Raw genomic sequence first — 57,671 nt, 5'->3', positions numbered from 1 at the left:
CACTTGAATTATGGGGGGCGGCGAAGTGAAGCAACCGATAATTTTTTGTGATTTTGATGGGACGATTACAAATTCTGATAATATTATTTCGATTATGAAGCATTTTGCACCAGATGGTTGGGAGCAAATAAAGAATCAAGTACTTTCTCAAGCTGTTACGATTGAAGAGGGAGTAGGCAAAATGTTTTCCTTATTGCCGTCTGGTTATAAAGACGAAATTGTTCAATATGTAAAGCAAAATGCAACGATTCGCGATGGTTTTCAAGATTTTGTTCAATTTACAAAGTCAAAGAATATCCCTTTTTATATTGTAAGTGGAGGTATCGACTTCTTTGTTTATCCAATGCTTGAGTCATTCGGACCATTTCAAGCTGTTTTTTGCAACCATGGAGATTTCAGCAGTGAGAACATACAAATTAAGTGGCCGAACCCATGTGATGATCATTGTTCCAACGGATGTGGGTGCTGTAAAACATCTATTATTCGCAAGCTTACGAATGAGAGCCATTTTAAAATTGTAATAGGTGATTCTATAACGGATTTAGAAGCTGCTAAGGTTGCTGACCTGATAATAGCACGAGATTTTCTGGCTGATAAATGCAAAGAATTAGGTCTTCCCTATTATCCGTTCCAAACCTTCAATGATTGTATAGGTATTTTAGAAAAAGAATTGGAGGTGAGGGTATGACTATTTTAGAGGAAAGATGGAATGAACTAGCTGATATAAAGGATGAATTAGCGGTCAGAGATTGGTTCATGGGGACAAGTGGAAATCTGGCTATAAAGGTTCACGATGAACCGGTCCACTTTCTTGTAACCGCAAGCGGAAAGGATAAAAGAAAAAGAACCAGTGAAGATTTCTTGTTGGTAAATCAATATGGGAAACCTGTACATGATACATCATTAAAACCTTCTGCCGAAACACTGCTTCATTGTGAAATTTATCAAAAAACGAATGCTGGGTGCAGTTTACATGTACATACAGTAGCCAATAATGTCATTTCTGAATGGTATTCATCTGAGAAAGAGGTGGTGTTTAAGGGGCTAGAGTTAATAAAAGCATTTGATTTATGGGGAGAAAATGCCACTTTAAAAATTCCCATTATTCCAAATCATGCTCATATTCCTACATTAGCAAGTGAGTTTTCTCATTATCTTCAAGAAGATAAAGGGGCCGTTTTGATTCAAAATCATGGTATTACTGTATGGGGTAAAAATGGCTTTGAAGCGAAAAAACTATTGGAAGCTGCAGAATTTTTATTTCAATATCAACTTACCATTTTACAATTAGAAAATGTTAAATTAGGAGGAATAACATTATGACAACGATTAAGATTCAAGGTACAAACAGAGTGATTGATAATCAAGAGGAAGTAGTTGAATTCTTGCAAGATCAAGGGGTTATTTATGAAAGCTGGGATATTGCAAAGCTACCTGAACATCTTCAAGAAAAATATGTTTTATCCGAGGAAGAAAAGCAAGAAATATTGGATGTATTTAAAGACGAAATCGCGGACATTTCTGCAAGAAGAGGCTACCAGGCACATGATATTATTTCTTTGGCAGAACATACACCAAATTTAGAACAATTATTGCAAAACTTTCAACAAGAGCACCATCATACAGATGATGAGGTCCGATTTATTGTAAGCGGTCATGGTGTCTTTATTATTCAAGGTTCTGATGAGGACTTCTTTGAGGTTCATTTAAATCCTGGCGATCTTATTTCCGTACCAGAAAATGTTCGCCATTACTTTACATTATCCGAAGACCGCAAAGTGGTTGCAGTAAGAATATTTGTTACAGAAGCAGGATGGGTTCCAATTTACGAGAAAGATGAAGTAGAAGCATAAACCAAATGCGCTAGCGATAGGCGCTATTGAAATTGAAGTGCAAATTTCACCTGTAGCTAGACGTAGGACATTTTTTAAAAGCTTATCCATAGTAAATTTTTTATAATCAATGACCAGGAAGAAACTTTTCTCCTGGTCTTTTTCATTCTTCCCGATCATTGTTTTTCTTCCATTCAAGATATTTTAGCAGGTCCTTATCGATTTGTGAAAAGATCAGAGCAATAACGGCTGCATCATCAATATAACCAAATCCAAAAAGAAAATCCGGAATAATATCAATAGGGGAGATAAAATATAAAAGCCCGACTATTATCATACTAATCGTTTTGTAAGGAATATCTCGATATTCCCCGGTAACCCATGATTTTAACAGTTGAATAAGTAATGATAATTTTCTCCAAACACTCCCTAATGTCAGCTTATTATTTAAAGCTTTTCGTTCCGTACGTGAGAGAAGAATGTCAGTCCCCTTTTTATCATGAAGGTATTTTTTTGCTTCCTTATAAAAAAGCTTATATGCTATTTTTCCTAAAAGTTTTTTAATAAACATCTTATCACTCCCAATAATAGTATTTGCTGATACAGAAGAAAAATGTCGAACCAAGCTATTTTTGTCGAAAATACGCGGGAAATATGTAGAATAACAAAACTTTTTTAGAACCTTTGTCTAATATTGCGAATCTATTTACTTTTTCGTCAATACCTGCGATAATTCTCAAGTGAATTAAATAATTCGTTATTTGAATAATATTGTGGTTGAAGGAGATAGTAATGGTGTATAGTGATACAGTATCAGAAGATAGTTTTTTAAATCAAATTCAAAAAAAACGGGAAGAAATGATTGACCTTGGTAAATGTTATGGCTTAACAGATAAAAAGACAGTTGCCTGCAGTCAGCAATTGGACGAGCTTCTTAATGAGTATCATTACCTCTTCCAGGAAGGAAATGATCAAGATCAGGCAAGTATTGTGAAAGAAATGTCTTTTATTTTGTATTGTCAAACAGGGAAATCCATTTCACGTGATCAATTAAAAAGAGTGTATTAACAAGAACATAATGATGGGTCTGCTTAACAACTTACAAGAGAGTCTTCAAATGGTAATGAAATCATAAAGAAATGAACAATCATATTATACTTCAATACCACCATCAACCATTTCCTCATACATTAGAAAAGGTTATCCTTTATTTTTGGGTTAACCTTTTTTTATATTAATTTAAGAAATTACAAGATTAACTTAAGATTAAAATAAATTGACAAATATTTCTATATTCCTTATAATATCAATAATTTTATGTAGTAGGAATCAAATGCGGCAAACGCCTTGAACATCGTCGTACGTACTATTGAAATTTTCAGTGCTAATTTCACCTGAAGATTTAGGAAACAGGGAGGTAATTCAGAAACCAGTGAAATTGGCACTTGAAAATTTTCCTGATGCCCTTTCCGAATGGGAGACTAGGAGAGTATGTTAGTCGGGTTAAACGGAGACAACTTGGTTAGGCAGTTATTCGCAGAGTTAAAATGTAAATATTCCTATACGAACGAAAAGGAAATGATAATATGGAACATGATGAACAACAAGCACTAAAATTATTTATTGTTTTATCTAGAGCGTTTCGTGCCATAAATGAATATTCGAATCAATTTATTCAGAAATGCGGACTTCACCCAACAGAATTTGCTGTTTTAGAATTGTTATATCATAAAGGCGAACAGCCATTGCAGCAAATTGGCGGAAAAATTCTTCTTGCAAGTGGAAGTATTACATATGTAGTGGATAAACTAGAGAAGCGGGAGTTGCTTATTCGCGTTACATGTCCAGAAGATCGTCGTGTAACATATGCTCATATAACCGAAAAAGGGAAAGAATTAATTGCATCCATTTTTCCCGAGCATCGAAGTCGAATTCAAAAGTCGATGTCTGTGTTGAATTCGGATGAAAAGGAAATGGCAATCGAGTTATTGAAGAAAATTGGATATAATACAAGGAACTTAATCTAGGCAGGCATCTCATTTTGAGGTGCTTTTTTATGTTTAAATGAACTCGATGATGTGCAAAGTTTTTTTTATGAAATAAAGGACTTTCGCACGAGAACAGCGAATATTATGGGAGTATTCTATTATCAAGGGGTGTTAATACATATGAAATTCGAAGATTATAAATATGAAAGACCAAACATGGATGAAGTAGAGGCTGCTTTTCAATCGGAAATTGAAAAGTTTGAAAATGCAGAAAGTGCCTCAGAGCAAAGCGAAGCGATGAATCGGATTAATCAAATTCGCAACCAGCTTGGCACGATGTTTAACCTTTGCTCCATTCGTCACACTGTAGATACAAACGATGAATTCTACAAAGCAGAAAATGACTATATGGATGAAATTGCTCCTATAGTAGAGGGGTTTGTTTCGAAGTATTACCAAGCACTGGTTTCCTCTAAATTCCGTTCTGAGTTGGAAGAAAAATGGGGAACTCAGTTGTTTGCTTTAGCAGAAGCACAGTTAAAAACTTTTTCTCCTGAAATCATTCCACTTTTGCAAAAGGAAAATAAGCTTTCCTCTGAATATACGAAACTTGTAGCATCAGCAAAAATCATGTTTGAAGGAGAAGAAAGGACGCTTGCGCAATTGCAGCCATTTACGGAATCAAAAGACCGTGAAATGCGTAAAAATGCAAATGAAGCAAGATTCGGATTCTTTGCAGAGCATGAGGAAGAGTTTGATTCGATTTACGATCAATTAGTGAAAGTAAGAGATGAAATCGCAAGAACTTTAGGATATAAAAATTTCGTTGAACTTGGATATTATCGTATGGCCCGTACGGATTATAACGCAGAAATGGTTGCAAAATTCCGCGATCAAGTGAAGGATTATATTGTACCGCTTACAACGAAGCTTAGAAAACGCCAGCAAGAACGAATTGGTGTCGACTCCTTAAAGTTTTATGATGAAGGTTTTGAATATACCTCCGGAAATGCTACACCAAAAGGATCACCAGAATGGATTATTGAAAATGGCAAGAAAATGTATGCAGAGCTATCTTCTGAAACAGATGAATTCTTTACATTTATGAATGAAAAGAATTTGATGGACCTAGTAGCGAAAAAAGGAAAAGCTGGCGGCGGCTATTGTACGTACATTGAAAATTATCAATCGCCATTTATTTTCTCAAACTTTAACGGAACATCTGGAGACATCGACGTATTAACACATGAGGCTGGTCATGCATTCCAAGTTTATTCAAGCCGTCACTATGAGATTCCTGAATACAATTGGCCAACGTATGAAGCATGTGAAATTCATTCCATGAGTATGGAGTTTTTTACATGGCCATGGATGGAGCTATTCTTTAAAGAAGATACAGAGAAGTATAAATTCTCGCATTTGAGTGGGGCACTTCAATTCTTGCCATATGGTGTTGCAGTAGATGAATTCCAGCATTTTGTCTATGAAAATCCAAATGCTACCCCTGCTGAAAGAAAACAAGCGTGGAAAGAAATTGAAGAAAAATATTTGCCGCATCGTGATTATGATGACAATGATTATTTAAACCGCGGAGGCTTCTGGCAAAGACAAGGCCATATTTATAATTCGCCATTCTACTATATTGACTATACTTTGGCACAAATTTGTGCATTCCAGTTCTGGAAAAAGTCACAAGAAAACCATGAGGAAGCATGGAAAGATTATCTTCATTTATGTAAACAAGGTGGAAGCAAATCATTCACTGGCCTTGTTGCAGAAGCAAATCTTATTTCACCTTTTGAAGACGGCTGTGTAGAATCAGTGGTTGACACTATTCAAAGCTGGCTTGATCAAGTGGATGATAAAAAACTATAATAATAATAATACCACCCGTGAGGAACGGGTGGTATTATTTTGAAGGGTACTAGTGTAAATTACCCAAATAGGGCAGTTCGGTGTTAGTTTCGGTCCATTTGAAGAGAAAGTCGTACCGTTCACTTCTAATTTCGAGCGCTTTGGGCAAAATTTCGTGCCGTTTACCTCTGAGACTCCTTTTACTTTATAAAAAAAATAATGGGTTCTAACCACTAACAGTATGGTTAGAACCCATTTGTGCATTCTGAACTTAGTGTTTATTTAGCTACAACAGTAATTTTTTCTTCGTTCATCGTAGCGATTAATGATTTTTGATCAGGATGCTCAAGAATAAAATCAGTAATGCTATCTTCAAGCTGTTCTTGAATAACTCTTCGTAAAGGTCTTGCACCAAATGCAGGATGATAACCCATTTCCGCAAGTTTTTCTTTCACTTCTTCTGTAACTTCAAGAGATAATTGTTGTTCCTTTAATGTTACTTGAAGCTCAGCAAGCATGATATCTACAATTTTTAATAAATGTTCGTTTTCTAATGCTTTAAATTCAATTATACTATCGAAACGGTTAAGGAATTCGGGTTTAAAGAAGCTTCCTAATGAATCTAAAATACTAGCTTCTTTCATTGCTTCGTTGTTGCCAAATCCAACGTGAATAGGTTTTACACCAATGCCTGCATTACTTGTCATAATGATTACAGTATCTTTAAAGCTTACAGTACGTCCCTGACTATCTGTTAACCGTCCATCTTCAAGGATTTGCAAGAACATATGCTGTACATCAGGGTGTGCTTTTTCAATCTCATCTAATAGGATGATACTGTATGGGTTATGACGTACTTTTTCTGTCAATTGACCAGCTTCCTCATGTCCTACATATCCAGGAGGTGAACCGATTAATTTAGAAACACTGTGTTTTTCCATATACTCACTCATATCGAGTCGGATCATGGCATCCTTCGTGCCAAATAATTCTTCTGCAAGTGTTTTCGTTAGTTCAGTTTTACCAACCCCAGTAGGGCCGACGAATAAGAAGGAACCAATTGGACGATTTTTAGATTTAAGTCCAGCACGGCTGCGGCGAATTGCTTTAGCAACCTTGCGAACGGCTTCTTCTTGGCCAATTACTTTACCAGCTAAATGTTGTTCAAGATTTTTCATTTTTTCTTGTTCATTAGCTTGAAGCTTACCAACTGGAATACCTGTTTTCTTCTCAATGATTTCTTGGATATGAGAAGCTTCCACTATTGGTTTTACACTTTCCATATTAGATGCAAGTTGTTTTTCTAATTTTGCTTCCTCGTCACGTAATTTTGCAGCTTCTTCATATTTCTCGTTTTCAAGTGCAACTTGTTTTTCTTGATGAATTTCTTTTAAACGTGCATGAATATCTTCTTTGTTCATTACATCAATGGTTAAGTTTAATTTTGAACCAGCTTCATCCATTAAGTCAATTGCTTTGTCAGGTAAATGACGGTCTTGAATATAACGATGTGATAACTCGACACAAGCCATGATAGCCTCATCTGTAAATGAAACCCCATGGTACTGTTCATATTTTGCTTTTAAGCCATTTAAAATTTGAACAGTTTCATCTAATGTAGGCTCATTTACTTGAACTGGCTGAAATCGTCTCTCTAATGCTGCATCTTTTTCAATTTGTCGGTATTCTTTTAAAGTAGTTGCTCCGATAACTTGAAGTTCACCGCGTGCGAGTGCTGGTTTTAAGATATTACCTGCATCCATTGATCCTTCCGCAGAACCGGCGCCAACAAGTAAATGAATCTCATCAATAAATAATAAGATATTTTTTCTTCTTTGGAGCTCAGCAATAAGCTGTTTCATTCTTTGTTCAAATTGACCGCGGATTCCTGTATTAGCTACTAATGAAGCCACATCTAATAAATATACCTCTTTATTTTTTAATTTTGAAGGGACATCATTTTCCGCAATTTTTAATGCAAGCCCTTCAGCAATCGCTGTTTTACCTACACCAGGCTCCCCAATTAATACAGGATTGTTTTTATTTCGGCGATTTAAAATCTCAACCACACGCTTAATTTCTTTATCACGGCCAATGACTGGATCAATTAGTCCGGCCTTCGCCATATTTGTTAAATTACGGCCAAATTGGTCTAAGAAACCGCCGCCGCCATTTTGGGCTTCGGTTTTCACAGTTGCATTCATTTGATTCTCGGGGACGGCAAATCCTTTAAATAAATCATCAATAGAACCGAATCCGTTAAAACCACCAAATCCATTCATCATAGGCGCACCTCCTAATGGATTACCAATTTTCGATTTTTCTTGTTGATAACAAGTTGAACATAAATACATATCTTGTTGTTTTCCATTAATATTTACATGTAATTGAATATTTGATTCGTTTTGATTACATTTTTGACATAACATTCAAATCATTCCTCCTTAAAGAAAGAAAAACAATAAATTTGACATTGACTAACTTTGACTAATTAATTATAAGAAAAAGGTTTAATAGATCAAACCCTTCAAAAAAATATTTATGAATTTGATTAACAAGGAGTTATTTGACCAACTTTGACCTTGTGAAATCAGTATACATCAACCAAAACGATTTGTAAACCATTTTTGACTATTTTTGACTAATAAAATTTTCCATATACAAAATACGATTATTATTTCTTTTTCATTAATTGCTTGTCTTATTTTAGACAACTTGTACATATCTTTTAATAGTGTCGTTTATTTGAAAGGAGATGCAATGTGACTAAGTGGGTTGGTGCTTTGCAAGTTGCGGCTGTCTATGTTGGAACAGTGATCGGAGCAGGATTTGCAACTGGTAAAGAAATTGTTGAGTTTTTTACTAAATACGGTTTTGTTGGGTTTTTCGCCATATTAGCAGCGGGGTATTTGTTTATCCTTTTAGGATCAAAATTAATGGTGAAAGCAATTGATCTAAAAGCTAATTCATACGAAGAATTAAATGAATATTTGTTTGGACCAATATTAGCTAAATTCATGAACATTTTTATGATGATCATGTTGTTAGGTGTTTGTGCAGTGATGTTATCTGGAGCAGGTGCTGTTTTTCAGCAGGAATTAGCCTTAGAAAAATGGGTAGGAGTTTTTTTTACTATTGGTCTTACAATTCTAGTGATGGCCGTTGGTTCAAAAGGGATATTTGCAGTGAATACCTTCGTTGTCCCCATTATGCTTTTATTTAATTTTATTGTAATGACAAAATCAATTACTCATTGGCAATTTGTTCAATATTTTATGAATATACCAGAGGATCTTCATTTATGGAAGGCGGTTGTTTCCCCTTTTTCCTATGCCGCTTTTAATTTGTCGTTAGCGCAAGCTGTTCTTGTTCCGATTGCAGCAGAAGTAAATGATAAAAAAACCGTAAAATTAGGGGGAATCATCGGGGGAATCCTTTTAACGTTGATTTTAGTTTCTAGTCACTTTACCCTCATTACATTACCTAATGTGCAGTTTTATGAAATTCCAATGGCTGCAATTGTTAAGAGTTCCTTTATCGGCATCTATTTTATATATGTACTAATTATTTTCGGAGAGATTTTTACTTCATTAATTGGAAATATTTATGGGTTGGAAAAACAATTTAGTAAATATATTTCCATTCATCGTGGATGGATATTTACATTTATTTTAATCATTATTTATAGTCTTAGTTATTTTCATTATGGTACACTACTATCCTATTTATATCCTTTATTTGGCTATTTCAGCTTGCTTTTTGTTTTTCTTCTTTGGTTTAAGCCTTATAATAAGCTCCGTAAATAAAAAGAACCTAAGAAATGATTAATCATTTCCTAGGTTCTTTTATTTACTTATGAGATGTTGCAATAATTTTATAGTTTTTATGATTTACAACCGTTTTTTCTTCGAGGTCAAGATCACGATAGTTTTCCATATACGTTAAATCAACTATAACAGAATTTTCATTTACCTTTTCAACAATCCCTTGTAATCCATCCCTGAATTCAATAAGATTGCCCACATCGGCTTTTTTCAATGCCATCTCCCCTTATCACTAAAAGGTAATTTTATAATATTCAATCTACTTAGTTAACAGTTTGCACCATATATTAGAAAATTTCAAGTTATTTTAGTACAAAAGTATTTTATTCATCGTATTTAAATATTCAAAAAGATGACAATTTTTGTTTTATTTGTTATATTTTAATTACATTTTAATTACAAAAAAGGGGGAAATGATTTGAAGGAATACATAGTAAACTTAAAAAGTGAAATTGCAAAGGTCATCATTGGGAGAGATAAAGAGGTTGATATGATGATCGTTGCATTATTACAAGGTGGGCATATTTTGCTGGAAAGTGTTCCGGGAACAGGAAAAACATTATTGGCTAAAGCATTCGCCAGTTGTTTAAATGTTGAATTTAAACGAATCCAATTTACTCCAGATGTTTTACCAACTGATGTAACCGGAATTCATTTTTTTAATCCAAAATCTCAGGAATTTGAGCTAAAGCCAGGACCTGTTATGACTAATATTTTACTTGCAGATGAAATTAACCGTGCAACCCCAAGAACCCAATCGAGCTTACTCGAGGCCATGGAGGAAAGGCAAGTTACGATTGATGGAGAAACATTATCAATTTCTGAGCCTTTTATGGTCATCGCCACGCAAAATCCTGTAGAATCGCAGCAAGGAACCTTTCCATTGCCAGCTGCACAACTCGATCGATTTTTTATGAAACTGTCCATTGATTTTCCTTCTTTCGAAGAAGAACGAGAAATTCTAAGAAAGCATGCTGCGGATAGTGGTTTAGGAAGACTTATGTCCGTATTGCAGCCTGAGCAATTACGCCATTTGCAAAAAGAGGTTAAAAATGTACAAGTTCACGAGGATATTGAGAAATATATAATTTTAATTGCCAAAGAAACAAGAGAACATTCGTCTATAGAATTTGGAATGAGTCCAAGAGCAAGTCTTGCCTTACTAAGAGCAAGCCAAGGATATGCTTTTATTAATGGCAGAAATTTTGTCACACCGGATGATGTAAAAGCGGTTGCGCCAAATATTATCAAACACAGGCTCCATCTTACAATCGAGGCATCATTAACAAAGACCGTGGATGAAATACTAGCCGATGTAATTAACTCTGTTTCAGCCCCGGTTGAAATGGAGTATATCAAATGATTTGGGAAAAAGAGATTATCCAGGAAAAAAATGTTCTAATCATAGGACAATTAATGATCCTATTTGCTATTCTTTCGTTTATCTTCGGTTCAACCACAATCTTATTTTTGTTTATTTTTGGTTGTTTTATGTCGTTAGGAAATTATTTGTACTTAAAACTAGTGGGAAACAACTTAATATTACAAAGCGATAGGTCTACTGTCAGGTTAAATGTTGAAGACACAGATGAATGGAAATTTACCCTCGTAAATAAAGGATTGCCGATTTTAAAGGGGAATCTGCGAATTAGCTTTACAAATAAGGTGCAACCAGTAAATCATCCTTTTATTGATGTTCGTTCTATTGTGGAGGTCAATATCCCTTTTAAGGCTTGGAGAAATGAACAAGTGGACGTTATCATTCCAGTGAAAGCAGTAAGAAGAGGGGTTTCTAGAATCCATGGTATTGAAGTGAAAATTCCGCATTTGTTTGGGACAGGATTAGTGATTCTTCAAAATAAAAAAATGTTAGGAGTAAAAAAGCTAGTATTTCCCAATAGAAAGACAGTCCATACTTCTAACAAAGAATATAATTTTTTACAGGGAAGTCAACATAATCAAACATCCATCTTTTTTGATCCTTTGCAGCCTATTGGGACAAAGGAGTACCAAAAGGGAGATCCTTTTCAATATATTCATTGGAAGGCAAGTGCCCGAACACAGAAATTGCAAACAAAGGTTTTTTCACCTATTGGAGCTAGAACTTGGTTGCTGCTATTAAATGTAGATGGAAAAAAGACAGATTTGGAGGCAAGTATAAGTCATTGTGCATATCTCATTGATTATGCAGTGAGAGAAAATATCCCATTTGCATTGGCGATAAATGTAACAACCTTTGGGAAATCTTTGTATTATTTTTTAAATGAGGGAGAAGGCAGAGGTCATCGTCAAAAAGCATTTGACTTATTAGCCCATTTATCTGTTGCTTCCTTTACCATTCCATATCATTTAATGATCAAGGATATTTGCGGGAAGGGGATTTCCTATCCATATGTTATTCATATTGGTGATATCGAGCCTTCTGGTTATGCATCCCTTATAGGATTTGGAAAAAAAGGTTCACTGGTTTTTTCTGTGAAATCAATTGAGAATCAAGGGGCAATGGAACTATGGAAGTAAAATCGAGTGCTAATATTCAAATGAACTTTTTGAAAATATTTGAAGTACAAAGGCTGTTTCTTAGTGACGCGATTATTTTCGCACTTGTTCAATATGCCATTCCATATATAAATGGGAAAGGATCTATAAGTTGGAGTCTTTTAGGGATATTATTTTTGGTATCGCTTACTACTTTGTTATTTTCCCAGGGGGAAATAGAACGGTTTTCGAAAGCTTTCTATTTTTGTTCCATACCAATCATCATTATTTGTACATGGTTAGGGGACATTCCTATTTTCGAAATGTTTCTATTGTTTATCTTTTCCCTTTGGAGACTTAAGGTTTTATTTATAGAAGATGGTGATGAGGACTCCGAAAATATCCTAAGCAGTCGTTTACTGGCTACGATTTTAATTTTTATTTTCTTGTATTTTGTAGGGTTTATATCGGGTATGAAATCGAGAAATTTATTGATAATTTTTCCGGTGCTTCAAATATTCTTGTATTCATATGGGACTTTTTTTAAAAGATATATTCAAAGTTCATCTATTTCAAAAAAAACAATAGCTGCTTTTAGTAGTTTTCTCATCATTACTCCTATTGTCATATCAACAGCGGTTACCTTAATAGCAAGTGTTATTAAAAATGGACTATCCGTTATTTTTGACAAAATTTTTTGGTTTATTGTGACACTTTTAAGCCCACTGATAAGTTTCTTAAGTAATTTCATGGAAAAGAAGAATGAAGAGTACAATAACCGTATGATGGAGTCTGCGAAAGAACAGATGAAGCTCAGAATACAAAAAGGAAATTATTTGGATAATTTTCGTAGACTACAAAAAAACGACAATGAGAAAATTTATATTATAATAGGGATTGTAATTGTAGTTATCATCATCATTTCGCTAATTTTGCATTTTAAGAAAAGGAAATCCAAAACTGCGAATGTGGGAAATGAGATGAAGCAAAGTATTTTTCACAAGCTAATTGATAATCAAAATAAAAAAGACAATCATGCAAACTATTACTCAAAATCCAACCAGAAAATCCGAAAATTTGTCCGTCAATTGGAGCATTTCTCAGCTAAGCACAAATCGAAAAGACGTGGAGCTGAATCTGTAAGAGATTGGTTAAATCGACTAAATATACAGGTCTCTGAAAAATGGGTATTCATATATGAAAGTGTTCGATATGGTTCCATTCAGGTTACAGAGGAGGATATAGAGCAATTTGCTCTTGAAATGGAAAAAATAAAAAATAGGATGAAAGAGTTCCAGAAAAAATAAATTTTTTCATTAGATTATTCATAACTTATTAGGGGCAGGAAATATTAACCTTAAGCAACAGGATTGAATTCTAACATGGTGGATGATATTCTTTTAATTGTGTGCTCTAAAAATGATTTAATCAGTTTTTTAAAAAGCTGAGAGAATATTTAGTGAATGCAGAATCTTGCTTTAATGTTATTTCGTTGCTAAATAATTGACGAAAAAAGCAAGGTGGATTATTTTTTATATAGTAGACACTTTAATTTATTATTAATGTAAAGGAGAAATTCAAATGGTAGAAAAACAATTTAAAGTAGTAGATGCAACAGGAATTCATGCTCGTCCAGCAACACTATTAGTACAAACAGCGAGCAAATTTGATTCTGAAATTCAACTTGGATATAACGGTAAACAAGTAAATCTTAAATCAATTATGGGTGTAATGTCTTTAGGTATCGGTAAGGATGCACAAATCAACATAAGCGCAACTGGCAGCGATGAGCAAGATGCATTAAATGCCCTTGAAGATCTATTGAAAAAAGAAGGTTTAGCTGAGTAATGTCAACCATTTTAAAAGGGATTGCGGCATCAAACGGTATTGCGATTGCAAAAGCATATCGCTTGGTAGAGCCTGATCTGTCATTTTCTAAGAAAACCATTGAAAATGCAGACGAGGAAATTGCCCGCTTTCAAGCAGCTATGTCTGCTGCTAAATCCGAATTGGAAGTTATTCGTGAGCGTGCAGGGTCTGAATTAGGAGCGGATAAAGCTGCTATTTTTGATGCGCATCTTTTGGTTTTAAACGATCCAGAACTTATCACACCCATCGAAGATAATATTAAAAACAATAAACTCAATGCTGAAAGCTCTTTAAAAGAGACAACAGATATGTTCATTACTATGTTTGAACAAATGGATAATGAATACATGAGAGAACGCGCTGCTGATATTCGTGATGTAACGAAGCGTGTGCTATCTCATTTATTAGGAGTGAAAATTCCTAATCCAAGCTTAATTTCAGAGGAAGTAATTGTTGTGGCAGAGGATTTAACACCTTCTGATACAGCCCAATTGAACCGAAATTTCGTAAAAGGCTTCACTACTAATATTGGTGGAAGAACATCGCATTCTGCTATCATGGCAAGATCCCTTGAAATACCTGCAGTAGTTGGTACGAAATCAGCTACAGAGGACATTCAAAATGGCGACTTAATCATTGTCGATGGACTAAATGGGGAAGTACATATTAATCCTACTCCAGAAATTGTTGACCAATATAAGAAAGTGCAAGAAAGTTACGAAAAGCAAAAAGCCGAATGGGCAAAGCTTATGAATGAAAAGACCGTTTCTAAAGATGGTCATCATGTAGAACTTGGTGCAAATATTGGTACACCTAATGATTTAAAAGGTGTATTGGACAATGGCGGCGAAGCAATCGGTCTTTATCGTACAGAATTTTTGTATATGGGAAGAGATCAGCTTCCTTCTGAGGATGAACAGTTTGAATCCTATAAAGCTGTTTTAGAAGGAATGAATGGAAAGCCTGTCGTTGTTCGTACTCTCGATATTGGCGGCGACAAAAAGCTTCCATATTTAAATCTTCCAGAGGAAATGAATCCATTTCTAGGTTTCCGTGCGATAAGATTATGCCTTGAAGAACAGGATATGTTCCGTACACAACTACGTGCATTACTTCGTGCAAGTGTTTACGGAAATTTAAAAATCATGTTCCCGATGATTTCAACCTTGAATGAGTTCCGACAAGCCAAACAAATATTATTAGAAGAAAAAGATAAGTTAGTAAGTAATGGCGTCAATGTTTCTGATAATATTGAGCTTGGAATTATGGTCGAAATCCCTTCAACTGCGGTAATAGCTGACCAATTCGCTAAAGAGGTTGATTTCTTTAGTATTGGAACAAACGATTTGATCCAATATACAATGGCTGCTGACCGTATGAATGAGCGAGTATCTTATTTATATCAACCATACAATCCTGCAATATTACGATTAGTGAAAATGGTAATAGATGCCTCTCATAAAGAAGGAAAATGGACAGGCATGTGCGGTGAAATGGCTGGGGATGAGCTAGCAATTCCAATTTTACTTGGTCTTGGTTTAGATGAGTTCTCTATGAGTGCTTCTTCTATTCTCAAAGCAAGAGCACAAATCAAAAATCTTTCCAAGGCAGAAATGGAAAAGCTTGCTGAGCAGGTTCTTCAGCTTCAAACAACGGAAGAAGTAATTGAAGCTGTAAAGAAAGCAACTCTATAGTCATAAAACTGTAATATTGATTAGGTTTAAATTGGGGAGAAAGGTGGAATAGATAAGTATTCTCAAGTATTTGTGGATAGTTGAATGGGAAAACTGTTACAAACTTGGGTTAACCATTTCTTTCCTATTTTTCCCCCTTTATTTTTCCGGATGATTTCATCCGGTTTTTTTTATTTTAGGAGCATTTATAATGAAACCTTATTAGTGGTTCATTTATAATGAAGTCGTGAAAAACTATTTTAAGGAGGCTATAAAATGGAATTTGGCTTAAATGGGAAAACCGCACTTGTGGTAGCTTCAAGTCAAGGTTTGGGAAAAGCAATTGCTGCTTCATTGGTAAATGAAGGGGTAAATGTAATGCTAGCCAGCCGGAATGAAGAACAGTTGGAAAGTGTTGAGTATGAATTAGCAGGACTCGAAAAAGGAAAAGTAAGTCATATTCGCTGTGATATTACTAATCCTGAGGATATAAGAAACATGGTGGAAAAGACGAAAGCAGAATTCGGCCGGTTAGATATTTTAATCAATAATGCCGGAGGACCACCTGCAGGCAGTTTCGAAGAAATGACTGATGAGCATTGGCAAAACGCATTTGAACTTAACCTTTTATCTTACATAAGAGTTATTCGTGAAGCATTACCATTATTAAAAGTGAATGGCGGAAAAATTATTAATATCGCATCCTCTTCCATAAAAGAACCAATTCCAGGTTTGATTCTTTCAAATACCTTTAGAACCGGTATTGTCGGATTGTCAAAAACGTTAGCCTCTTAATTAGCACCATTCAATATCTTAATTAACACTGTTGGTCCCGGAAGAATTGCAACAGACCGTGTGAAGCATTTGGATGAAGTAAATGCTTCCAAGACAGGTTATTCACGTGAGGAAATTGAAAACCTTGAGAAGAAAACTATACCATTACAAAGATATGGACGGCCGGAAGAATTCGCTAATGTTGTTACTTTCCTAGTATCGGATGCCAACACCTATATGACCGGAAGCAGTTTCCTTGTAGACGGCGGAAAAATTAAGGCAATTTAAATACGGGGTAACACATAGGAAAAGAAGCAAAGTGTCTTTTAAATGTCAATAAAAGATAGTTCACACCCAAGAATCATGAAAAGTTTTATTTAACATTGCCAATAGAAAAGGAGAGGACCCCTTTGGAAAAAACAATTGGATTTATCGGAACAGGTGTTATGGGGAAAAGTATGGTTCAGCATTTGATTAAGAGTAATTATCCGGTTTATATATATAATCGTACGAAAGAAAAAGCTATGGATTTGATAGAAAAAGGTGCTGTATGGTGTGACAGTCCTAAAGAGGTAGCACAGAATGCTGATGTTGTTTTAACAATTGTCGGCTATCCATATGATGTAGAGGAAGTATATTTTGGGAATGATGGGTTGCTTTCTAATGGGAAAGAAAATAGTATTTTTATCGATATGACCACCTCTACGCCGACACTTGCGATCAGAATATATGAAGAAGGTAAAAAGAAAGGTATCCAAACGATAGACGCACCAGTTTCTGGTGGAGATATTGGTGCAAAAAATGGTACATTGACCATCATGGTCGGAGGGGAAGAGCAAACATTCAATACCATTCTTCCGATATTATCTTGCTTTGGGCAAAACATCGTATATCAAGGTCCGGCAGGCAGTGGCCAGCATACGAAAATGTGTAATCAAATTGCCATTGCTACCAATATGATTGGGGTATGTGAAGCATTAGTTTATGCCAAGAGAGCAGGATTAGATCCGGAAACTGTTTTAAAATCGATTAGTGCTGGTGCGGCAGGAAGCTGGTCCCTCAGCAACTATGTTCCAAGAATTCTTACGGGTGACTATTCACCGGGATTTTTTATCAAACATTTTATCAAAGATATGAAAATTGCACTTGAAGAAGCGGAAAAAATGAATTTACCTTTGCCTGGTCTTGCATTAGCGAAACAAATGTATGAAGAATTAGCTGAACAAGGCGAGGAGAACAGTGGTACACAGGCATTAATAAAATATTGGAATCAGTTTGAATAAAATCTTACGTACTCCTAACAATAGATATGACTATGTAAGTTAGGAGGAACTCTTCGTGGCGAAGCGAACAAAGAAAAACGATGCTGATCAAAAAAATAAAAAAGGATTTGATTCTTCTGTATTAAATGAGGAATTTGCCCATGAAATGGGAAGTGCTGCAACGAATAAAATTCATAAGGATAAAGCGAAGAAAGAAAAAGCTCCCAAAAATAACGGTAAATACAAAGGTCAATAAGAACAAATGCGCAAAACGCCTTGCTCATCGGTGTACGGATTTCGTAGTCGCTCACCTCGAGATAAAGGAAACACAGTGAGGTAGTTCACGAGCTATTGAATATTGAACTACCATTTTCACCGAGTAAAATTTGAAGTGTAATTTTACCTGATGTTGACTTATCGTAGGGAGGAGACGGAGAAATCCGCTAGACGATAGACGCTGGAGCTAGACGTAATAAAAAAAGTGTCCATTGGACACTTTTTTAGCTTTTATTCACCAAGTACTTCTCCATTCGATTTAATCCTTCCTCGAGTTTTTCCATAGAGCATGCGTAGGAAAGTCTGAAAAAACCTTCTCCATAGATAGAAAAAGCACTGCCGGGAACAACTGCAATCTTGTTTTTATACGCCAATTCAACAGCAAAATCGAAAGAAGACAATTCCAGCTCATGAGGGATTTTTACGAAAAAGTAAAAGGCGCCATCCGGTTTAACATATTCCAATCCCATCTTCGTTAATCTCTCACAAACGTAATCTCGCCTTTTTATATATTCCTCGCGCATTGGTTCTGCATCATTATAACCTTTAGTAAGTGCTTCTATAGCAGCCATTTGCGAAATGGAAGATACACACGAAACATTGTATTGATGTACCTTTATAATATGTTTTGCAATATTTTCGGGAGCAAATAAGAAACCTATCCTCCAGCCTGTCATCGAATGTGATTTGGATAATCCATTAATGACAATTGTTTGCTCCCTAAGATCGTTTGCGATGGAATAATGCTTATTTTCATATACTAATTCACTATAAATTTCATCAGCAATTACAAATATATTTCTTCCTTTAAGAAGCCTAGCTATATCCTTTAATTCCTTTTCCGTTAAGCTGACGCCTGTTGGATTCGATGGATACGGTAAAATGATACATCTTGTTTTATCTGTTAAATAAGGAGCTATTTTTTCAGCCGTCAGTTTAAAATGGGAATCCCTTGTATCCACATGAACTGGAATTCCCCCAGCTATCCTTATGATAGGCTCATATCCCGGATAAATGGGACCTGGTAAGATTACTTCGCTGCCTTCTGTTAATATCGTTCTTAATGAAACATCTATTGCTTCACTTGCACCAACTGTTACAATTACTTCTTTTTCAGCATCATACTGTAAGTTATATTTTTGTTTCACAAAATCACTGGCGGCTTTCCGTAATTCTATATAGCCAGCATTATGGGTATATATTGTAAAATCGTTTTCAATTGCAGCAATGCCTGCATTCTTTACATGCGTGGGAGTTGGGAAATCAGGTTGTCCGATGGTAAAGGAAATCATATTTTCCACACCACTAACCATATTGGAGAATTTCCGAATTCCGGATATTTCTATATCTAAAACTCTTTTATTTAGTAAGTGCTCCACTAATAAGTCATCCTTCCCATGTTATCTTTCTAAATGGTGTCCAGCTCTATCGCCTATCGACTCACCGTGTTTCGTTTATCTCAGTCGAAGCCCTAAAGTTTATACGTAGTTGGACAGGCGCATTTCGCTTTCTTTTATATTACCACTTATTCACCGATTTTCTTATCATTTTTGATTCAATAATACTCTCTTTTCTTCTATTTAGAAATTTCATAACGATAGAACACTTCGGCAATTTTTCGTGTTATATTTACATTATGATAGATTGGAAGGGAAGTTGCTATATGACAATAGAAAAGGATATCCCATTAGAGAGTGGTTCAAAAGAATTAGAAATTATCGAATTTCAATTGCAAAATAATAAATTTGGCATCGATGTGATAAAAGTAAAGGAAATTATTCAGCCTCTGCCCGTTACCTTTATACCTCACGCACACCCGTATATGGAAGGAATTGTCCAGTTACGGGGAGAAGTTTTGCCGGTTATTGATTTAGCAAAAGTATTAAATTTTGATAACAGTGAAGATAGGTCAAAGGAGAAATATATTGTTTCAGAGTTTAACCAAATGAAAGTGGTTTTTCATGTTCATGAGGTAAGTCAAATCCATCGAATTTCGAAGCAGCAAGTGGAGAAGCCATCTGATATGTATGCAAGTGAGCGGCAACAAGTAATTGGCATCATAAAAAAAGAAAACGAGATGATTTTAATGCTTGATTTTGAAAGCATTATTTCAGAAATGAATCCAATCTCGATCCATTAAAATGAAAAGAAGAGCTTTTAGTGCTCTTCTTTTCTGCTTTTAAGAAATGATAAAATTTAATCTTGTGAAAACACCTTTTAACAAAAGCTGGACCTATAGCGCCAGCGCGTGTGCATTTGTTATGTTAGTTACAAATGCTTTATTAGTCGTAATGATATTAATAACTGTCTCCAAGTTTTTTGAAAATAGGTCTTTGAGGCCGCGGTTTACGGCTGTTGGAACGGGTATTACTTTTTTCCTTTAACCCAGTATATGTCTGCAATATTTGCTTTGCCTGATTTAATGGCATGTGACATTTAGGATTTCTCGTATAACGATCTAATTTTCCTAGATGAGGAAGCATTTCGAAATCTTGTTTTGTTGGGGGGATATGAAAAGAATATTCTCCGCATTGTACAAGAACATCCGATTGCTGCTGACTATATTTCGGATTGTCAGAAAAGTGAAGTCCAATCTTTTTAGCCTTTCCTTCTTGCACCATTTTCTCAATTGCTTCTCTTTTTAATTTATATAAAAACTTTGGGTTAGTGGCAGTTTTGGCATGCCGGTTCACAGTGAAAATAGCATATGAGAGGTTTAATATAGAAGGTGGTAACGGAGCGGAAGAGTGTGAATTCAAAAAAACGAACTCCTTTCCATTGTTAAATAATTTTGAAATTGATTGACTTTATTATACTACTAATTCATAAGATTGGAAAGGCTGTCTCAAAAAACATGTATATTTTGTGTCAATTTTATCAAGTTATTGACAGGACAAAAAAATACTCCTTATAGTTATGTTGTTAACAGTTTAGGGGGTGAACTATTATTGGAACGTGAAAAAATAAAGCTATTAATAAAAAGATACGAAGACGTCTATTTATTTGCTACAAAACGAATTTCTTCCCTAATTTCAGAAAACGTGTTGAAAGAATTGTCATTAGAACAGTATTCAATGCTGAGAATTATTTATTTTCAAGGTCCACTTCGCGCTGCTGAATTATCGGAACAATTAAATGTAAATAAAAGCGCTATAACTTCTAAAGTGGATAAATTAGAAACTAAAGGTTTCATTAAGAGAGAAAGAGATCAAAACGACCGTAGAAATATATACATAACTGCAACAGAAGAAGGAAAAAAGGTTTGTGAAGAAGTGGAAATAAAAATAGAAAAGTTTGTCAGTCATTATTTAGAGGAATTAGATCCAGATGATTTAGAAGAATTTATTAACCTCTATGAAAAAATTTCCACTATTATTCAAAATTCAAAGGAGGGAGATACTCTATGAAATTTGTTGTCCGTTTTAGATGGCTGCTACTAGCCTTTTGGATTGTGGTGGCAGCTGTTCTTACATGGAAGGCTCCAAATATGGAGAACCTTGTCCGTGAAAAAGGCCAGATTACTGTTCCGGATGGATATCCTTCCAGACTTGCTTCTGAAATAAAACAGCATCATACAAGTGAGAAGGAAGGCTCTGAATCCTTTATCGTCGTTTTTCACGATAATAAAAAATTGGATTCTAATCAAATTGAAAATATTCATAAAACTATTCAAAAAATAAAAAGTAAAGAAAAGGAACTTAGCGTAAATAGCGTTACAACACATTTTGACCAAGAGGAATTAAAAAATCAATTAGTTTCAAAAGATGGAAAAACCATTTTAGCTATTTTAGATGTTGAGTTAAAGAATAGAGAGATTAGCAGTGTCCGCGATAAACTGGACAATGCGATTGCTACACCGCATGTCCAAACGATGATGACAGGAAATGGACTAATCAATGAGGATGTAGTGATAAGTTCGCAAAAAGGGCTTAAAAAGACAGAATTAATAACCGTAGCGTTTATATTAATTGTTTTAATCCTTGTCTTCCGGTCGGTAGTAGCTCCTATCATTCCTCTGATTACCGTCGGTTTGACTTATTTGGTGAGCCAATCGGTTGTCGCCTTTTTAGTAGATAAGCTGAATTTTCCGTTATCGAATTTCACGCAGATTTTTTTAGTCGCAGTATTATTTGGGATTGGAACGGATTATTGTATTCTCCTATTAAGTCGTTTTAAGGAGGAATTATCGAAGGGAAATGAAGTGGTGCCGGCAATTATTGCGACATATAAAACTGCCGGAAAAACGGTTTTATTTAGCGGGATTGCAGTTATGATTGGATTTGCATCTATAGGTTTTGCAAGCTTTAAGCTTTACCAATCTGCATCAGCAGTCGCTGTGGGAGTAGTATTTCTTCTTCTGGCCCTACTAACAGTGGTTCCATTTTTTATGGCTACACTCCGCAAAGTAATTTTTTGGCCGCTGAAAGGAAATATTTCTCATTCAGAAAGTAAACTTTGGGGATGGGCAGGGAATCTTGCTATTACTCGACCGATTATAGCATTGGGAATTGTTGCTGTTATTACGATTCCGTTATTAATAAGCTACAATGGAAAGCTATCCTTTAACTCTCTAGATGAGCTGGGCAATGACTATGAATCTGTTAAGGCATTTAATATCGTTTCAAATGGCTTTGGATCTGGTGAAATTATGCCAGTTACGGTCGTTCTTGAAAATGATGAATCGATGAAATCGAAGGAATATTTAGGATTAATTGAAAATGTCAGTGGTGATTTATCTAAAGTAGATCATATTGAAAAAGTCCGCAGTGCAACACGTCCTGTTGGGGATGTTATGAAAGAGCTTTATGTTAGAAATCAAGCAGGTACAATCAGTGAAGGGATTGGCAAAGGAAATAAAGGAATCGGAGATATTAAAGCAGGCTTAAATACCGCAGCAAAGTCTTTAAGTAAAAATGAACCGAAACTTAAGAGTGCTACAGCCGGAATTGGTGATCTTCAGACAGGAACAAAATCATTACAATCTGGAATCACGGATTTACAGACTGCACTTGAACAAATAGAGAAAGGGATTCGCAGCGGATCGACGGGAGCAGGTGAACTAAAGACCGGAATTATGGAAGCCCGCAAACAAGCCTTTGCATTAAAAGCGGGAGTAAATGAACTCCTGACTAACTATCAGAAGATGCAGCAAGGAGTCCAGCAATTGGAATCAAATTATAAGCAAATAACTAATGGGATAACTTCCATTCAAGCGAGCTTGATGAATTTAAATAGCCATTTTACCCAACTTGAATCCAAATATAATGGGCTTAAAGAAGATGGTGACTACAATGCTATCAAACAAACTGTACAAGGTACGGCACAAAGTCTTGGTGTAAGCGCCGGAGCTTTAACAGAACTAGATAAAAATTTATCAGCAGTAAATAATGGTTTTCAGCAAGCAAATACAGGCTTAAGTAGTATTTTATCTGGAATTAGTCAATTTGCAAACAGCTTTAATCCCATTATAACGGGATTAGACCAATTAGAAAAAGGTATGTCAAAAGCGGCAGATGGACAATCGCAAGTCATCCAGAAACTCCCTGATGTATCAAATGGATTAGGAAAAATCGCAGATGGGCAACAACAGTTGCAGAAAGGGTTTGGATCCGTTGGCGAGCAATTATCTAATCTCACAAATGGTTTAAATCAAAGTACAGATGGTCTTGGGAAAATACAATCAGGATTAGATGATGCTAGTGACTATTTGAATAAGATGTCTAACGATAGTAACTTACAAAAATCTGGTGTATATATTCCGGATGAATTATTAACCAATGTGGATTACCAGAAAGCATTAGACACATATATTTCAAAAGATGGAAAAATGACAAGCTTTGATTTAGTACTAAACCAAAATCCATATTCCAACCAAGCAATGCAAACGATTGATCGAATAAATCAGGCATTAAAAACCTCGCTTAAGGGTACGAAGCTTGAAAATGCCCATATCGGAATATCCGGTGTTACTAGTATGAATCATGATTTGAATAAAATGTCAAACTCGGATTACAGCAGAACAGTTATGTTTATGCTGGCGGGAATAGGGATTATTTTAATTATCCTTTTAAGATCACTCATCATGCCGATTTACTTAATAATTTCTTTATTACTAACCTATTATTCTTCGATTGCCATGACTGAATTGGTATTTGTCCATATGCTTGGATACTCCGGTATCAGTTGGGCTGTACCATTTTTCGGATTTGTTATTTTAATGGCGTTAGGAATAGATTATTCTATTTTCCTTATGGATCGTTTTTCAGAATATCGTCAACTACAAGTAAAAGAAGGAATTTTAATGGCGATGAAAAATATGGGGACAGTTATCATTTCAGCTGCGATTATACTAGCAGGAACATTTGCGGCAATGCTTCCTTCTGGTGTAATGTCCTTATTACAAATTGCCACACTAGTCTTATCAGGATTGTTATTTTATGCATTCATCGTGCTACCGCTGTTTGTTCCTGTGATGGTTAAAGCACTTGGTAAGACAAATTGGTGGCCATTTATGGGAAATAAATAGGAAAATTTTCATAATCTCTTTATTTTAATGTCAGACTCTTATAAAATGAATGAGTCTGACATTTTTGTTGAAAATATGCTATTTTTCGACAAAAACTGGAGTTGTTTTTAGATGCAAATAGAAAAAATAATTATTTTATCTTTCATTATATTCATTTATACTGATAATTAGTAAAATAGACATAAGTAGATAAATAATGACAATTTTTGAATTAAAGAGGGCCTGGGGTTTAAAAAGGGATGGTTATATGAAGCAGACTAATAATACACATACGAAGAAAAAAATGGTACATCCTGAAAATGGTCATGAAGAAAAAATGCTTCGTGATATTTTCTTGCATCAAATTTCAGATATGGTATTTATCATGAAAGTGGAACCTGGTCCAACATTTCGTTATTTATTTGTAAATCAAAAAGGATTGGATCATGCGAATTTAAAGGAAGAGCATATAGGCTCTCTTATGGAAGAAGTGTTACCGGAAGAACTCTCTACCCATTTAAATAGATATTATCAAAAAGTGTTGGAAACAAACGAAACCGTCATTTTTACGGATTATATTCAAGTAAATGAACATGAAATTAGAGTGTTTGAGAGTCGTCTTACAGGAATAAATGATCAAAATTCTATTTCCTATATTGTTGGTATTACACGAGATGTTACGGATTTAGTTGAAACAAGACAAAAATATCAATCACTTATCGATCATAATTTAGATGCGATTTTTTCTATTAATGAAAAGGGAAGAATATTAAGTGCCAATCCTGCTAGTTTGAAAATGATAGGCTATACCGAAGAAGAGCTTATTAATCGTTCTATTTACGAATTAGTAGATAAAAACGGAGTCGGGGAAATATTCAGAGTAATGTCTAATACTTTATCTGGAGAACCGCAAGAAACGAATGATTGTACATTTATTAATAAACAAGGTGTTAAATTATATATACAATTAAAAACGGTCCCAATTAAAATTAATGGGGAAATAAGGGGAATATACGTCATTATTCGTGATACTACCGAGCAGTGGAGAACGAATGAAAAGATGAACTATATGGCAATGCACGATTCATTAACAGGTTTGTGGAATCGTCCGGCGTTATTAGAGCATCTTCAAGCGGAAATTACGACATCGATGATTAAAGAGCAAGATTTTGCCCTTTTTTATATTGATTTAGATCGATTCAAATACTTTAATGACACATTAGGTCATCAAGCAGGAGATGAACTGTTAAAGCAAACCTCCCACCGGTTATTAACTTTAAATGTCTCTTATAATCGTGTATATCGATTAGGCGGAGACGAGTTTGTTATCATTTTGCCTAGAATAAAGAAAAAAGAAGCGGATCGTGTCGCTGGAAATATCCTTGCATTGTTCCATGAACCATTTAATATTTATGATCAAGACTACTACCTAACCCCATCCATTGGTATTAGTCTCTTTCCGGCAGATGGGAAAGATGCGGAAAGCTTAATCAAAAATGCTGACAGTGCGCTTATTCAGGTAAAGGAAAAAGGGAAGGGACATTATCGTTTTTACCGTACAGAAATGAATGAAGCCTTTCCAAACTATATTTTGATGGAAGCACATTTGCGAAAGGCTATTGAAAAGAATGAATTTATCATGCATTATCAACCGCAAGTTAATTTACTTGATGGCAAGATAAAGAGCTTTGAAGCGTTAATACGCTGGAATAATCGAAAGTTTGGTTTTGTATCCCCGGCACAATTTATTCCGTTGGCTGAAGAAACGGGGCTGATAATCTCAATTGGTGAGTGGGTTATCCATACTGTTTGTGAACAACTTGCAATTTGGAGAAAAAAGGGTTTTAAAGATATTCGTGTTGCAATCAATATATCACCGAAACAATTACTTGATCCAAATCTGCCAACTATTATTAAAAAGGCACTGTTATTTTACCAATTACCGGCTTCTTCCATTGAAATTGAAGTAACGGAAGGAGCAATGGAGGATACTAGAAATGCTCTGTCCATGCTCCAGCGTCTAAAAGAAATCGGGATCGTAATTTCAGTTGACGATTTCGGAACAGGATACTCTTCCTTGAATTATTTAAAAAGATTTCCGATAGACATTATTAAAATTGATCAGTCCTTTGTGAAAGAAATTCAAGTAAATGAAAAAGATGCCGCTATTACGAAAACAATTATTAATCTTGCCCATAATTTAGGGATGGAGGTCATTGCTGAGGGAGTCGAAGAAAGCGATCAGGTTCAATTCCTCATTTCCGCACAATGTCTTAAAGCACAAGGATTTTATTTCAGCCGTCCGGTGAGTGCGGATGAGATTGAAAAAAATGTATTGTGTATATAAGAAGATCGCAAGTATACGGATGAGCAAAATTGGCACTTCAAAATTTCACCGAGTAACATTTGAAATGTAATTTTACCAAGTATAAATAGCACTACCATTTTCACTTGTTGCACTAACTCAAGCAAGAGACGTAGAAATCCGCTAATCAATGGCTTCTTACTTTAGATAGATATAATACTTGAAAATTAATTTATGCGATCCCCCTAAGAAATGCCCGCTACTTAACGGATATTGCAATGTTGCGGTCATTTCTTATGTTTTTCCCGATTGTAATTGGAAGATCGTTATTTCTGGTACGGATAAAAACCGAAAAGGTAGTCTGGTCGTCCCAAGTCCGCGGTTTACATATAAGTAAAGTGGATTCCTTATATTTACATGGTATTCCCCTTCGATATACTTCCTTCCATATGGAGGTGTTACTAAAGGTCCGTAAAACGGTATTTTTACTTGTCCACCATGGCTATGTCCGCTTAATTGAATATCAATGCCGATTGCGGATGCGGCATCTGCAAGGTCAGGTGCATGAGACAGGAGGATAGAAAAATAATGAACAGGTATTCTTTTAAGTGTTCCTGGAATATCTGGCTTCCCTAACATAGCATCGTCAATGCCCGCTACAAATATTTTTTCACCATTATTTAACTCAAGCGAAATGGCTTCATTTCTTAAAACGTAAAAATTTGCTTTTTCCATGATTTGCATATAAATATCGGTACCATAGCCGCCATGATCATGATTCCCAAAAATCGCATACTTTCCATAAGGAGCATTTAATTCCTTCAGAATATTGCATAGCGCTTCTTTAAATGGATACTGATTTGGTTTGTCCATTAAGTCACCTGTAAAAAAAATGATGTCAGGCTTTATCTTATTGATGGCTATAATATGTTTTTTTAATTGTTCTAAGCTATATTGAAATCCAATATGTGTGTCGCTAAATTGAACAATTTTACAGCCGTGAAAGCTTTTCGGAATTTTCTCGTGATAAATGGGAATATAATTCATGTCAAGACGGTGTGGTTCAATGTATCGACTATAAATATAGCCACCGCTGCTGAGACCTATTAATGCCAAAAAATAACTTATTACCCTTTTCAAAAAGCTTCTTCGGGATATGGGATTATTCATTTTTATCAATGAAGCAACATAAACTATTTGTTAAGTTTTTCATTTTATTCGCGGTATGCTTCTCTCCTTTATGCCATATCTATTGAAATCTTAAGTATTTAAAGGTATATTCTATTTATATTGCGAGGTTAAATGAATAATAATTTATTAGATAGATAAAATTTAAAAAAGTTTTTAGAAGTATCGTGAATAGATAGGAAAGGGGTTATTATTATGCACAAACATAAGCATATGGACGTTTTCTTCTTACCAACGAAGTCCGGAATGATAAAAATCTATTCATACGGTTTTTCATCTGGGGAATCATGGGGTCAAGTTTTTACTGAATATAATGATATTACAGTATCGGTTAAAGGATATAATCAAAAGAAGGCAATTATTAAATCGATTTCAAGATTAAATGATTCCTTGCTTAATAAAAATAGAGATAAATAAGAAAAGTGCAAGCGCCTTGCTCATCGGCGTACGGATTTCGTAGTCGCAGGCTCGAGATAAAGGAAACACAGTGAGGTAGTTCACGAACTGATGTTGACTTATCGTAGGGAGGAGACGGAGAAATCCGCTATCCGATAGGCGCTGTAGCTAGACAAGATTAAACTTGTTAAATTATTTAGATGTTGAAAAATTTTATACTTTCCTATCCATTAAAAAAGGGTTTTTAACCCTTTTTTTTGCTTCAAAAAATTTGAATATTTTTAAAAAGGGCAATTCGTGTTACAATGGGAAAAGAACGAGATATATACACAAATAAATGAATGACTATTCATTCACTGCGAAGGAGAGGAACAAATGAAAGATCGAGTAGTTATTATCACTGGCGGTTCAAGCGGAATGGGTAAATATATGGCAAAGAAGTTTGCCCAAGAGGGTGCAAATGTCATAATAACCGGAAGAAATTCCGATAGGCTGCATGCGACAAAAGAGGAATTAGAAAAAATAAATTCAAATATATTAACTGTCCAAATGGATGTAAGAAACCCAGAGGAAGTACAACAAATGGTGGATGAAGCACATTCGTGTTTTGGAAAGATTGATTTCCTTGTCAATAATGCTGCCGGGAATTTTATTTGTCCAGCTGAAAAGCTTTCCATTAACGGCTGGAATTCAGTTATTAATATTGTATTAAATGGAACATTTTACTGCTCTCATGCGGTCGGAAACTATTGGATTGAAAAAGGCATTAAAGGAAGTATGATTAATATGGTTGCAACATATGCATGGAATGCAGGACCTGGAGTTATTCACTCAGCTTCCGCAAAAGCAGGGGTCTTAGCCTTAACAAGAACCTTAGCAGTAGAATGGGGAAGGAAATACGGAATTCGTGTAAATGCCATTGCTCCTGGACCAATTGATAAAACCGGCGGAGCAGAAAAATTATGGGAATCAGAAGAAGCAGCGAAAAGAACATTAAATAGCATCCCGTTGGGAAGATTGGGAAATCCAGAAGAAATTGCGGAATTAGCAGCTTTTTTATTTTCTGATAAAGCTGCCTATATAAATGGAGAATGTATTACGATGGATGGCGGCCAGTGGCTGAATCAATATCCTTTTTAACAATCGGGGGTTACATAAATGAAGTTTTTTGGAAAAGAGCATTATATAACTAGTTTTTCTGCTAAACATCAGCCAAAGTATTTTGTTGATTTAGGGGAAACTTTTCAAGTTGAAACACATGATTGCTACGGCGGAGCATTCACGAGTGAAAGTCAATTGCGGACAAGTATGAAGATGGATTATATCAATCCTGCTACTGGGCCCATTTATATTAATGGCGTAGAAAAAGGAGATATTCTTTGTATTGAAATAGAGAATATCGAATTAGATTCTCAAGGTGTCATGGTTCTATACCCTGGTATGGGGAGATTGGGGAACAAGGTGGAGATTGAAGATACCAAAATAATTCCGATAGAAAATGGGACAGTTTTCTATAACGAACATCTTCAATTTAAAGTCAGACCAATGATTGGAGTCATTGGAGTTGCTCCAGTAGATGGGGAGATATTAAGTGAATCGCCTGGGGATCATGGGGGTAATATGGATACAAAATACATCACTGCCGGGAATAAACTGTATCTACCTGTTTTTCATGATGGCGCACTATTAGCACTTGGGGATTTGCATGCTGCCATGGGGGATGGAGAATTAAATGGTTCCGGTATCGAAATTGGCGGAAAGGTAACACTTAAAGTATCAAAAAAAGAAAACCAACCACTTGCATTACCAGTTGTTGAAACGCTTGATTCCTATATGTTTATTGCTTCAGAAAAAACGGTAGAAAAAGCTGCAGAAAAAGGAATGATTACTGCCGTAGAAGCTATTCAAGCAAAGCAATCTTTGACCTTTAACGATGCATACCGGCTTCTTAGTGCATTATGTGATATACAAATCAGCCAATTAGTTAACCCTTTAGTAACAGTTAGAATTAGTGTTCCAAAGGAATTACTAATGTAAAGACCAAATACGCTGATCTCCACAGATCTAGCGTACGGATGGGTGAAATTTATGTGCCAAATTCACTTTTATGGGTCAGGTGAGCCAAAGGAAACACAGTGAGGAAACGGAAAATGCTGAAGTTAGACGGAGACAATTTTTTCAGGTAATCCACATGGATTTCATAATACTTAAACAATGAAAAATCCTTACTCAAATTTGGGTAAGGATTTTTTGTCGAACGGATAAAAATAATATGACAAAAATTGCATATTTGAAGTTTATAGACAGTGATATATTTTCAACATCAAAAATGGTTAAAACTACCTATATTCATATGAAAAATAAGATTGTCATTATTTCCGTTAGGATGTCTGTTTCTGTGAGAAATTTGCGAACGATTCCATGTATATCGACATTTTTCCATTGTTACAATGAAAAGGCATAGACAAGCATTGGAGAGGAGAGTGACATGTTGATGAAAATAATAATCTCTACAGTTCTGATTGTGGGTGTATTGTTTGGACTTAAGTCTCATGTTATGGCCGAAGGGAAAAGTGCAGATTATAAACAATTTGTAAAAGATGCTTTTCATACCCAGGTTGCACTTAGCGAAAAAGAACGTTCTTTAAATGAAATTAAAGACATGTTGAATACTTACTTTACTAAAGATTTCACTTCTCTTTTCCTTAAAGAAAATCTTGTGAAAACGGATAAAGGTTATCAAACGTTTGGCTCCGATTTTCCTTTATATTACATTCCTTTCTTTTCTTATGATGATCAAACAAAGGTGAAGAAGTTGGGGAATAGGGTGTATATTTTTGAGAATATGGCTAAAAAAGACACTGGCCCAGTCTTTTATAAAAGTGATTATCAAGGTGTACGCTTAAAGAAAGTAAAAGGTGTTTGGAAAATTGACGAAATACTTTACTACGTCCCAAAGAATATTATTCAATCGCCAAAGGCAACAATGAAACATCCAACACATCATGGATCAAAAAGTCTGAAGAATTCTTTTCTTAATCCATTAACATCCATCATTTTACCAATCAACATTAAACCAATTTGGCTGCTGATGTCAAAGTTTTAAAAGGAACCTCATCCAGATGAGGTTTTTTATTTTGAATGTTTTCATTGCAATCATGATAACTATTCTCTTATAATGTTTTTATTGCTTGCAAAATTGTTTACATAACTATTTATAAAAAAAGAATGCATCATAAAGAAATATAGATTTTTGATGGTTAGAAATGTACATTCGGGAATGATAAAATAAGAAAGTAAATGTAAATACCTCTAAATAAGGTATTGTGAGAGCGAGCAGATAAAGCTTGATTGTTGAAAGGAGTTTATGTATGTCCCAATTGTTAGGAATTATACAAAGATTAAAAGCAATGCAAGAAGGAAATGAAACAGGTGATGTTCAACAACGACGTTTTGAGGTAAATGGAAAAACTCTTTGTCAGGTGAAATACTTTCCAGCTACGGAGACGTTTGAATTAGAAGTGTATGGTGATGATAAAAAAACGAATAAATATCAATTTGATGATATTGATATTACATCCATTGAAATCTTTGATTTAGTCCAAGAAGAAAGAAATCCATCCTAGAGCCTTATTTTTTGGCTCTTTTTTTATTTTAAAAACGTTATAATGAGGGTTAGGATAACATTATAATGAATGGAGGAGAAAGTATTTGTTGCTATACATCATACTTGGAATTCAAACGCTTATCATGCTTTTAGTGGTAGCTGAATTAATGAACATCAGAAAAGAAATAAATGAAATTAAAGACTTATTTAAGAAAAAAATAGACACGAAATAAACATGCTTTCTACACGAATTTCTAGTTCTCATTTCCATGATCTATGATAGAATATGTAAGGATATATAAATACAAACAAGGGAGTTTTATGATGATTTCCTTACAAAGCCACGAATTTTTAGAACCGAAAATTAGTGATTTTATGATCCCTTCTGAAAAAGTTGCACATGTTCAAGTCGGAAATAGCCTTGAGCATGCATTATTGGTATTAACGAAGAGTGGTTATTCCGCAATCCCAGTATTAGATGCAAGGTTTAAATTGCACGGATTAATAAGTTCTTCCCTTATTACGGAGTCCATCCTTGGATTAGAAAGAATTGAATTTGAAAAATTAAGCGATTATAAAGTTGAAAATGTGATGACGAAAAAAATTCCTCGAGTAAAATTGGAGGATCAGTTTGAAAAAGCACTAGGTTTATTAGTTGATCACCCGTTTTTATGCGTAGAGGATGAAGAAGGTTTCTTTGCCGGTATCTTTACCCGTCGAACATTGCTAAAAGAATTGAACCATCATATACACAAGCTCAATCATTTTTAGAAGTTCCCTTATTGGGGGCTTTTATTATTTGTAAATAAAAGTTTTTTATAATGAATTTCCTTCATCATTAAGATACAATATAAGAAAAACTTATGAGGTTTGAAAATGTCCACAACTGAATTCCAATTATTAGCGGTACTGGCTCAAGAAATGAACATGAGAAAGGCAGCGGAACGACTATTTGTTTCCCAGCCTGCTCTTTCCCAGCGATTACAAAATATCGAAAAACAGTGGGGAACAAAGCTATTTATTCGCACGCAAAAAGGGCTAACATTAACGCCTTCGGGTGAACTGGTGATCCGACTAGCTAATGAAGTGCTGGAAAAGGAAGAAAAAGTTCGAGAGGAATTGCAGTCCTTGGACTCAAAAGTACATGGAACATTGAAAATAGCTTGTGCATCTATAGTCGGACAAAATTGGCTTCCTAAAGTATTAAAGAGCTTTGTAGATCAATATCCATTAGCAAAAATATCCCTTATTACTGGCTGGAGCAGTGAAATTCTCAAATCCTTATATGAGGATGAGGTACATATAGGAATCTTGCGTGGCTCGACAGATTGGAAAGGACCAAAAATTCATTTATTTGAAGATACCTTGTATCTTGTCGATAAAGAAATTGAGAAAATTGAAGATGTCTTAAAAACGGAACGACCATTTATTCAATTTAAAAGCGATTCAAATTATTACCAGGAAATTCAAGATTGGTGGCATCGTGAGTTTCAGACAACTCCAAAAAATACGATTGTGGTAGATCAAATCGAGACGTGCAAGCAGATGACTTTTAATGGGATTGGGTATGCAATCTTACCTGCCATTACCCTGAACGAGTCGGCGAAAGATATGAAAAAAATCCCTTTAAAAGGCGGTCATGATCAAAGACTAAAACGTGACACATGGCTGCTTGGCTACGAATCAGCCTTCGAATTAAAACAAGTACAAGCATTCATTGAAGTGGTGAACGATTTTTTAGCTACTCAGCCGCATACATTCTAGATGAATATACTTGTACACTGCGATTTAGTCTGTTAAAGTAATGTGAGAAATAGTAAATGAAATTCATGAAAGGGGAATACATAAATGAAAATGATGGATGCGAACGAAATTATTTCGTTTATTTCAAACAGCAAAAAATCAACACCTGTTAAGGTATATGTAAAAGGAAATTTAGAAGGGATCTCTTTTGGTGACAGTGTTCAAACCTTCCTTAACGGCAATACAGGTGTCGTTTTTGGAGAATGGTCTGAAATTTCCGAGGTCCTCCATACATATAAAGATCAAATTGAAGATTATGTCATTGAAAATGATCGACGTAATTCTGCCATTCCATTATTAGATCTTAAAGGGATCAACGCGCGCATTGAACCAGGTGCTGTCATTCGTGACCAAGTTGAAATTGGCAATAATGCAGTTATTATGATGGGGGCAGTAATTAATATTGGTGCAGTTATCGGTGAGGGTACCATGATTGATTTAAATGCAGTACTTGGTGGTCGTGCCACAGTAGGGAAAAACTGTCACATTGGTGCAGGTGCTGTTTTAGCAGGCGTTATTGAGCCGCCTTCTGCTAAACCGGTTATTATCGAAGATGATGTATTAGTTGGCGCGAATGCTGTCATTCTGGAAGGTGTAACAGTAGGCAAAGGATCCGTTGTTGCTGCAGGTGCTATTGTAGTTAATGATGTTCCACCAAACACTGTTGTTGCAGGTGTTCCTGCAAAAGTGATTAAAGAAATTGATGAAAAAACAAAATCTAAAATTGAAATTAAACAAGAACTAAGAAAACTATAATTTTTTTAAGCCTGGCGCATGCAGCCAGGCTTTTTCAAAAAGGGGTTCATTAACGATGGAGAAAGTAAATCCTTTTGTACAAATACGGCGCGAGTTACATCAAATACCTGAACTAGGATTTCAGGAATTTAAAACACAAGCATATTTATTACACTATTTAGAAACACTGCCTCAAGAGCGTATGGAGATAAAAAAGTGGAAAACTGGATTATTTGTAAAAGTCTATGGTACTTCACCGAAAAAATTAATCGGTTATCGTACGGATATTGATGGATTGCCAATTGTGGAGCAAACGGGCTTGTCCTTTAAATCTGAGCATGAAGGCAGAATGCATGCTTGCGGTCATGATTTTCACATGAGTATAGCATTAGGTGTCTTAACCAATGTTGTTAATCATCCTGTTCAAGATGATGTTTTATTTATTTTTCAACCTGCTGAAGAGGGACCTGGCGGAGCTTTGCCAATGCTAGAAACAGATATAATGAAGGAATGGAAGCCGGATATTATTTTTGCCCTTCACATTGCTCCTGAATATCCGGTTGGAACAATTGCGATTCGGGAAGGTTTGTTATTCGCAAATACATCTGAATTATTTATTGATTTAAAAGGAAAAGGCGGTCATGCTGCATATCCTCACGAAACGAGGGATATGGTAGTGGCGTCATCGTATTTGGTTACTCAGCTGCAATCGATCATTTCAAGAAATGTAGATCCACTGGATAGTGCAGTTATTACGATCGGAAAGATAACGGGCGGCACAGTGCAAAATATTATCGCCGAAACAGCCAGGCTTGAGGGAACAATTCGGACGTTATCGCCTGAAGCGATGCAAAAGGTTAAGCAGCGTATTGAAGCTGTTGTAAATGGTATTAGTGCAAGTTTTGAGTGTGAAGCTGAAATCGATTATGGGTCCATGTACCATCAGGTATATAATCACGAAGCACCAACCCGAGATTTTATTAAATTCCTAGAAGCAAAAGAAAATATAAACGTATTTATTTGTAAAGAAGCAATGACAGGAGAAGATTTTGGGTATATGCTTAAGGAAATTCCGGGATTTATGTTTTGGTTAGGTGTTGATTCTCCTTACGGACTGCATCATGCCATGCTAAATCCAGATGAAAAAGCAATCGAAATTGCCATTAAGGTCGTATCGGAATACATTTTTCAAATGTAATAAAAATAAGTTACACCACACTAATTAGGCGTGGTGTTTTTTTTTTTTATGTAAAATATTTAATTTTTGGAAATGTATTGTAAAATAGTAAAGTGAATATTTTTTTAGAAAATTCTGTAGGGGATGGGCAGGAAATTTCGTTAATGATTTAGTATGAATATCTTATAAAGAAAAAGGGGGAATACCAAATATTAATGCTCAATATTGGAAATGGAAGAGAATATGGAGGTTTATGATGACAAAAAAATTAAAGAGGTCAATTTTTTTCATATTATTTGTTATTTCTCTCACTTTTGCGTCTTCACCAGTTTTGGCAAAAGAGAGTATCCAAGTCAAAGCAAATATTGGCTACGATCGAACAGTGAAAACGGGAAGAGGAGTACCGGTACATATAAAGCTTGAGAATAAAGGAGAAGACTTTAGTGGAGATCTCCTTATTAATTTTGCCCCTGCCTATAATGCTGGCGGTTCCAAGATTTTGCATGTACATATCCCCGCAGGCTCAACAAAAAGTTACTCTGTTTCCATCCCAGGTTTTTCTGATGAGGTGGGGTTTTCGAACAACAATACAGCATTTATTCATTTATTTAATGGCGATTGGCAGGATGGCCATGAAGTAAAGGTATCAACAGAGGCATTTAGCATCCCTAGAATCCTATCTTCTGATTCTACTACAATTGGTTTATTAAGTGAGAATACTGATAGATTAAAAGAATTAAAAGTTTTGCAGTTGAATAATGGAAGTTCCCAAAGCTTTACTCTATCGAAAGATAATTTCCCGAATGATTCCACAGGACTCGAGTTTTTTAACTTTATCGTGGTAGATGAGTTTGCAATAAGTACATTAGATAATAAACAGCAAGATGCTTTACTAGGCTGGATAAAAAATGGCGGGGTATTGATTGCAGGTGCAAACCCAAATGGCAATCAGGCATTCGGAAGCATACAATCTAGTATGCCTTTAGATATAAATGATGAAATAACCGTTCACGACCTATCCTTTTTAAAAGGGAGCGAAAAACCTTCTTTCAATAGTCTTTCCATTTTTACTGGAAATGTCCAAAAGGATGCAGTCGCAACCGCTTATTCAGAATCGCATCCCGTGGTTGCACAAAAATCGTTAGGAAACGGAAGTATCTGGCAAACAGCATTTTCACTTGGTGATGCCCCGCTTTCATCATGGAATGGTTACGATGAATGGTTTAGTACATTACTAGATAAAGCGGATAATACTGCTCTGAGAGAAATGTTTAAAGACGATAATTTCTATAGCAATATTATGTATCAAATAGGAGATGTAAATGACTTATTTCCTTCCTCATACTTTTCAATTGGGATATTAATACTGATTCTAGTTTGCTATTTTATCATCGTTGTACCAATTTTGTATTTTGTCCTCCGTAAAATAGATAAGAGAGAACATGCATGGTGGCTTATCCCTGCGCTTTCGCTTCTTTTTTCAACGGGTATCTTTGCTGCCGGTGCAAAAGATCGTATTGCAGCTCCACATATGAATGAAATAGGAGCATATAAGGCTAATGGTGATGGAAGTTTATATGGTTTGTATGCAGCAACCCTTATGTCGAACACCGGTGGGGATTATAAAATTGTTTACCCAAATCAGGAATTGAACGCGATTCCTTTTTATCGAAATTCAGTCGTTAATTCACCTCAAATGTATAAGCAAGCTACCATTGAAAGTAAACAAATGAATCAAGAACTAACCTTCCCCAATGTCGAGTTTTGGTCAACCCGCTCCTTTTTCGGATTCGCTCAAAAGGATGGAGTTGGCGGTTTCCGAGCTAATTTAGATTTACAGGACGGAAAGTTAACCGGAACAATAAAAAACGAGTTTCCATATAGCTTTGAAGACTTATATGTGTGGTCAGGTACCAATACATATGATTTGGGGGCTGTAAAAAAAGGGGAAACCTTAAATGTTACTAAGGAGGTTAATGTACCGTTTTTATCAGCCATGCAATATGTGGATGGTATGTTCTATCAACAAAACATTAACCGTTTGCAGGCTAGTAATATCCAACCTATGAAAGAAGAGGCTCTAAAGATGCTAGCTGGAAAATTAAATAATAGTCAAATAAATAATCCGGTTATTGTTGGTATTACGAAAGATGAAGTAATCAAAACAAATATTGTAGATAAAAAGGAAAAAAAGGAAAAGCTATCGCTAATTTATCAGCCGTTTAAAGTGAATACAGCTCTGCGTGGGCCATTTACTTTAGATTCGGATCAGCTTGCCATGAATATTAAGGTTTTAAAAGGAAATATTATGGACCGAAATACAGGGAAAAAGAACTATATTGTTCTTGATGACGGTGAATACGAGCTGAATTACCAAATTCCACAGCAACTGAATCCTGGTAAAACAAATGTCAACGAAATCAAATTTGTGTTAGAAGCAAATGCTTATACTACTTATAGTGTTTTTGATTTCAAGGCAAAAAAATATGTTAAATTAACTCCAAAAAATAGAGTGGTGGAATTAAAAGACCATCCGCAGAGGTTTGTTTTGGATAACAAGATAAAAGTGAAGCTGGAGAAAAACGGCAATGAGCATCCGGACGTGAACCTCCCGCAATTAACATTGAAAGGGGATGTTCGTCCATGATTGAAATCATCGATTTAACGAAAAGATACGGAACCTTTACTGCACTGGATTCTCTTAATCTTAAAATTGAAAAAGGCACGGTCTTTGGTTTTGTGGGGCAAAATGGCGCCGGAAAATCGACTACCTTTTCCATATTGGCTACATTATTATCTCCAACATCCGGAACAGCTTTTGTTAACGGATTTAATATTTCAAAGGAGCCGAAGCAAGTTAGAAAGCAAATTGGGTATATGCCTGATTTTTTCGGAGTATATGATCATTTAAGAGCAGATGAGTATCTCGATTTTTATGGTGCAAGCTACGGTATGGACGCAGATGCAAGGAAAAAATTGATTCCGCAGCTCTTGGAACTGGTAAATCTATCGCATAAAAAGGATTCTTATGTAGATGTTCTTTCTCGTGGAATGAAACAAAGGCTTTGTTTGGCGAGGTCATTAATTCATGACCCTGAGGTGCTTATCTTGGATGAACCTGCTTCAGGACTTGATCCGCGAGCACGTGTGGAAATGCGTGAAATCTTAAAAGAACTAAAAACGATGGGAAAAACTATTTTAATCTCTTCACATATACTCCCTGAGTTAGCCGAAATGTGTGATGAGATAGGGGTTATTGATGGCGGAAAACTTGTTGCCCATGGAACAGTTGCAGAGATCCAAAGACAATTGCAAGCAGAAAAATTAATAATGGTAAAAGTTCTTGGGGACAGGGAGAATGCAATTCGCTATTTTGAGGATCAAGAAAAAGTGGTGCAAATAGAAAGATTGAATGAGGAAGACACCTTCCAATTTATATATAAAGGTGATGAAAAGTTACAGGTAATTCTATTAAAACAAGCAATATTACAAGATATTCCGATTGTAAGTTTCAAGGAATTTGAAACCAATCTGGAGGATGTCTTTATGGAAATAACGAAAGGAGTCGAACGATCATGAGACAATTTTTCATTAATCCAGTTTTAAATAAAGAAATAAAGCTTAGGTTTCGCTCCTTAAAAACATTTTTAGGCCTGCTTGCATATCTATTGGCAATAGGGATTATTGTTGTAGGATTTATTTATTTGATGACAAATTTCAGCAGTTCCGGATTCTTTCGTCCCGAGGAAAGTAAACAAATGTTTATCATGCTTTCTTTCATTCAATTAGCATTAATCTTGTTTATTACACCGGGTCTTTCAGCTGGCATTATTAGCGGTGAAAGAGAAAGACAAACATTAAATATTTTGCTCACTACAACGCAAAGCTCGACAAGTATTATATTAAGCAAATTATTTTCTTCCGTCTCTTACTTATTGCTTTTGATTATTGCGAGTTTACCGGTATATAGTATTGTATTTCTGTTTGGAGGAGTCTCACCGGGTATACTTTTGTCCATCATGGGACTTTATATCTTTACGATTCTAGTATTTGCGAGTATTGGCGTTTTCTTTTCAACTTTAATTAGACGTACCATTATTTCCATCATTACGACATATGGTGTAACCCTTTTCTTTGCTGGTGGTACAGCATTCCTATTTTTGATTGCAGTGAATTTTTCGCAATCTCAACAGTTAACGGATAATGTTGCATGTTATGTATTAGCAATGTTAAATCCGCCTATTGTTTTAGCAAGTATGCTAATGCCGGACATTAAGGAACAGATTATTCGATTATCTGGAGTTCATACGTCTCTATGGATTAGCTATATTGTGTTTTATTCGGTAATGATTATTGTATTAATTTTTGTCAGTATCCGAAAGCTTAGGCCAAATATGAATCCGAAAATTAGGTGATGACATGGAGACAAAAAGCAGGTTCATGAATCTGATAAAATCGGTAATGCGCCAATTATGGCTTTTACATGCTGCAAAGCATTTACAGCTCCTGTTCATGGCAGCAGGAGCATTCTCCTTTATCATGCTTATCGGTGCAAGAATTGTAGTGATTCCTTATTTAGGAATATATTGGTTCGTTAGTATCATCCTTATTTTTGTACTCGGTTTCCTTTATTTTTATAGACATAAACCAACTATCCGTGATGCAGCACATATTTACGATTATTTTATTGGAGATGACCGAGCAGGGACTTCCCTTTCCTTTCTAAACCGTGATGAAGAAATATATCAGCTTCAAAGGAATGATGCTATCAAACATATGAAGGCAGCTGAAGCAACTGTTTTAACAAGAAAGAAAAAATGGATTTTTTCAAAATGGCTAACCATTGCTTTCCTGTTGTGGTCATGTTCTGCAGTCTTCTTTTTTATTCCTAATGCAACGATGCAGGCTGCCAAACAAAAAGAGAAGGAAATAGAAACAATAAAAAAAGCAGAAAAGAAGCTCAAAAAGTTTGCAGACAATGCTAAAAACAAAGAAGTGAAGAAAACTCTGCAAGAAATAAAAAAGGATTTGAAATCGTCCAAAACTGCCAAGGAAGCTCTTAATAAACTGGTAAAGCAAAACAATCAGCTTGAATTGAAGCAATTAAAGGCAGAGAATCAAAAGCAAGAGCTGCAAAATTTTCAAAATCAGTTAAAGAATGCGGGTTTGAACCAACTGGCCAAAGCAATTTCCCAAAATGATCAAAAAAAAGTGGAACAGCAAATGAAACAATTAAAATCAAACTTGGACCAATTAACAAAAAAACAAAAACAAGCTTTAAAGCGATTTACAAATAATACATCATCTTTGACCAAAGAAGAACTTGCCAAACTGGAAAAGCAATTAATAAATGCTCTGAAAATAGCAGAAGAACAGCAAAATTTGCAGCTTGCCCAAGACTCCTTACAGGAATCGGCACTTGAAATGCAACAGGAAATGATGAAGCAGGGCTTGCTTGATTCGAAACAAATTGCCTTCGCACCTGGTAATCAACCCACTTCACAAAACAACCAAGGAAATACTTCATCAGGAAATCAGTCGAATGGTGGTCAAACTAATGGCAAGGGAACTAGTAATGGAAAAGGGTCCGGCGGCCAGACCGGAGGGCAAGGAAAAGGCTCAGGAAACGGGAATGGGCAAGGTGGCTCAGGAAAAGGAGGCGGCAATGGAATTGGAAGTGGCGCTGGTCAAGGCCAGGGCACAAGAAAATTCCTGACCATTCCCGAAAAAATAAACGGGACAACAAATATCGAGAAGGATTCGGGAAAACTTGGCAAAGGAAGTCAGCATCAATATTCGAGTAATGGACCGGTCCTAAAAGGTAATGTCCGTCCATACGAAGAAGCATATGGGAAGTATGAACAGGCATTTCGCGAAAGCACGGAGCGGGTTCAATTGCCAACTGAATTAGAGGAATTAGTAAAGCAGTACTTTTCAAATTTAAATCCCGACTAAAGGAGTGTTGCGGAATATGTTACAGGCAAAGGAAGAGCTGTTTCAATATATAACGGGGCTTTTGCACGATACAAAAGCGGAAATTCAATCATTTATTGTTGGCCAAGAGGAAACGATTGACCAGGTCTTATGGACAATTGTTTCTGGAGGTCATGCTCTCTTAGAAGGGTTACCAGGCCTTGGAAAGACAATGTTAATTAGAACCATTGCTGAGGTAATGGATTTATCTTTTTCACGTATTCAATTTACACCGGATTTAATGCCATCTGATATTACCGGCACGATGATTATTCAGCCTGATGAATCCGGTAAGCAGCAATTTGTGTTTCATCATGGACCAATATTCTCCAATATCGTTCTAGCGGATGAAATTAACCGTGCTACACCGAAAACACAAAGTGCATTATTAGAGGCAATGGCGGAGAAAACGATTACGGTGTTAGGGGATACAAAGAAATTGGAGGCACCATTTTTTGTCTTGGCAACGCAAAATCCTATCGATATGGAAGGGACTTATCCGCTTCCGGAAGCCCAAATGGACCGATTTATTAGTAAAATCAATGTGCATTATCCAACGAAGGAAGAATTAAAGGAAATCGTTAAAAGGACGACGGGTTTGGAGTCAAGAACATTGAAAAAGATAATGTCACAGGAGGATGTATTAAAAATCCAGTTATTAGCACGGGAAATGATCGTTTCTGAAGAAATTCTTGAATTGGCTGTCTCCCTTGTTTCTGCTACACATCCGGATTCAGCGGATGCCCCGGAATCTATCCGAAAATATGTTCAATTCGGAAGCGGTCCAAGGGGGATGCAAAGCTTAATTCAAATGGCAAAAACTCGTGCCCTTTTTCAAGGGAGATATCATGTATCCATTGGAGATATTAAGCATGTTGCTGCACCTGTCCTTCGTCATCGCATCCTTCTTAATTTCGAGGGAGAGGCTAGTGGGGTAATTCCTGATCAGCTCATCGATGATTGCCTCAATGCTATCCAAAAATCGGTGGGTGTAAAATGACCATGCTCTCTTCAGATCTACTTACAAAGCTCAGAAAGGCAACGATAACGGTGAAGACTAGGAAGCGAGGAATGCATAAGGGAGTAAGAAAATCCCCAAAATTCGGTTCATCCTTAGAGTTTTCTGATTTTCGCGCCTATCAACCGGGAGATGATCTTCGGCAAATTGATTGGAATATATTCGGGAGAACGCAGAAGCATTATATTAAACGTTTTTTGGATGAACAAGAAATCAAAACAGCCATTTATTTGGATTGCACTTCGTCTGTTATCTCTATTGACAGTAAGTGGGAAAGGGCGAAACAGGTAGCAGCTGCCTTCTCTTATCTAACTTTAACGAGTGAGGATAAGCTTTCGTTTCTTCCTGTTGCATCTAAAGATGGCAAGTTGATTAGCAGAAAAGGAGCCGTACATGCTAAAACAGTTCTCTATGAAATCATTCATCTACAAGCAGATTCCAAACCTGAGCCCTTTACAGAATGTATTCAAAAACAATTTTTGCGTGATCGCGAGTTTTGTATTTTAATAACAGACGGATTGGAACCGATAGAGCAGTATGAAAAGATATTCAAAAAGTTAGCGGCAGTTAAGGGAGATGTATGGTTTATCCAATTGCTTAGTCATGAGGAAGAACAACCAAATTATATTGGCGATTTGAAACTGATTGATAGTGAAACTGCAAAAGAAGTAAATATAAGTATGACAGGTAAACTTATCGAAGAGTACAGGAAAAAGCTCAGAGAGCATAATGAAAATCTAGAGAGCTTATGCAAGCGATTAGGTTTTCAATATCTTTATACAACAGATGCGAAGACTATTGATGAAATTATGTGGAAAGATTGTAATCACAGAGGTTGGATTAAATGAGGTGAAAACAATGGGGTTAATGAATCCAATCTATCTTTTGTTAAGTATATTTATAGTGGCTGTAATTGTATTCTATTTATTTCGTAAACAATATCAAAATAAAGTCATTCCTTCCAATCTTTTTTGGGAGCAAGTAATGAATGAATGGCAGGCATCTCCATGGATCGATAAGTTACAGAAAAACCTTCTTTTACTGCTGCAGTTAGTAATATTGTTTTGTTTAATGCTTGCGTTGGCAAAGCCTTATTGGTTAGTAAAAGCGATAGAAGGGGATCATTTTATCTTTATTGTTGATACTTCAGCATCAATGTCTGCTACTGATAAAGGAATAACACGATTCGAACAGGCAAAACAGGAAATAAATGCTATGGTGGACAAATTAAACGGTCAAGATGTAACAATCATTACTGCAGGAAAGGATCCGATTGTCAGTCTGAAAAAGGAAACATCTAAATCGGTAACGAAGTCAAGAGTGAATAAGATCCGTCTTTCCTATCAAACTAGCAATATAGAGAAAGCGTTGCGCCTCGCTGAATCGCTTTCTAAAAATAACAATACAACGATACATATTTTTTCTGACAACGTTAAAAAGCAAGATATACCAAATATGAAAAAATCCATTCCGATTCAGGTTCATAACATCGGGCATATTGGATTCAATGTGTCGCTCCAATCCTTTGGTGTTGCGGAACGAAACGGTAAAGTAATGGGAATAGCGATAATAGAAAATCAAAGCGGTAAAAAGCAAAGTTTTCATTTAAAGGTACGATTTGAAAAGGAAGAGTTATTTGACAAAGAAGTAGATATTAAAGCACATTCACAACAAATCGTTCAGATTCCATCTCTCCCTAAAAAGGATTACTATACAGCTACGATAACCGCAAATGATGATTATGAAATTGATAATGAAAGGACAACCGTTTTTAGCCGTTCCTATAACAATATGTATGCGATTGGAGATGTGAATCCTTTTATTATTAAAGGCTTTGAAACGGTTGGGGTGAATGTAATTCAACTTTCCGAAAAGAATTGGGATAAGGAAGCGAAGGATGGTGTTATTTTAACGGAAAAACTGCCAATGGAAAAATGGCATACTTCCTTGCCTTTATTTGTAGTCAATCCATATAAAGAGAAACATGTGAATTTGCAAAAAAGTATCGAGACGAAAAATGATCCGTTATTCCAGTATGTTGATTTTGCAAAAACCTACATCAAATCAGCTGCTGAAATAAACCCGCCAAAAACAATGGAGATAATTGCTAGAAGCGGTGAAATACCATTAATTGAGAAAGGTGAATTAAACGGAGAACGCGCTATAGCCATTAATTTTCAAATAGAAAATTCTGATTGGCCATTACAGCCTGGTTTCCCAATCTTTTTATATCAATCCTTTCATTGGTTGTCAGAACAACATGATTTTCAAGGGTTTTTTCAACCCGGTGAAAGAAAATGGGTTAGTGCAGATTCGAAATCGCAATCGTGGAAAGTGTTCGATGCAAATGGAGATTTTATTCGGTCCTACCAGCTTCAAAAGGAAAGCTTTACTGCACCAAGTAAGCCGGGACTATATCAAATAATATCTGATAATAAAAGCAAGTATTTAACTGTAGTTTTAGATGATTCAGAGCAATCAATCGAGGTCTCATCATCATTTGAGATAAATCAGGAAAAATTGAAAGCTTCGAAACAAAATCATGTTCAGACTATAAGCGATACATGGTATTGGTTTGCAGTAGCTGCATTTCTAATTTTATTGATAGAATGGGAGGTTTATCGCCGTGGTATTAGACGTTAAGTATCCTATTCTTTTCTTACTGATCCTTCCAGTCGGATTTATGCTTTATCTCTTTTATAGAAAAAGCCACATCCAAAATAAATGGGAGAAAAACTGGATTACTATTTTGCGAGCAATTATCTTTTTGCTAATAATCTTCGCATTGACGGTCCCCCAAATGCTCCTTCCTGTTAAAGGGGAAAATGTAATTTTTTTAGTGGATCGCTCAGCCAGTATGCAGGGTACGGAAGATAAAGCAGTAGCATGGATAGGGGGAAGTATCCAATCCAAGCACAAGGACGACTCCTATTCAATCATTACAATTGGAAAAAACGCTGCAATGGAGCAACCCCTGAATAGAAAGGAAACACCAATTCAACAGTTATCGGCGGATATCGATGAAGGAGAAACAAATCTAGAAGAGGGTATTCAGTTAGCTGCATCGCTTATCCCAGAAAATCAAAAAGGGAGAATTGTTCTATTTTCAGATGGAAATGAAACAGCCGGGAATGCATTGGAAGCAGCGAGACAATTAACAGGACAACATACGGTTATTTCCTATGTACCAATGCAAGGAAAACATGGCGAGGATATAGCATTAACCGAGTTCAATGTTCCTACCTCGATGTATAAAGGAGAAAAGGCAGAATTAAAGGTTAAAATGGTTAGCGACACACAGAAGGAGGCAACCATCCGAATCTCCTTAAATAATCATGAAATATTAAAGAAAAAAGTTACTGTAAAGGAAGGAGAAAATCTTTTTACCTTCTCTCACATCGTTAAGGAAACAGGTATGTATGTTTATAAAGCAGAGGTTACGACTTCTGATGATACATATCTTGAAAATAATGAGCTTTATGCAGTATCTAATGTTTCCGGCACTCCGAAGGTTTTGATCGTGCAGGATGAAAATGATTCCGCTTTGGCAAAACTCTTGCAATCAGCAAATGTACAAGTGGAGACAACGATACCAGAGAAAATGCCCACAGTGATGACAGGCTATTTGCCATATCAGTCTATTATCTTTAACAACGTACCTGCAACAACCATTGGAGAACAAAAGATGGAATTGATAGAAAAAGCGGTGAAAGATTTTGGAACGGGCTTTATTATGACCGGTGGAGAAAATAGCTTTGGATTAGGAGGTTACTTTAAAACACCCATTGAAAAGATCCTTCCTGTAGATATGGATATAAAAGGAAAGAAAAAATTACCTTCTTTAGGATTAGTCATCGTACTGGACCGTTCCGGAAGCATGGGCGGTCAAAAGCTGGCCTTAGCAAAAGAAGCGGCAGCAAGATCCGTTGAATTACTTCGCGATGAGGATACAATTGGATTTATCGCGTTTGATGATCGGCCTTGGGAAATTGTCAAGACAGCACCAATCAAAAATAAAAAAAATGTTATGAATAAAATTCGCTCTGTAGAGGCAGGTGGAGGTACTGAGATTTATACATCTTTACAGCTTGCTTATGAAAGATTAAAACCTTTGAAGCTGCAGCGTAAACATATTATTTTATTAACAGACGGGCAATCTTCCACTAATTCCAGTTATCAAACTTTAGTAGAAGAAGGGAAGAAGGATAATATTACGATTTCAACGGTAGCACTAGGCCAGGATGCGGATCGAAATTTACTTGAGGATATTTCAAAATACGGAGCAGGGAGATTTTACTACGTAACCGATTCGACGGTCATTCCAAGTATTTTATCAAGAGAAACAGTAATGGCAACACGTACTTATATTGAAGACAACCCGTTTTATCCGAAAGTTCAACCTTATCCTGAATGGGTGAAGTTGTTTGAGAATGGTGTGCCTAAAATGAATGCATATATCGCGGTAACACCCAAATCTACCGCACAAGTTTCCATCTTGAGTAAGAAGGACGACCCGATCTTAGCGCAGTGGCAATATGGATTAGGACAAACGGCTGCCTTTACATCAGATACTTCCGGGAAGTGGGCAGGCGACTTTGCAAGATGGGAAGGATGGTCGAATTTCTGGAGTCAACTAGTAACAAAAACATTCCCATCTTATGAGAACGTTCCATATGAAATCAATCTCAAAAAAGAAAACGGAGATGCAAAGATTACACTGAAATCAGATAAGCTTGATCTTTTACCGCTGGAAGCAGCCGTTGTTTCACAAGAGGGGAAGGAAATGAAAGTCCAAACAAAGATGACTGCACCCGGTGAGTACGAATTGAATATGGAAGATAAGGCGGGGATGTATTTTTTACGTTTGAAGCAACAAACGGAGGACGGCAGCACGAAACTGTATCAAACAGGGTTTACAGTTCCTTATTCTGATGAGTATTTACAAAAAGGTATCAACAAACCATTTTTAAAAGAGATTTCCTCCATTACAAAAGGCAAGAAACTGACGAAAGAAAGTGAAGCTTTTGCACCCATACATAAAGCTTCCTTTAAAAAACAGCCCTTTGGTGATAGATTGTTGCTCATTGCATTTCTTTTATTCTTCTTAGAAATTGCAATCCGCAGGTTTGGATTACAAAAATTCTTATCCTTGTTTCCGAAGAAAAAAGAACGGCCACATAAGGAGAAAGAAGCTTCTACTCATGTTAATCAGCTGATACGAACGAAAGACCGAAGTACGAGACCGATGATGGAGAAGCAAAAAGAAATATCAGTTTCGCCCCCTCAAATAAAGGATAGAAATAATACCAAAGAAACACAGGACAGTCCATCCAACGAAGAGCGTTTACAGAGATTGATGGATGCCAAGAAGCGAAGAAATCGGTAAATAAAGATATCCCATAAGGAACATCACTTATGGGATACTTTTTTTATATATTCATAGATGGAAAAATATTTTTTATTTCTTTTACACCATTTTGCGTAACAATAATGGCTCGTGACTTTGGATGACGCTTGATCCAATTTAATTCAAGCAATCTTTCAAGTATAGCATTTCCAAGCGCTCCGCCTAAATGATAGTGACGTTCACTCCAATCAATGCATTTCAATGAAAATTTCCGCTTTTTTCTTTTTATTTGTTCAATATTAATTTGAAAATCGGAGAAAAATTGCTTTCCGTTTTCAGTAACGATAAACTCTTTGTCACATTCCGTGAGATATCCTTTATGGAGCAAGCCTTTTGTAAGTTCTACTCCCAATTTCCCGGCAAGATGATCATAACAAGTTCTGGCATTTTTTAATGCCTTCATTTCCGTTGATTGTTTTAAGGATTTAATTTCTACAGGCGGTGAGAGTGCAAGTAGTGACTCAAGAATTTGGGCAATTTCGGAATTTGCCAGGCGATAATAACGATGGCGGCCCTGATTTTCTATAGTAACCATATTTAATTCGGCTAATTTTGCTAAATGAAAGCTTGCCGTTTGTTGCTTGATTCCCGCTTGATAAGCGAGTTCACTAGCCGTATGAAAGCGATCATCCAGTAAAGTCGTCAAAATCGCGGCCCTTGAAGACTCACTTACTAGAGAGGCAACCTTTGCAATATTTGGACTGGTACTCAAATACCTCATCTCCTTTAAAAGGATTTCATATTTCGATGATAATGGAAATATTCCTATTTTACAATGATATTGCAGAAAGAAAGAGGAGATGAAGAAAATGAATCCAACCAAAACAAGAGTAAACCATATTTCTATTACACCCAAAATCTTATATTATGGGACACCTGTTATATTACTTAATACATTAAATGAAGATGGATCAACAAATATCAGCCCTATTTCGTCTTCATGGGCATTAGGAGACAATATCATTTTAGGGATTGGTCAAGGCGGAAAGGCAATGGAGAATCTTCAAAGGCATAAAGAATGTGTGTTAAACATCCCTGACTATTCACTTTGGAGACAAGTGGAAGCTATAGCTCCTTTTACAGGTAAGAACCCGGTTCCGGAAGGAAAGCAAAAACTGGGATTTTCCTATAAAAAGGATAAATTTCATGCTGGTGAGCTAACGGAGCAAGCATCCCATAAAGTGAAGCCTTCCAGAATAAATGAATGCCCAATCCAAATAGAAGCAGAAGTAAAAAATATTAGAATCCCGGAATATGACCCTTTCTTTGGGATCATTGAAACGAAGGCATTAAAAGTACATGTACTAGAAGAGTTGGTAATCGGAGATCATCATATCGATCCTGAAAAGTGGAATCCGTTAATTTATAATTTCCGTCACTACTTTGGATTGGGGAATCAGTTAGGAAAAACGTATCGCGCAGAGGTTTAAATTGGACGATTTACCCTTTGAATTAGAAAATTTCGATTGATATATCGATATAGATTGTTTAATATATTCTATAAACTAATTTGGAGGGTTATTAATGATTAGGAAATTGACAGCTTCAGATAACGTTCAAGTAATGGAGTTCTTGATGGATGAACCATCTTTAAATCTCTTTATCATTGGGGATATTGAATCATTTGGATATGATAGTGATTTTCAAGAATTGTGGGGAGATTTTACACTGACCGGTAATTTAAGAGGTGTATTATTACGCTATTATCACACTTTTATCCCTTATGGAAAAGAAGATTTCGATGTTCTTGGGTTTGTTGATATCATTAAAAAAGATCCGGAATTCAAACTGTCAGGAATCGAAAAGATTGTGGAAAAGTTGGAAGATGCTATCGAAGGGAATCTTGGCAGAAAGCAAGTGACCTATTTTTGTGAGTGCACTAAAGAACAATTTAATGGAGAAAGCAGTGAACTGTTTGCCGTAAAGAAAGCGGGAATCGATGATATTGATAGAATTTTAGAATTACGGGCGGGAATACAAGAATTTGTTCCAAATCCTCATGGAAAAGAAATGATGGTAAAGGCGATGGAAATTGGAAAAGCGCGAACCTATTTTATTGAAGTAAATGGTGAAATGGTGGCTTCAGTTTCCACAACTGCTGAGAATTCCATATCCGCGATGATAGTTGGTGTTTGTACATCTGAAAAACATCGAAAAAAAGGGTATGCTAGCCAGGTAATGGAAAAATTGATGGCAGATGTTTTAGAGGAAGGAAAGTCCTTATGTTTATTTTACGATAATCCTGAAGCCGGGAGAATTTATAAAAGATTAGGATTTAAGGATATTGGCAGGTGGACAATGTACCGATAAAAAAATAGACTTCGGACTTACCGAAGTCTATTTTTTGTGAATCATTTAGTTGATTTTTAAATAATATGTCTAATAGGTTGGACATTTTAACGAATAAATGGTACTTTAATTTATATAAATCTTTTTGATGGTGAAGGCTATGAAAAATAAAATAAAAGAATTTAGAAGGAAACTTGGTTTAACACAAGAAACCTTAGCATATAATTGTGGTGTCGTAAGGCAGACCATAAATTGTGTGGAAAATGATAAATATGATCCGACATTGGATTTAGCTTTCAAAATAGCCCAGAACTTACATGTAAAGGTAGATGAATTGTTTATTTATGAGTAAATTTAATGAGTCTTATATCATAACGATGAAGGATATTGTACGGGAAGGCGATCCCATTTTACGTCAGCAGACAGAAGAAGTTACTCTCCCACCGACAAATGAGGAATTGGAAACATTAAAATGTATGCTGCAATTTCTGAAAAATAGCCAAGATCCAGAATTAGCCGCAAAATATAAATTGAGATCCGGTGTTGGTTTATCCGCTAATCAGATCGGCCTAAATAAAAGGATGTTTGCTGCTTATTTTCATGATGAAAAAGGCAATCTTCATGAATATGGTCTTATCAATCCGAAGATAATCAGCCATTCCATTTCAATGATTTATATTACAAACGGGGAAGGATGTCTCTCAGTAGACAGAGATGTACCTGGATATGTTCCAAGATATGAAAGGATAAAAGTGAAAGCAATAGATATAACAGGTAAGGAAGTTACGATAAAATTAAGCGGTTTTGGGGCTATTGTTGCTCAACATGAAATCGATCATTTAAATGGTATTATGTTTTACGATCATATAAATCAGGAAAACCCGTTTAAGCTTCCTGAAAATGTGGAAATCAAAAGTGTATTTTAATAGAAAATTCACTAACCGGTAGTTGCTTGTGTTAGATAGAGTCACACTTGTTTAAAAACTTTCTTATACATTAATTAAAACGAAGCATTTTTGCTTCGTTTTTTCTTTTATTACGAACTTTTTCTTTAGTCATTGCATAAAATCTTAATATTTGAGGTTGTTTTAAAATGAATATAGAAAATTGGAATTATTTACTGTATCCTTATAATTATGAATGTATAGATAAAAGGAGGACCACATGTGGTAGGTTCATTTATGCCTGCAATAATATCTTTTGCATCTGTTTCAATTTTGTGTCCATTTTTCATTCTTTTATTGAAAAAACTTGGATTAACACAGCCGATCAGGAAAGAGCTTCCAGCAGATCACCAGTTAAAAAAGGGAACGCCATTAATGACAGGGTGTATTTTTGCCCTTGGAGTAGTAATTGCATTACTTTTTAATCATTCACCATTGATGGTGTTTTTGGCCATCACCTACTTTTTATTCGGATTGATAGGCTTTTGGGATGACTTTTGGAAAGCATCCCGGCAAGATCCTGGTGGAATTTCCGGCAAAACAAAGTTAGTATTTCAATTTTTGTTCACGGGAGTTTTGCTTTATTATATGGTATCCATATTGGGAATCGATACAAACATACAAATCACAAGTTCTTTCGTTATTCCGATGCCGATGATCGTTTACATTGTCATTGTTGGTTTATTTGTGATTGGTTCAGCCAATGCGATAAATTTTACGGATGGAATGGATGGACTATTGGGAGTTGTTTGCATTCCAACTTATTTTTTCTTTTATTACATTACAGATAGCACGGAAGTCCAAATTTTTTGCCTAATAATGATTGCTTGTGTGCTCGCATTTCTCATCTATAATATATATCCGGCAAAAGCGTTCATGGGTGATACGGGCTCTTTAGCCATTGGAGGGTCGTTAGCCTTTTTAGCTGTTCATGAAAAAGTGGAAATCGTTATTCCTATCTTGTTCTTTGTTTATTTTGCAGAACAATTATCTGTAATTATGCAAGTCAGCTATTTTAAGATGACGAGAAAACGTATATTTCGAATGACACCAATTCATTTTCATTTCGGGTTAAAGTATGGCTGGTCGGAAAATATGATAGTAATTGTCTTTGGTTTCGTCTCTTGGCTCTGTACTTTTATGTGTTTAATTTATTGGAGATTCTTTTTAAATCAATAAATGCTGTCAACATGGTTCCGATAAAGAAAAAAGGCAGCCATGCGATACATAAGATGGCAAAAAGCTTCCATGGATGAAAATCGGCAATCATCATAAAAAGTGAGCTAATCACGATACCAATGAATAAATAAATAGTTAATATCTCCATAACACACACTCCTTTTAGTTATTATAAGGAGCTGTGAATAATTTGTTTGGGCGATTATTAAAAAGGACTGGGCATATCATATTTGCTCCAGTCCTTTTTGTATTATGCTTCCGCAACCTGTTCATCTAAAGTTTCTTTAATCACTTTCTTTAACTTTCTTTCTACTTCAGCTTGTTTTCCGTTTGTTGTTTTTGCAATGACGCGAAGGACAATTTCAGATGTGCTAAAGGATTGAACACCCAAAACATTCGGCCCTTCCACAATGTTTTCATCTTCAAATTTTACGGCGTCGCATGCTTTTTGGATGACAGTAATCGCATCATCAATATTTGGGTTATCACTAATCTTTATATCTACAAGGGCTTGCATATTTCCTCTTGAATGGTTACTTAAGCTTGTTATTAAGCGATTTGGTATATAATGAAGCGTTCCATCCACGGAACGTAACTGAGTAGTCCGAAGACCAACCTGTTCGACCACTCCTGTAAAGTTCCCCGTTGTAATATAATCATCAACGTCTACTTGCCTCTCCAGTAATAAGAAGAAGCCTGTTACGACATCGCTCACTAGTCCCTGTGCTCCAAAACCTACCGCTAATCCGACAATACCAGCACCTGCTAATAATGCGGTAACTTTAATGCCGAACATAGGAAGTACTGTAGCGAAGAAAATGAAAACCAGTACATAGGAAAATATATTTTCACATAAGATTTCTAATGTTTTAGAACGACTTGTCGAGACTAACGGGTTTTTTGCATGATTCACAAACGCGGTATGGATAATCTTTCTCCCAATTGCCTTAATAATTATGTAGATTATATAAGTAACAACTACTTTAAGAAGAAGAGTTCCGATTTTTACCAATAATCCCATCCAATCAAAATCAATTATTTTTTCTGCCAAATTCATCTACGTCTCCCTTTCTAGTTAAACTATATATATTATAAATGAAACAAGCATATTATTTCATTCCCAATATCATACATGATAAACTCAGGAAATAAATGAATTTTCATCATCATTTAATTAAATTGTTTATTTTTTACCTAAAACGGGAAAAACATTAAGGTGTTAACTTTTTCGAATAGCTCATGAAAATATAATTATTTTTTATTTACACTGATTTTAATTTAAAGTTGACGATAATATAGTTGTATTACTATAATTATAATTGTAATGTACAAGAAGTAATTGAGAAAATCCTCATTACTTTATCAATTATAAACTTAATGGAGGGATTTTTAATGGCAGAACGCATGGTAGCGAAACAAGCCCCACGTTTTGAAATGGAAGCAGTAATGCCAAACAAAGAATTTGGTAAAGTTAGTTTAGAAGAAAACATGAAAAATGATAAGTGGACAGTGTTATTTTTCTATCCAATGGATTTCACATTTGTTTGTCCTACTGAAATCACAGCAATGTCCGATCGTTATGATGAATTCGAAGATCTTGATGCAGAAGTAATTGGAGTATCTACAGATACAATACATACACATTTAGCTTGGATTAAAACAGATCGTAAAGAAAATGGTCTTGGCGATTTGAACTACCCGCTTGCTGCTGATACAAACCATAAGGTAGCTAGTGATTATGGAGTTCTTATTGAAGAAGAAGGTGTTGCGCTACGCGGATTATTCATCATCAATCCTGAGGGTGAATTAATGTACCAAGTTGTCAACCATAATAATATTGGTCGTTCTGTAGATGAAACTCTACGTGTACTTCAAGCATTACAAACTGGCGGACTTTGCCCTGCAAACTGGAAGCCAGGACAAGCTACATTAAATGTTTAATTGTCCGGAGCAATATAAGGCCTAACAAAATATGTTAGGCCTTTTTCTAAATAAAATAAATGGAGGGATCTAATATGAAGCTTCGTGAACCAATGCCAGAATTAAATGGTGCTACCGCATGGCTTAATGGTGAAGTTTCTCGCTCTGAACTTGTTGGAGAGAAACCGACTTTAATTCATTTCTGGTCCATTAGCTGTCACCTATGTAAAGAAGCAATGCCACAGGTAAATCAATTTCGCGATGAATATAAAGATAAATTGAATGTGGTGGCTGTACATATGCCACGATCTGAAGATGATTTAAATTTAGATGAAATAAAACGAGTAGCTGAGGAGCATGGCATTACTCAGCCGATTTTTGTAGATAGTGAGCATAAATTAACAGACACATTTGAAAATCAATATGTACCTGCTTATTATGTATTTGATAAAGACGGCAATCTTCGCCATTTTCAAGCAGGTGGAAGCGGCATGAAGATGTTAGAAAAACGTGTAAACCGTGTACTTGATGAAATGGAAGCAGCAAAATAAAGATGAAAAGGCAGATAATTTATCTGTCTTTTTTTTGTCATATTATAAATAAGGGAGCATATGTATAGGAGGTGTTTCTTTTTGGGTTATCGTTTAACATCGAAACTGGACTGCTCTAAAATAAATGATTACTACCCAAAAGGGCTACACTCGAGGCTCTTTTTTCTTTTTGGAAAGAAAGGTAATTTATACTTCATTGAAGTTTTTAAAACTGTTTCCTTTCAGGGATCTTCCTCGAAAAGAAGTCATACGGAAGAAGACCTATAAAAAATAATTAGATTTTCAAGTAAAAAAGCAACAAGTTTATGAAAATAAGCTTTGAAAAAGCAAAAAAATTGTGTAAAAAGACCTAAATTACATTCCGAAAAGACGAAACTTAAAAACATCTAAAAAAATTAAAAAAATTGGGATAAAAAGGTGGAAAAATATTTCGAAACCCGATATATTTATAATTACGTTCAATTAATTTTTACAACGGGGGGGAATTCTGTGGAGACATTTAAAAAGCTTAAACAGTTTTATATGCCATACAAGCATTTGTTTATTACATCCATGATTTTTCTATTGTTTGTTAATGCCATTACAATTGTTTATCCCATAATTCTGCAAATTACCATTGATGAAGGTGTCGTAGGAAAAAAATACAGCTGGATACCATATTTAGCGCTAGGTTTTATTGGAATCATGGCTGTAAAAGGAATTGCAACTTTTATACAGCAATATACAGGCGATATGTTTGGAATTACTTCTGTCTATCGTTTACGGAATGAACTGTATAAAAAGCTGCAATTCTTACCATTCAAGTATTATGACAACGCAAAGACAGGGGATTTGATGTCTAGGCTAACATCCGATGTGGAAGGATTCCGTTTCTTTTTATCCTTCGGGTTTAGTGAATTATTAAGGTTTATTTTTACTTTAACGATCTGTTTTGGTGTTATGTTTTACTATTCTGTTTCCTTAACATTTATGACCATGATTTCTTTACCGTTTTTGGCAGTTGTTGTGTTTCGCTTTGATAAATTAATTCACCCTGCGTTTCGCGGAATAAGACGATCTTTTGGCCGATTGAACACAAATGTTCAAGAAAATATAAGTGGAATTAATACGGTTAAGTCACTGTCTCGTGAAGAGTTCCAAAATTCAAAATTCAATGTATCTAATGAGGACTTCAAAGATAGACAAATTCATACATCCGATATCTGGGCTAAGTTCTTTCCTTTAATGGAACTTATCGGTAACGCATGTATCGTGATTATTTTAGCTTATGGTGGTTACTTAGTTATTCATGAAAAGTTATCACCAGGAGAGCTTGTTGCATTTTACAGCTTAGTTGGGTATATTATTGAGCCAATTATAAATCTTGGATTTACCATTAATATGTTCTCTCAATCGAAGGCATCCGGTGAACGTTTATTAGAGATATTGGAAGCAGATGAAGAAATATTCGATAAGAAAAATGCGATAGAAGTGGAACGAATTCATGGAGATGTGGAGTTTCAAAATGTAACACTAAAATATTTTGGGGATGAAAATGAAGCGATTAAAGATGTCAGCTTTAAAGCTGATAAGGGAAAAGTAATTGGTCTGATTGGGGCAACTGGTTCAGGAAAAACAACGATTACTCAATTAATGACTCGTTTTTATGAACCGGTTAAAGGCGAAGTGCTCATTGATGGACGTCCTGTTTCAGATTATTCCCTGCAATCCTTGCGCTTCAATATTGGATTTGTTCTTCAGGAGTCCTTTTTATTTTCATCCACAATCAAATCGAATATTGCTTATGGGCGACCAGATGCATCAATGGAGGAGATTATTCACGCTGCGAAGCTTGCGCAGGCACATGACTTTATTATGGAATTGCCTGATGGATATGACACTATGCTTGGTGAAAGGGGACTTGGACTTTCCGGAGGTCAAAAACAAAGGATTGCCATTGCACGTGCTATCTGCCTGAATCCAAGTATTTTAATTTTGGATGATGCAACAAGTGCAGTAGATATGGATACAGAATTTAAAATTCAAGAGGGCTTACGAGAGGTAATGAGGGATCGAACAACCTTTATCATTGCGCATAGAATCTCATCCCTTAAGCATGCAGATGAAATTCTCGTATTTGAGGATGGAAAAATCGTGGAAAGAGGAAAACATGAAGAGCTTCTATCCAACGGTGGACCATATGAAAGAATTTACACCATTCAATACAAAGACCAACAAGCCATTCTTCAAGCACAAACAGGGTGAGGTGATATAGGTGGAAGATGCAAAAAAACTTAATCCAAAGGTGATGGAAAGGTTTCATTACTCATCTGAACAGTTGATTGATAAACCTTTTAACTGGAAGCAAATGTTTCGCCTATTGGGTTATGTCAAACCATACTTAAAAACATTAGTACTAAAATCATTTATAACCGTATTATTAAATACCATTATCCGTCTAATTATTCCTACCCTAATAGGAGTATATGCAATAGGTAAAGGGATTGATAAAAAAGATGGTTCTTTTTTAACAACCATAATCGTCATTATCTCTGTATTATTTGTTATGTCCTACATCGCGGGGATATTGCGAATTCGGTGGTTAAATAAGCTTGGACAAAATGTTATCTATGATATTCGGAAGGATTTATTTACACATGTACAAGGATTGTCCCATAATTTCTTTGATAAGCGTTCAGCAGGTTCCATTCTTGTACGTATTATGAATGATACAGGGTCGTTACAGGATTTGTTTACAAACGGGGTCATCAATTTATTAATGGATATGCTGATGTTGGTGGGAGTTATTGTCATTCTCTTTACTTTAAGTCCGCAGATGACATTAGCTGTTATTATCATTTTGCC

The 57,671-nt window shown here is 35.6% G+C and carries 55 protein-coding genes and 2 pseudogenes (2 of these 57 only partly in view); 48 read left to right on the top strand and 9 right to left on the bottom strand.

Annotated elements, in window-relative coordinates; all coding sequences use genetic code 11:
• The 4 genes in view from NSQ59_RS17790 to NSQ59_RS17775 are tightly spaced (each overlapping or abutting the next) and all read left to right on the top strand, a layout consistent with a single transcriptional unit that may run on beyond the window.
• Positions 1-29 carry the end of a 2,3-diketo-5-methylthiopentyl-1-phosphate enolase gene (locus tag NSQ59_RS17790; RefSeq protein WP_055740626.1) on the top strand. The gene continues 1,183 nt to the left of window position 1, outside the view, so the window shows 29 of its 1,212 coding nt (coding positions 1,184-1,212); the start codon falls outside the window, past its left edge; it ends in the stop codon at positions 27-29.
• Positions 26-688, top strand: coding sequence for a 2-hydroxy-3-keto-5-methylthiopentenyl-1-phosphate phosphatase (locus NSQ59_RS17785; protein WP_055740625.1), 663 nt, complete (start codon positions 26-28; stop codon positions 686-688). Before NSQ59_RS17790 ends, NSQ59_RS17785 begins: the two co-directional genes overlap by 4 nt.
• On the top strand, positions 685-1,323 hold the full coding sequence (locus NSQ59_RS17780; RefSeq protein ID WP_055740624.1) for a methylthioribulose 1-phosphate dehydratase: 639 nt from the start codon (positions 685-687) through the stop codon (positions 1,321-1,323). The genes NSQ59_RS17785 and NSQ59_RS17780 overlap by 4 nt, the downstream gene beginning before the upstream one ends.
• Positions 1,320-1,853 carry a cupin domain-containing protein gene (locus NSQ59_RS17775; protein ID WP_055740623.1) on the top strand — a complete coding sequence of 178 codons (534 nt, stop codon included), beginning with the start codon at positions 1,320-1,322 and terminating at the stop codon, positions 1,851-1,853. The genes NSQ59_RS17780 and NSQ59_RS17775 overlap by 4 nt, the downstream gene beginning before the upstream one ends.
• A gap of 142 nt (positions 1,854-1,995) precedes the next feature.
• On the opposite strand, the gene NSQ59_RS17770 is transcribed toward NSQ59_RS17775, so the two are convergent.
• Positions 1,996-2,403 carry a YkvA family protein gene (locus NSQ59_RS17770; protein WP_055740622.1) on the bottom strand — a complete coding sequence of 136 codons (408 nt, stop codon included), beginning with the start codon at positions 2,401-2,403 and terminating at the stop codon, positions 1,996-1,998.
• Positions 2,404-2,624: 221 nt separating this feature from the next.
• Here NSQ59_RS17770 and NSQ59_RS17765 point away from each other — a divergent pair, with 221 nt between their 5' ends.
• The 3 genes from NSQ59_RS17765 to NSQ59_RS17755 all read left to right on the top strand — a co-directional run bounded on the left by NSQ59_RS17765 (position 2,625) and on the right by NSQ59_RS17755 (position 5,695).
• Positions 2,625-2,900, top strand: a complete 276-nt coding sequence (locus NSQ59_RS17765) for an aspartyl-phosphate phosphatase Spo0E family protein (protein WP_055740621.1) — start codon at positions 2,625-2,627, stop codon at positions 2,898-2,900.
• A 518-nt stretch (positions 2,901-3,418) separates the two neighbouring features.
• Positions 3,419-3,859, top strand: coding sequence for a MarR family winged helix-turn-helix transcriptional regulator (locus NSQ59_RS17760; RefSeq protein WP_055740620.1), 441 nt, complete (start codon positions 3,419-3,421; stop codon positions 3,857-3,859).
• A gap of 141 nt (positions 3,860-4,000) precedes the next feature.
• A complete protein-coding gene (locus tag NSQ59_RS17755) occupies positions 4,001-5,695 on the top strand; it encodes a M3 family oligoendopeptidase (RefSeq protein ID WP_055740619.1) in 1,695 nt (564 codons plus the stop codon).
• A 257-nt stretch (positions 5,696-5,952) separates the two neighbouring features.
• On the opposite strand, the gene NSQ59_RS17750 is transcribed toward NSQ59_RS17755, so the two are convergent.
• A complete protein-coding gene (locus NSQ59_RS17750; protein WP_055740618.1) occupies positions 5,953-8,103 on the bottom strand; it encodes an ATP-dependent Clp protease ATP-binding subunit in 2,151 nt (716 codons plus the stop codon).
• A 333-nt stretch (positions 8,104-8,436) separates the two neighbouring features.
• Here NSQ59_RS17750 and NSQ59_RS17745 point away from each other — a divergent pair, with 333 nt between their 5' ends.
• Entirely contained in the window at positions 8,437-9,480 is a 1,044-nt protein-coding gene (locus NSQ59_RS17745) for a YkvI family membrane protein (RefSeq protein WP_055740617.1), read from the top strand.
• Between the two features lie 43 nt (positions 9,481-9,523).
• Here NSQ59_RS17745 and NSQ59_RS17740 read toward each other — a convergent pair whose 3' ends face one another.
• Positions 9,524-9,712 carry a YkvS family protein gene (locus tag NSQ59_RS17740; protein ID WP_055740616.1) on the bottom strand — a complete coding sequence of 63 codons (189 nt, stop codon included), beginning with the start codon at positions 9,710-9,712 and terminating at the stop codon, positions 9,524-9,526.
• A 204-nt stretch (positions 9,713-9,916) separates the two neighbouring features.
• Here NSQ59_RS17740 and NSQ59_RS17735 point away from each other — a divergent pair, with 204 nt between their 5' ends.
• From NSQ59_RS17735 to NSQ59_RS17700, 8 genes and pseudogenes are all read left to right on the top strand, one after another.
• Complete coding sequence (locus NSQ59_RS17735; RefSeq protein ID WP_055740615.1) at positions 9,917-10,861, top strand: AAA family ATPase; 945 nt, start codon at positions 9,917-9,919, stop codon at positions 10,859-10,861.
• Positions 10,858-12,018, top strand: a complete 1,161-nt coding sequence (locus NSQ59_RS17730) for a DUF58 domain-containing protein (RefSeq protein ID WP_055740614.1) — start codon at positions 10,858-10,860, stop codon at positions 12,016-12,018. The genes NSQ59_RS17735 and NSQ59_RS17730 overlap by 4 nt, the downstream gene beginning before the upstream one ends.
• Positions 12,009-13,283, top strand: a complete 1,275-nt coding sequence (locus NSQ59_RS17725; RefSeq protein ID WP_055740613.1) for a hypothetical protein — start codon at positions 12,009-12,011, stop codon at positions 13,281-13,283. The genes NSQ59_RS17730 and NSQ59_RS17725 overlap by 10 nt, the downstream gene beginning before the upstream one ends.
• Positions 13,284-13,557: 274 nt before the next feature.
• Positions 13,558-13,824, top strand: coding sequence for a phosphocarrier protein HPr (locus NSQ59_RS17720; RefSeq protein WP_055740612.1), 267 nt, complete (start codon positions 13,558-13,560; stop codon positions 13,822-13,824).
• On the top strand, positions 13,824-15,539 hold the full coding sequence (gene ptsP / locus NSQ59_RS17715) for a phosphoenolpyruvate--protein phosphotransferase (protein ID WP_055740611.1): 1,716 nt from the start codon (positions 13,824-13,826) through the stop codon (positions 15,537-15,539). The genes NSQ59_RS17720 and ptsP overlap by 1 nt, the downstream gene beginning before the upstream one ends.
• A 255-nt stretch (positions 15,540-15,794) precedes the next feature.
• Positions 15,795-16,580, top strand: a pseudogene (locus NSQ59_RS17710) (SDR family oxidoreductase).
• A 122-nt stretch (positions 16,581-16,702) separates the two neighbouring features.
• Complete coding sequence (locus NSQ59_RS17705; RefSeq protein ID WP_268888343.1) at positions 16,703-17,575, top strand: NAD(P)-dependent oxidoreductase; 873 nt, start codon at positions 16,703-16,705, stop codon at positions 17,573-17,575.
• 55 nt (positions 17,576-17,630) lie between these two features.
• Positions 17,631-17,810: a hypothetical protein gene (locus NSQ59_RS17700; RefSeq protein ID WP_055740609.1), complete on the top strand. Its 180-nt coding sequence runs from the start codon at positions 17,631-17,633 to the stop codon at positions 17,808-17,810.
• A gap of 244 nt (positions 17,811-18,054) precedes the next feature.
• Here the strand turns inward: NSQ59_RS17700 and NSQ59_RS17695 are convergent, their stop codons facing one another.
• Positions 18,055-19,209 carry an aminotransferase A gene (locus NSQ59_RS17695; protein WP_055740608.1) on the bottom strand — a complete coding sequence of 385 codons (1,155 nt, stop codon included), beginning with the start codon at positions 19,207-19,209 and terminating at the stop codon, positions 18,055-18,057.
• A 284-nt stretch (positions 19,210-19,493) separates the two neighbouring features.
• On the opposite strand from NSQ59_RS17695, the pseudogene NSQ59_RS17690 reads away from it, so the two are divergent.
• Positions 19,494-19,961, top strand: a pseudogene (locus NSQ59_RS17690) (chemotaxis protein CheW); the annotation flags it as partial.
• Between the two features lie 166 nt (positions 19,962-20,127).
• Here NSQ59_RS17690 and NSQ59_RS17685 read toward each other — a convergent pair.
• Positions 20,128-20,589 carry a YkyB family protein gene (locus tag NSQ59_RS17685; protein WP_055740606.1) on the bottom strand — a complete coding sequence of 154 codons (462 nt, stop codon included), beginning with the start codon at positions 20,587-20,589 and terminating at the stop codon, positions 20,128-20,130.
• A gap of 189 nt (positions 20,590-20,778) precedes the next feature.
• Between NSQ59_RS17685 and NSQ59_RS17680 the strand changes: the two genes are divergently transcribed.
• The 3 genes from NSQ59_RS17680 to NSQ59_RS17670 all read left to right on the top strand — a co-directional run bounded on the left by NSQ59_RS17680 (position 20,779) and on the right by NSQ59_RS17670 (position 26,682).
• Positions 20,779-21,237 (top strand): MarR family winged helix-turn-helix transcriptional regulator, encoded by a 459-nt coding sequence (locus NSQ59_RS17680; protein WP_055740605.1) that lies wholly within the window; start codon positions 20,779-20,781, stop codon positions 21,235-21,237.
• Complete coding sequence (locus tag NSQ59_RS17675) at positions 21,234-24,356, top strand: MMPL family transporter (RefSeq protein ID WP_340832357.1); 3,123 nt, start codon at positions 21,234-21,236, stop codon at positions 24,354-24,356. Before NSQ59_RS17680 ends, NSQ59_RS17675 begins: the two co-directional genes overlap by 4 nt.
• Positions 24,357-24,603: 247 nt before the next feature.
• Entirely contained in the window at positions 24,604-26,682 is a 2,079-nt protein-coding gene (locus NSQ59_RS17670) for a bifunctional diguanylate cyclase/phosphodiesterase (RefSeq protein WP_235950585.1), read from the top strand.
• A gap of 252 nt (positions 26,683-26,934) precedes the next feature.
• On the opposite strand, the gene NSQ59_RS17665 is transcribed toward NSQ59_RS17670, so the two are convergent.
• Positions 26,935-27,810 carry a metallophosphoesterase gene (locus NSQ59_RS17665; RefSeq protein WP_055741263.1) on the bottom strand — a complete coding sequence of 292 codons (876 nt, stop codon included), beginning with the start codon at positions 27,808-27,810 and terminating at the stop codon, positions 26,935-26,937.
• A 213-nt stretch (positions 27,811-28,023) separates the two neighbouring features.
• Here NSQ59_RS17665 and NSQ59_RS17660 point away from each other — a divergent pair, with 213 nt between their 5' ends.
• The 19 genes from NSQ59_RS17660 (at position 28,024) to NSQ59_RS17570 (ending at position 47,923) form a co-directional block, all read left to right on the top strand.
• Positions 28,024-28,245, top strand: a complete 222-nt coding sequence (locus NSQ59_RS17660) for a hypothetical protein (RefSeq protein ID WP_055740603.1) — start codon at positions 28,024-28,026, stop codon at positions 28,243-28,245.
• 354 nt (positions 28,246-28,599) lie between these two features.
• Entirely contained in the window at positions 28,600-29,364 is a 765-nt protein-coding gene (gene fadH, locus NSQ59_RS17655; RefSeq protein WP_055740602.1) for a 2,4-dienoyl-CoA reductase, read from the top strand.
• An 18-nt stretch (positions 29,365-29,382) separates the two neighbouring features.
• Positions 29,383-30,261: an acetamidase/formamidase family protein gene (locus NSQ59_RS17650; protein WP_340832356.1), complete on the top strand. Its 879-nt coding sequence runs from the start codon at positions 29,383-29,385 to the stop codon at positions 30,259-30,261.
• Between the two features lie 235 nt (positions 30,262-30,496).
• Positions 30,497-30,688, top strand: coding sequence for a hypothetical protein (locus tag NSQ59_RS17645; protein ID WP_340832355.1), 192 nt, complete (start codon positions 30,497-30,499; stop codon positions 30,686-30,688).
• A 30-nt stretch (positions 30,689-30,718) separates the two neighbouring features.
• Positions 30,719-31,330: a DUF3993 domain-containing protein gene (locus tag NSQ59_RS17640; RefSeq protein WP_340833175.1), complete on the top strand. Its 612-nt coding sequence runs from the start codon at positions 30,719-30,721 to the stop codon at positions 31,328-31,330.
• Positions 31,331-31,595: 265 nt separating this feature from the next.
• On the top strand, positions 31,596-31,850 hold the full coding sequence (locus NSQ59_RS17635; protein WP_055740599.1) for a YkuJ family protein: 255 nt from the start codon (positions 31,596-31,598) through the stop codon (positions 31,848-31,850).
• Between the two features lie 85 nt (positions 31,851-31,935).
• On the top strand, positions 31,936-32,064 hold the full coding sequence (locus tag NSQ59_RS17630) for a hypothetical protein (RefSeq protein ID WP_280513065.1): 129 nt from the start codon (positions 31,936-31,938) through the stop codon (positions 32,062-32,064).
• A gap of 91 nt (positions 32,065-32,155) precedes the next feature.
• Positions 32,156-32,602, top strand: coding sequence for a cyclic-di-AMP-binding protein CbpB (gene cbpB / locus NSQ59_RS17625; RefSeq protein ID WP_055740598.1), 447 nt, complete (start codon positions 32,156-32,158; stop codon positions 32,600-32,602).
• A 105-nt stretch (positions 32,603-32,707) separates the two neighbouring features.
• Entirely contained in the window at positions 32,708-33,595 is an 888-nt protein-coding gene (locus NSQ59_RS17620) for a LysR family transcriptional regulator (RefSeq protein WP_055740597.1), read from the top strand.
• 84 nt (positions 33,596-33,679) lie between these two features.
• Positions 33,680-34,390, top strand: a complete 711-nt coding sequence (gene dapD / locus NSQ59_RS17615; protein WP_055740596.1) for a 2,3,4,5-tetrahydropyridine-2,6-dicarboxylate N-acetyltransferase — start codon at positions 33,680-33,682, stop codon at positions 34,388-34,390.
• A 55-nt stretch (positions 34,391-34,445) separates the two neighbouring features.
• Entirely contained in the window at positions 34,446-35,567 is a 1,122-nt protein-coding gene (locus NSQ59_RS17610; RefSeq protein WP_055740595.1) for an N-acetyldiaminopimelate deacetylase, read from the top strand.
• A 235-nt stretch (positions 35,568-35,802) separates the two neighbouring features.
• On the top strand, positions 35,803-38,193 hold the full coding sequence (locus tag NSQ59_RS17605) for a hypothetical protein (RefSeq protein ID WP_340832354.1): 2,391 nt from the start codon (positions 35,803-35,805) through the stop codon (positions 38,191-38,193).
• On the top strand, positions 38,190-39,125 hold the full coding sequence (locus NSQ59_RS17600) for an ABC transporter ATP-binding protein (protein ID WP_340832353.1): 936 nt from the start codon (positions 38,190-38,192) through the stop codon (positions 39,123-39,125). Before NSQ59_RS17605 ends, NSQ59_RS17600 begins: the two co-directional genes overlap by 4 nt.
• On the top strand, positions 39,122-39,961 hold the full coding sequence (locus NSQ59_RS17595; RefSeq protein ID WP_055740592.1) for an ABC transporter permease: 840 nt from the start codon (positions 39,122-39,124) through the stop codon (positions 39,959-39,961). Before NSQ59_RS17600 ends, NSQ59_RS17595 begins: the two co-directional genes overlap by 4 nt.
• Positions 39,962-39,986: 25 nt before the next feature.
• Positions 39,987-41,501: a hypothetical protein gene (locus NSQ59_RS17590; RefSeq protein ID WP_340832352.1), complete on the top strand. Its 1,515-nt coding sequence runs from the start codon at positions 39,987-39,989 to the stop codon at positions 41,499-41,501.
• 16 nt (positions 41,502-41,517) lie between these two features.
• Positions 41,518-42,519 carry an AAA family ATPase gene (locus NSQ59_RS17585; protein ID WP_055740590.1) on the top strand — a complete coding sequence of 334 codons (1,002 nt, stop codon included), beginning with the start codon at positions 41,518-41,520 and terminating at the stop codon, positions 42,517-42,519.
• Positions 42,516-43,385, top strand: a complete 870-nt coding sequence (locus tag NSQ59_RS17580) for a DUF58 domain-containing protein (protein ID WP_055740589.1) — start codon at positions 42,516-42,518, stop codon at positions 43,383-43,385. The genes NSQ59_RS17585 and NSQ59_RS17580 overlap by 4 nt, the downstream gene beginning before the upstream one ends.
• Positions 43,339-45,180 carry a vWA domain-containing protein gene (locus tag NSQ59_RS17575; protein WP_055740588.1) on the top strand — a complete coding sequence of 614 codons (1,842 nt, stop codon included), beginning with the start codon at positions 43,339-43,341 and terminating at the stop codon, positions 45,178-45,180. The genes NSQ59_RS17580 and NSQ59_RS17575 overlap by 47 nt, the downstream gene beginning before the upstream one ends.
• A complete protein-coding gene (locus NSQ59_RS17570; protein ID WP_340832351.1) occupies positions 45,164-47,923 on the top strand; it encodes a VWA domain-containing protein in 2,760 nt (919 codons plus the stop codon). Before NSQ59_RS17575 ends, NSQ59_RS17570 begins: the two co-directional genes overlap by 17 nt.
• A gap of 43 nt (positions 47,924-47,966) precedes the next feature.
• Here NSQ59_RS17570 and NSQ59_RS17565 read toward each other — a convergent pair whose 3' ends face one another.
• A complete protein-coding gene (locus tag NSQ59_RS17565; RefSeq protein WP_055740586.1) occupies positions 47,967-48,656 on the bottom strand; it encodes an ArsR/SmtB family transcription factor in 690 nt (229 codons plus the stop codon).
• A gap of 88 nt (positions 48,657-48,744) precedes the next feature.
• Here NSQ59_RS17565 and NSQ59_RS17560 point away from each other — a divergent pair, with 88 nt between their 5' ends.
• The 5 genes from NSQ59_RS17560 to mraY all read left to right on the top strand — a co-directional run bounded on the left by NSQ59_RS17560 (position 48,745) and on the right by mraY (position 52,356).
• On the top strand, positions 48,745-49,374 hold the full coding sequence (locus NSQ59_RS17560; RefSeq protein WP_055740585.1) for a flavin reductase family protein: 630 nt from the start codon (positions 48,745-48,747) through the stop codon (positions 49,372-49,374).
• A gap of 94 nt (positions 49,375-49,468) precedes the next feature.
• Positions 49,469-50,254 (top strand): GNAT family N-acetyltransferase, encoded by a 786-nt coding sequence (locus tag NSQ59_RS17555; RefSeq protein ID WP_055740584.1) that lies wholly within the window; start codon positions 49,469-49,471, stop codon positions 50,252-50,254.
• A 139-nt stretch (positions 50,255-50,393) separates the two neighbouring features.
• Positions 50,394-50,585 (top strand): helix-turn-helix transcriptional regulator, encoded by a 192-nt coding sequence (locus tag NSQ59_RS17550; protein WP_055740583.1) that lies wholly within the window; start codon positions 50,394-50,396, stop codon positions 50,583-50,585.
• Positions 50,578-51,159, top strand: coding sequence for a peptide deformylase (gene def / locus NSQ59_RS17545; protein ID WP_055740582.1), 582 nt, complete (start codon positions 50,578-50,580; stop codon positions 51,157-51,159). The genes NSQ59_RS17550 and def overlap by 8 nt, the downstream gene beginning before the upstream one ends.
• 240 nt (positions 51,160-51,399) lie before the next feature.
• Entirely contained in the window at positions 51,400-52,356 is a 957-nt protein-coding gene (mraY, locus tag NSQ59_RS17540; protein ID WP_321198430.1) for a phospho-N-acetylmuramoyl-pentapeptide-transferase, read from the top strand.
• Here the strand turns inward: mraY and NSQ59_RS17535 are convergent.
• Both NSQ59_RS17535 and NSQ59_RS17530 read right to left on the bottom strand, forming a co-directional pair.
• Positions 52,316-52,504, bottom strand: coding sequence for a hypothetical protein (locus tag NSQ59_RS17535; RefSeq protein ID WP_055740581.1), 189 nt, complete (start codon positions 52,502-52,504; stop codon positions 52,316-52,318). The genes mraY and NSQ59_RS17535 overlap by 41 nt on opposite strands.
• Before the next feature lie 102 nt (positions 52,505-52,606).
• Positions 52,607-53,413 (bottom strand): mechanosensitive ion channel family protein, encoded by an 807-nt coding sequence (locus NSQ59_RS17530; RefSeq protein WP_055740580.1) that lies wholly within the window; start codon positions 53,411-53,413, stop codon positions 52,607-52,609.
• A gap of 335 nt (positions 53,414-53,748) precedes the next feature.
• On the opposite strand from NSQ59_RS17530, the gene NSQ59_RS17525 reads away from it, so the two are divergent.
• The 4 genes from NSQ59_RS17525 to NSQ59_RS17510 all read left to right on the top strand — a co-directional run.
• On the top strand, positions 53,749-54,297 hold the full coding sequence (locus NSQ59_RS17525; RefSeq protein ID WP_055740579.1) for a peroxiredoxin: 549 nt from the start codon (positions 53,749-53,751) through the stop codon (positions 54,295-54,297).
• A gap of 74 nt (positions 54,298-54,371) precedes the next feature.
• Positions 54,372-54,827, top strand: a complete 456-nt coding sequence (locus NSQ59_RS17520) for a TlpA disulfide reductase family protein (RefSeq protein WP_055740578.1) — start codon at positions 54,372-54,374, stop codon at positions 54,825-54,827.
• 489 nt (positions 54,828-55,316) lie between these two features.
• Positions 55,317-57,071 carry an ABC transporter ATP-binding protein gene (locus tag NSQ59_RS17515; protein WP_126647141.1) on the top strand — a complete coding sequence of 585 codons (1,755 nt, stop codon included), beginning with the start codon at positions 55,317-55,319 and terminating at the stop codon, positions 57,069-57,071.
• Between the two features lie 43 nt (positions 57,072-57,114).
• Positions 57,115-57,671, top strand: partial view of an ABC transporter ATP-binding protein gene (locus NSQ59_RS17510; protein ID WP_152982426.1) — the 5' portion only. The gene runs 1,234 nt beyond the window's last position; only the first 557 of its 1,791 coding nucleotides appear in the window; the start codon lies at positions 57,115-57,117; the stop codon falls past the right edge of the window.

Origin of the sequence: Margalitia sp. FSL K6-0131 (assembly GCF_038008735.1) — a bacterium.
GTDB classification, from domain to species: Bacteria; Bacillota; Bacilli; order Bacillales; family Bacillaceae_C; genus Margalitia; species Margalitia shackletonii.
This window is presented reverse-complemented; position numbering and strand designations above follow the sequence as displayed.

What these genes read in the sequence shown, in the direction of transcription:
- NSQ59_RS17780 (WP_055740624.1), top strand. Translation starts at nt 685, where the DNA reads ATGACTATTTTAGAGGAAAGATGGAATGAACTAGCTGATATAAAGGAT.
- NSQ59_RS17775 (WP_055740623.1), top strand. Translation starts at nt 1,320, where the DNA reads ATGACAACGATTAAGATTCAAGGTACAAACAGAGTGATTGATAATCAA.
- NSQ59_RS17770 (WP_055740622.1), bottom strand. Translation starts at nt 2,403, where the DNA reads ATGTTTATTAAAAAACTTTTAGGAAAAATAGCATATAAGCTTTTTTAT.
- NSQ59_RS17765 (WP_055740621.1), top strand. Translation starts at nt 2,625, where the DNA reads ATGGTGTATAGTGATACAGTATCAGAAGATAGTTTTTTAAATCAAATT.
- NSQ59_RS17760 (WP_055740620.1), top strand. Translation starts at nt 3,419, where the DNA reads ATGGAACATGATGAACAACAAGCACTAAAATTATTTATTGTTTTATCT.
- NSQ59_RS17755 (WP_055740619.1), top strand. Translation starts at nt 4,001, where the DNA reads ATGAAATTCGAAGATTATAAATATGAAAGACCAAACATGGATGAAGTA.
- NSQ59_RS17750 (WP_055740618.1), bottom strand. Translation starts at nt 8,103, where the DNA reads ATGTTATGTCAAAAATGTAATCAAAACGAATCAAATATTCAATTACAT.
- NSQ59_RS17730 (WP_055740614.1), top strand. Translation starts at nt 10,858, where the DNA reads ATGATTTGGGAAAAAGAGATTATCCAGGAAAAAAATGTTCTAATCATA.
- NSQ59_RS17725 (WP_055740613.1), top strand. Translation starts at nt 12,009, where the DNA reads ATGGAAGTAAAATCGAGTGCTAATATTCAAATGAACTTTTTGAAAATA.
- NSQ59_RS17720 (WP_055740612.1), top strand. Translation starts at nt 13,558, where the DNA reads ATGGTAGAAAAACAATTTAAAGTAGTAGATGCAACAGGAATTCATGCT.
- ptsP (WP_055740611.1), top strand. Translation starts at nt 13,824, where the DNA reads ATGTCAACCATTTTAAAAGGGATTGCGGCATCAAACGGTATTGCGATT.
- NSQ59_RS17675 (WP_340832357.1), top strand. Translation starts at nt 21,234, where the DNA reads ATGAAATTTGTTGTCCGTTTTAGATGGCTGCTACTAGCCTTTTGGATT.
- NSQ59_RS17670 (WP_235950585.1), top strand. Translation starts at nt 24,604, where the DNA reads ATGAAGCAGACTAATAATACACATACGAAGAAAAAAATGGTACATCCT.
- NSQ59_RS17665 (WP_055741263.1), bottom strand. Translation starts at nt 27,810, where the DNA reads ATGAATAATCCCATATCCCGAAGAAGCTTTTTGAAAAGGGTAATAAGT.
- NSQ59_RS17660 (WP_055740603.1), top strand. Translation starts at nt 28,024, where the DNA reads ATGCACAAACATAAGCATATGGACGTTTTCTTCTTACCAACGAAGTCC.
- fadH (WP_055740602.1), top strand. Translation starts at nt 28,600, where the DNA reads ATGAAAGATCGAGTAGTTATTATCACTGGCGGTTCAAGCGGAATGGGT.
- NSQ59_RS17650 (WP_340832356.1), top strand. Translation starts at nt 29,383, where the DNA reads ATGAAGTTTTTTGGAAAAGAGCATTATATAACTAGTTTTTCTGCTAAA.
- NSQ59_RS17645 (WP_340832355.1), top strand. Translation starts at nt 30,497, where the DNA reads ATGACAAAAATTGCATATTTGAAGTTTATAGACAGTGATATATTTTCA.
- NSQ59_RS17640 (WP_340833175.1), top strand. Translation starts at nt 30,719, where the DNA reads ATGAAAATAATAATCTCTACAGTTCTGATTGTGGGTGTATTGTTTGGA.
- NSQ59_RS17635 (WP_055740599.1), top strand. Translation starts at nt 31,596, where the DNA reads ATGTCCCAATTGTTAGGAATTATACAAAGATTAAAAGCAATGCAAGAA.
- cbpB (WP_055740598.1), top strand. Translation starts at nt 32,156, where the DNA reads ATGATTTCCTTACAAAGCCACGAATTTTTAGAACCGAAAATTAGTGAT.
- NSQ59_RS17620 (WP_055740597.1), top strand. Translation starts at nt 32,708, where the DNA reads ATGTCCACAACTGAATTCCAATTATTAGCGGTACTGGCTCAAGAAATG.
- dapD (WP_055740596.1), top strand. Translation starts at nt 33,680, where the DNA reads ATGAAAATGATGGATGCGAACGAAATTATTTCGTTTATTTCAAACAGC.
- NSQ59_RS17610 (WP_055740595.1), top strand. Translation starts at nt 34,446, where the DNA reads ATGGAGAAAGTAAATCCTTTTGTACAAATACGGCGCGAGTTACATCAA.
- NSQ59_RS17605 (WP_340832354.1), top strand. Translation starts at nt 35,803, where the DNA reads ATGACAAAAAAATTAAAGAGGTCAATTTTTTTCATATTATTTGTTATT.
- NSQ59_RS17600 (WP_340832353.1), top strand. Translation starts at nt 38,190, where the DNA reads ATGATTGAAATCATCGATTTAACGAAAAGATACGGAACCTTTACTGCA.
- NSQ59_RS17595 (WP_055740592.1), top strand. Translation starts at nt 39,122, where the DNA reads ATGAGACAATTTTTCATTAATCCAGTTTTAAATAAAGAAATAAAGCTT.
- NSQ59_RS17590 (WP_340832352.1), top strand. Translation starts at nt 39,987, where the DNA reads ATGAATCTGATAAAATCGGTAATGCGCCAATTATGGCTTTTACATGCT.
- NSQ59_RS17585 (WP_055740590.1), top strand. Translation starts at nt 41,518, where the DNA reads ATGTTACAGGCAAAGGAAGAGCTGTTTCAATATATAACGGGGCTTTTG.
- NSQ59_RS17580 (WP_055740589.1), top strand. Translation starts at nt 42,516, where the DNA reads ATGACCATGCTCTCTTCAGATCTACTTACAAAGCTCAGAAAGGCAACG.
- NSQ59_RS17575 (WP_055740588.1), top strand. Translation starts at nt 43,339, where the DNA reads ATGAAATTATGTGGAAAGATTGTAATCACAGAGGTTGGATTAAATGAG.
- NSQ59_RS17560 (WP_055740585.1), top strand. Translation starts at nt 48,745, where the DNA reads ATGAAGAAAATGAATCCAACCAAAACAAGAGTAAACCATATTTCTATT.
- NSQ59_RS17555 (WP_055740584.1), top strand. Translation starts at nt 49,469, where the DNA reads ATGATTAGGAAATTGACAGCTTCAGATAACGTTCAAGTAATGGAGTTC.
- NSQ59_RS17550 (WP_055740583.1), top strand. Translation starts at nt 50,394, where the DNA reads ATGAAAAATAAAATAAAAGAATTTAGAAGGAAACTTGGTTTAACACAA.
- def (WP_055740582.1), top strand. Translation starts at nt 50,578, where the DNA reads ATGAGTAAATTTAATGAGTCTTATATCATAACGATGAAGGATATTGTA.
- NSQ59_RS17535 (WP_055740581.1), bottom strand. Translation starts at nt 52,504, where the DNA reads ATGGAGATATTAACTATTTATTTATTCATTGGTATCGTGATTAGCTCA.
- NSQ59_RS17530 (WP_055740580.1), bottom strand. Translation starts at nt 53,413, where the DNA reads ATGAATTTGGCAGAAAAAATAATTGATTTTGATTGGATGGGATTATTG.
- NSQ59_RS17525 (WP_055740579.1), top strand. Translation starts at nt 53,749, where the DNA reads ATGGCAGAACGCATGGTAGCGAAACAAGCCCCACGTTTTGAAATGGAA.
- NSQ59_RS17520 (WP_055740578.1), top strand. Translation starts at nt 54,372, where the DNA reads ATGAAGCTTCGTGAACCAATGCCAGAATTAAATGGTGCTACCGCATGG.